Here is a 56,506-nt window from a genome sequence, read left to right as displayed (position 1 = left end):
TGTGCGCCTCTCAGGCGCACCCGCGTGCTCCCCAGTCGTCACCCTCTTCCTGGAGTCCCGCGATGGCCACTCCCCTGTCCGACACCCCTCTGTCCCCGCTGAAGACCGTCGCCGTCGTCGGCCTCGGCACGATGGGCACCGGCATCGCCGAGGTCCTCGCCCGGGCCGGCCGCGAGGTCGTCGGCATCGACATCAGCGAGGCCGCGGCCGCCCAGGCCGTCACCGCGCTCGAAGCCTCCACCGCCCGCGCCGTGCAGCGCGGACGCCTCACGGAGCAGGAGCGCGGCGACGTCCTCACCCGCTTCCGCACCTTCACCGACCTTCAGGCGGCGGCCGACGCCGACCTGGTCATCGAGGTGACCCCGGAGTCGTACGACATCAAGCAGCAGGTGTTCCGGGCGCTGGACGACGTCGTGCGCCCCGACACCATCCTCGCGACCGGCACCAACGCCCTGTCGGTGACGCGTCTGGCGGCCGACTCGGCCCGCCCGGAGCGCGTGCTCGGCCTGCACTTCTTCAACCCGGCCCCGGCCATGAAGCTGGTCGAGGTGGTCTCCTCGGTGCTGACCGCGCCGCAGGCCGTCGCGGCCGTCACGGACCTGGCCGTCCAGCTCGGCAAGGAGCCCGTCGCGGTCGGCGACCGCCCCGGGTTCGTCGCCGACGGCCTGCTGTTCGGCTACCTCAACCAGGCGGCCTCGATGTACGAGGCCAAGTACGCCTCCCGCGAGGACATCGACGCGGCGATGCGGCTCGGCTGCGGGCTGCCCATGGGCCCGCTCGCGCTGCTCGACCTGATCGGCATCGACACCGCCCGCACGGTCCTGGAGGCCATGTACGCGGAGTCCCACGACCGGCTGCACGCCCCGGCCCCCGTCCTCAAGCAGCTCAGCGAGGCCGGCCTGACCGGCCGCAAGTCGGGGCGCGGCTTCTACTCGTACGAGGCGCCGGGCAGTGCCACGGTCGTGCCGGACGCCCTCACCCCCGGGTCCGAGCAGTCGGGGACGCCGGGCCGCGCCGTGCGCTCGGTCGGCGTCGCGGGCTCGGGCACCATGGCCTCCGGCATCGCGGAGGTCTTCGCCAAGGCCGGGTACGACGTGGTCCTGGCCGCCCGCAGCGAGGAGAAGGCCGAGGCCGCGAGGGCCCGGATCGGCAAGTCGCTCGCGCGCTCCGTCGACAAGGGCCGGATGACCGCCGAGGCCGCCGCGGGGACCCTGGACCGGATCACCCCGGCCGGCTCCTACGACGCCTTCGCCGACGTCGACCTGGCCGTCGAGGCCGTCGCCGAGGACCTGGAGGTCAAGCAGCAGCTGTTCGCCGCGTTCGACAAGGTCTGCAAGCCGGGCGCGGTGCTCGCCACCACCACCTCCTCGCTGCCCGTCGTCGCCTGCGCCCGCGCCACCTCGCGCCCGCAGGACGTGATCGGCATGCACTTCTTCAACCCGGCCCCGGCCATGAAGCTCGTCGAGGTGGTCCGCACGGTGCTGACCGCGGACGACGTGCACGCGACCGTCCGGGAGGTCTGCGCCAAGATCCGCAAGCACCCGGTGGACTGCGGCGACCGCGCCGGTTTCATCGTGAACGCGCTGCTCTTCCCGTACCTGAACAACGCGATCAAGATGGTCCAGGAGCACTACGCGACGCTGGACGACATCGACGCCGCGATGAAGCTCGGCGGCGGTTACCCGATGGGCCCCTTCGAACTGCTCGACGTGGTCGGGCTCGACGTGTCCCTGGCCATCGAGAAGGTCCTGCACCGCGAGTTCCGCGACCCGGGACTGGCCCCGGCGCCGCTGCTGGAGCACCTGGTGGCCGCGGGCTGCCTCGGCCGCAAGACGGGCCGCGGCTTCCGCGAATATGCCCGGCGCTGAGGCCCGCGAGGACCGGTACGGGGAGTCCGCCGACTGGGGCGGGCTCCTCGACCCGGCGGGAGGCCCCCCGCCCGGGGACGGCGGGGGGATCTCCGCTCATGCGCACTCCCCTGCGCAGATGCAGTACGTTCGGGTCATGTCCCAGCCCGCCAAGTCCTCCCGTACAACAGCCACGCCCGACGCGCCGGAGAGCGCCGCGGGCGGTCGCGCGGCCGCGCAGCGGCTCAAGATGCGCCGCGAACTGGCGGCGGCGGCCATGGAGCTGTTCGCCACCAAGGGGTACGAGGCGACGACCGTCGACGAGATCGCGGCGCAGGCCGGGGTGGCACGGCGTACGTTCTTCCGCCACTTCCGTTCCAAGGAAGAGGCGATCTTCCCCGACCACGACGACACCCTGATCCGCGCGGAGGCGGTGCTCAACGCGGCACCCGCCCACGAGCACCCGCTGGACACGGTGTGCCGCGGCATCAAGGAAGTCATGAAGATGTACGCCGCGCGGCCCGAGATCTCCGTCTCGCGCTACAAGCTCACCCGCGAGGTGCCGACGCTGCGCGAGGCCGAGATCGCCTCCGTGGCGCGCTACGAGCGGCTGTTCACCCGGTACCTCCTCGGCCACTTCGACGAGCACGCGCACGACGACGACGCCAACGACGATCCGCTGCTGGCGGAGGTCGCGGCGTCGGCCGTGGTCACCGCGCACAACCACGTGCTGCGGCGGTGGCTGCGGGCGGGCGGCCAGGGCGACGTGGAGGCCCAGCTGGACCACGCCTTCGCGATCGTCCGCAAGACGTTCGGCTCGGGCATCGGGGCGGGCCGCGAGGTCGCCCCGCAGTCGGCGCCGGCCTCCTCCTTCACCGAGGGCGACGTGCTGGTGACCGTCGCCCGGGTCGACGCCCCGCTCGACCAGGTGATGCGCACCATCGAGCAGGCACTCAAGGAACGGTCGTAGCGCGCTCGCGCCTCCTCTCTCTCCATCGCACTTCCCCAGCGCCGGACGGGCTCACTTTGGGCCCGTCCGGCGTTTTCGTACCGCTTTTCGCGCCCCACCTGATCGATCATCGCTCACGTGTTACGTAAAGATTTCACCTGAGCGCAACTTCTGGCACTCCGTGCCTTGTCAGGTGACACGGCGTGCCATACGTTGAAGTCGTCCGGGCGGCCGGCGTGCAGAGACCTCACGTACGCCGGCTGTCCCCGCAAGCCTCCTCCGGGCGCCGCTCGGAGGTACCCCGGCAAGCGCGCCCGGACGCCTGCGTCACAGGCAACCTTCTGCGCCACAAAGCGCTGCCAGCAGCACGTCCGCCGAACCGACGGCACCTCACATCCACAGCAGCAGCACCGACGTGACCCCCAGCGTCTCCCCTCAAGACGCCATTCGCCGGAGGCAACACAGTGAAGGAAATCCTGGACGCGATCCAGTCGCCGGAGTCGACTTCCGCCGACTTCGCCGCCCTGCCGCTCCCCGAGTCGTACCGCGCGATCACCGTGCACAAGGACGAGACGGAGATGTTCTCCGGGCTCGCCACGCGCGACAAGGACCCCCGCAAGTCGATCCACCTGGACGACGTGCCCGTGCCGGAGCTCGGCCCGGGCGAGGCCCTGGTGGCCGTCATGGCCTCCTCGGTCAACTACAACTCGGTGTGGACCTCGATCTTCGAGCCGGTGTCGACGTTCAGCTTCCTGGAGCGCTACGGCAGGCTCAGCGAGCTCAGCAAGCGCCACGACCTGCCGTACCACATCATCGGCTCCGACCTCGCGGGCGTCGTCCTGCGGACCGGCCCGGGCGTCAACTCCTGGAAGCCCGGTGACGAGGTCGTCGCGCACTGCCTCTCGGTCGAGCTGGAGTCCTCGGACGGCCACAACGACACGATGCTCGACCCCGAGCAGCGCATCTGGGGCTTCGAGACGAACTTCGGCGGCCTCGCCGAGATCGCCCTGGTGAAGTCCAACCAGCTCATGCCGAAGCCCGACCACCTCAGCTGGGAGGAGGCCGCCTCCCCCGGTCTGGTGAACTCCACCGCCTACCGGCAGCTGGTCTCCCGCAACGGCGCCGGCATGAAGCAGGGCGACAACGTCCTGATCTGGGGCGCCAGCGGCGGACTCGGCTCCTACGCCACCCAGTTCGCGCTCGCCGGCGGCGCCAACCCGATCTGCGTCGTCTCCTCGCCGCAGAAGGCGGACATCTGCCGGGCGATGGGCGCCGAGGCGATCATCGACCGCAACGCCGAGGGCTACAAGTTCTGGAAGGACGAGAACACCCAGGACCCGAAGGAGTGGAAGCGCTTCGGCAAGCGCATCCGCGAGCTGACCGGCGGCGAGGACATCGACATCGTCTTCGAGCACCCCGGCCGCGAGACCTTCGGCGCGAGCGTCTACGTCACCCGCAAGGGCGGCACCATCACCACCTGCGCCTCGACCTCGGGCTACATGCACGAGTACGACAACCGCTACCTGTGGATGTCCCTGAAGCGGATCATCGGCTCGCACTTCGCCAACTATCGCGAGGCCTGGGAGGCCAACCGGCTGGTGGCCAAGGGCAAGATCCACCCGACGCTGTCCAAGGTGTACTCCCTGGAGGAGACCGGGCAGGCCGCGTACGACGTGCACCGCAACCTCCACCAGGGCAAGGTCGGTGTGCTCGCGCTCGCCCCCCGCGAGGGCCTCGGCGTGCGCGACGAGGAGAAGCGCGCGAAGCACATCGACGCCATCAACCGCTTCCGGAACGTCTGAGGTCCCCCGATGACAGAGCGCCAGAAGGACCGGCCGTGGCTGATGCGCACGTACGCCGGTCACTCCACCGCCGAGGCGTCCAACGAGCTGTACCGGCGCAACCTCGCCAAGGGGCAGACCGGTCTGTCGGTCGCGTTCGACCTGCCGACCCAGACCGGCTACGACCCGGACCACGTCCTCGCCCGCGGCGAGGTCGGCCGGGTCGGGGTGCCGGTCTCGCACCTCGGTGACATGCGCCGGCTGTTCCAGGACATCCCCCTGGAGCAGATGAACACCTCGATGACCATCAACGCCACCGCCATGTGGCTGCTGGCGCTCTATCAGGTCGTCGCGGAGGAGCAGGGTGCGGACATCACCAGGCTCCAGGGGACGACCCAGAACGACATCGTGAAGGAGTACCTGTCGCGCGGGACGCACGTCTTCCCGCCGGGTCCGTCGCTGCGCCTGACGACGGACATGATCACCTACACGGTGAACCACATCCCGAAGTGGAACCCGATCAACATCTGCAGCTACCACCTGCAGGAGGCGGGGGCCACCCCGGTCCAGGAGATCGCGTACGCGATGTCCACGGCGATCGCCGTGCTCGACGCGGTGTTCGCCTCGGGCCAGATCCCCGAGGAGCGCCGGGGTGACGTCGTCGCCCGTATCTCCTTCTTCGTGAACGCGGGCGTCCGCTTCATCGAGGAGATGTGCAAGATGCGGGCGTTCGGCCGGATCTGGGACCGGATCACGCGGGAGCGGTACGGCATCGAGGACCCCAAGCAGCGCCGCTTCCGGTACGGCGTCCAGGTCAACTCCCTCGGTCTGACCGAGGCGCAGCCGGAGAACAACGTCCAGCGGATCGTGCTGGAGATGCTGGCCGTGACCCTCTCCAAGGACGCACGCGCGCGTGCCGTGCAGCTGCCGGCGTGGAACGAGGCGCTGGGCCTGCCCCGGCCCTGGGACCAGCAGTGGTCGCTGCGCATCCAGCAGGTGCTGGCCCACGAGAGCGACCTGCTGGAGTACGAGGACATCTTCGAGGGCTCGCACGTCATCGAGGCGAAGGTGGCGGAGCTGGTCGAGGAGTCCTTCGCGGAGATCGACCGCATCCAGGAGATGGGCGGCGCGATGGCCGCCGTCGAGTCGGGCTACCTGAAGTCGCAGCTCGTCTCCTCGCACGCCGAGCGGCGGGCCCGGATCGAGGGCGGCACCGAGAAGATCGTCGGCGTCAACGTCTTCGAGTCGACCGAGCCGAACCCGCTCACCGCCGACCTGGACGCGGCGATCATGACGGTCGACCCGGCCGTCGAGGCCGGTGTGGTGGCCGCGCTGAAGGACTGGCGCGACAACCGCTACCAGCCGCCCTTCAACCACCCGCGCCCGTGCAAGGCGCTGGAGCGGCTGAAGGAGGCCGCCAAGGGCACTGAGAACCTCATGGAGGCCACCCTGGAGTGCGCCCGCGCCGGCGTCACCACCGGCGAGTGGGCCGGGGCCCTGCGCGAGGTGTTCGGCGAGTTCCGGGCACCCACCGGCGTCTCCTCCGCGCCCGTCGCGGTGGCCGCCGAGGAGGGCACCGCGCTCGCGCTGGTCCGCCGCAAGGTGGAGCTGACCGCGCGGGACATGGGCGTCGGCAAGCTCCGCTTCCTGGTGGGCAAGCCGGGCCTGGACGGGCACTCCAACGGCGCCGAGCAGATCGCCGTGCGGGCCCGCGACGCCGGGTTCGAGGTGGTCTACCAGGGCATCCGGCTCACGCCCGAGGAGATCGTGGCCGCGGCCCTCGCGGAGGACGTGCACGGCGTCGGCCTGTCCATCCTGTCCGGCTCGCACGCCCAGCTGGTGCCGGACGTGCTGGACCGGCTGCGCGAGGCGGGCGCTGCCGATATTCCGGTGATCGCCGGTGGGATCATCCCGAACGCCGACGCGGAGCAGCTGCGGGCCGCCGGAGTGGCCGCCGTCTTCACCCCGAAGGACTTCGACATCACCGGAATCATCGGCCGTATCGTCGACGAGATCCGCAAAGCGAACAAGCTCGACCCCCTGGAGGTCCCCGCATGACCACGCCCGTCAACCGCCTTCGTCCGCGGCGCTCCTGCCTGGCCGTACCGGGCTCGAACCCGCGGTTCCTGGAGAAGGCCCAGGGCCTCCCGGCCGACCAGGTGTTCCTCGACCTGGAGGACGCGTGCGCGCCGCTCGCCAAGCCGGAGGCGCGGCACACCATCGTGAAGTTCCTCAACGAGGGTGACTGGACCGGCAAGACGCGGGTCGTGCGCGTGAACGACTGGACCACCGAGTGGACGTACCGCGACGTGGTCACGGTCGTCGAGGGCGCGGGTCCGAACCTCGACTGCATCATGCTGCCGAAGGTCCAGGACGCCCAGCAGATCGTCGCGCTGGACCTGCTGCTGACGCAGATCGAGAAGACGATGGGCTTCGAGGTCGGCAAGATCGGCATCGAGGCGCAGATCGAGAACGCCCAGGGCCTGAACAACGTCAACGAGATCGCGACCGCCTCGCAGCGCGTCGAGACGATCATCTTCGGCCCGGCGGACTTCATGGCGTCGATCAACATGAAGTCGCTCGTCGTGGGCGAGCAGCCGCCCGGCTACCCGGCGGACGCGTACCACTACATCCTGATGAAGATCCTGATGGCCGCCCGCGCCAACAACCTCCAGGCGATCGACGGCCCCTACCTGCAGATCCGCAACATCGACGGCTACCGCGAGGTCGCCCAGCGCGCCGCGGCCCTCGGGTTCGACGGCAAGTGGGTGCTGCACCCGGGCCAGGTCGAGGCGTCCAACGAGATCTTCTCGCCCTCCCAGGAGGACTACGACCACGCCGAACTGATCCTGGACGCCTACGACTTCTACACGTCGGAGGCGGGCGGCAAGAAGGGCTCCGCGATGCTCGGCGACGAGATGATCGACGAGGCCAGCCGCAAGATGGCGCTCGTCATCTCGGGCAAGGGCCGGGCCGCCGGCATGCAGCGCACCAGCAAGTTCGAAGCCCCGGAGGCCTGAGCACCATGCAGTTCGGACGCACCTACGAGGAGTTCGAGGTCGGCGCGGTCTACAAGCACTGGCCCGGGAAGACCGTCACGGAGTACGACGACCACCTCTTCTGTCTCCTGACGATGAACCACCACCCGCTCCACATGGACAGCAACTACGCGGAGCGGACGACCGACTTCGGGAAGAACGTCGTCGTCGGGAACTACATCTACTCGCTGCTGCTCGGCATGTCGGTCCCCGACGTCTCGGGCAAGGCGATCGCCAACCTGGAGGTCGAGTCGCTCAAGCACGTGGCGCCGACCTTCCACGGCGACACGATCTACGGCGAGACGACGGTCCTCGACAAGACCCCGTCGAGGTCCAAGACCGACCGCGGGATCGTCTACGTCGAGACCAAGGGCTACAAGCAGGACGGCACGCTGGTGTGCGTGTTCCGCCGCAAGGTGATGGTCCCCACCGAGACGTACATCAAGGAGCGCGGCGGCGAGCAGCCCGGCCGCCCGGAGCTGAAGGCACAGGAGAAGTAGCCATGGCGCGACTTGCCCAGACCGCCGGTCTCACCGACATCCAGCGGGAGATCCTCTCCACCGTCCGCGACTTCGTGGACAAGGAGATCATCCCGGTCGCGACCGAGCTGGAGCACCGCGACGAGTACCCGCAGGCGATCGTCGACGGTCTCAAGGAGTTGGGCCTCTTCGGGCTCATGATCCCCGAGGAGTACGGGGGTCTGGGTGAGTCGCTGCTCACCTACGCGCTGTGCGTGGAGGAGATCGCGCGCGGCTGGATGTCGGTCTCCGGCATCATCAACACGCACTTCATCGTGGCGTACATGCTCAAGCAGCACGGCACGCAGGAGCAGAAGGACCACTTCCTGCCGCGCATGGCGGCGGGCGACGTGCGCGGCGCGTTCTCCATGTCGGAGCCGGCGCTCGGCTCGGACGTGTCGGCCATCACGTCGAAGGCGGTGAAGGACGGCGACGAGTACGTCCTGAACGGCCAGAAGATGTGGCTGACGAACGGCGGGACGTCGACTCTGGTGGCCGTTCTGGTCCGGAGTGACGAAGGACACCCCGAGGGCACCGCGCCCCACAAGTCGATGACGACCTTCCTGGTGGAGAAGGAGCCCGGCTTCGGCGAGGTCCGCCCCGGCCTCACCATCCCCGGGAAGATCGACAAGATGGGGTACAAGGGCGTCGACACCACCGAGCTGATTATGGACGGACTGCGCATTCCGGCCAATCGTGTGCTCGGCGGGACCACCGGCCGAGGGTTTTACCAAATGATGGACGGCGTGGAGGTCGGCCGCGTGAACGTGGCGGCCCGCGGCTGCGGCGTCGCCCAGCGCGCCTTCGAGCTGGGGGTTTCCTACGCGCAGCAGCGCCACACCTTCGGCAAGCAGATCGCCCAGCACCAGGCGATCCAGTTCAAGCTGGCCGAGATGGCTACCAAGGTCGAGGCCGCGCATGCCATGATGGTGAACGCAGCACGCAAAAAGGACTCCGGGGAGCGAAACGACCTCGAAGCAGGGATGGCGAAGTACCTCGCCTCCGAATACTGCAAGGAAGTCGTGGAAGACGCCTTCCGGATCCACGGCGGCTACGGCTTCTCCAAGGAGTACGAGATCGAGCGTCTCTACCGTGAGGCGCCGATGCTGCTGATCGGCGAAGGTACCGCCGAAATCCAGAAAATGATCATCGGGCGCCGGTTGCTCGAAGAGTATCGACTGCAGGGCTAGATGTCCTGATTCGGGGTGTTTTCTTCGAGAAGAAGATCACACCCCGTCAACACTCTTCGGCCGCCGACTCAGCTTCCTGGCTTGCCCAGTTGTGGCCCGCGACCGGTACGATCCCGGGAAAGCCGCCGTCCCCCGTTCAGCGCGGCATCATCCGCTACGAAGGTCATCCATGCCCCACAGCCAAACCTCTGCACCTCGCGACAGCCGAGTCGGCGTACGCCTCGCGCGCGGAGCATCGCCGTGGCTTCTCCCGACCGTCGCCACCGCAGCACTCAGCCTCGCCCGCGCGCGCCGCTCCGGCGCCGCCAAGGCCGTGGCCGTACCCGTCACCGCGCTCGCGGCGGGCATGCTGTGGTTCTTCCGCGACCCCGAGCGCGAGATCACCCAGGGCCGGGTCATCTCGCCGGCCGACGGTGTGGTGCAGAGCATCATGCCGTGGAAGGACGGGCGCACCCGCGTCGCGATCTTCATGAGCCCGCTGAACGTCCACGTCAACCGCGCGCCGCTGGCCGGCACGGTGACGTCCGTGGAGCACATCCCCGGCGGGTTCGTCCCGGCGTTCAACAAGGAGAGCGAGAACAACGAGCGCGTCGTCTGGCACTTCGACACCGAACTCGGTGACATCGAGATGATCCAGATCGCCGGTGCCGTGGCCCGCCGCATCGTGCCCTACATCCCGCAGGGCACCAAGGTCGAGCAGGGCGAGCGGATCGGCCTGATCCGCTTCGGCTCGCGTGTCGACATCTATCTCCCCGAGGGTGTCGAGGTGGACGTGGAGGTCGGTCAGAAGACCGTGGCTGGGGTGACTCGCATTGACCGTGGTTGATCCCGAGACACAGGCCGGCTGGGTGCCGGAGGCCGACGAGCTGGACGACGCGGAGGAGATGCCGCTGTCCCTCCGCCTCTCGATAGCGGACACGCTCACGCTGGGTAACGCCACGTGCGGCTTCATGGCGGTGTACTTCACCACCACCGGCATCCTGATCCCGCACCTCACCGGCAGCCAGGAGACGGGCATGGCGCGGCACAGCGCCGCCACGGCCGTCATCCTGATGCTCTGCGCCGCCGTCTTCGACCTGTTCGACGGCCTGGTCGCCCGCAAGCTGCGCTCGTCCCCGATGGGCGCGGAGCTGGACAACCTCTCCGACCTGATCAGCTTCGGACTCGCCCCGGCGTACTTCGTGCTGGTCTACGGGATGGTCGCGGACGACGCGCACCAGCGGGTGGCCGCGGTGGGCGCCATCGTGGTCCTGCTGGCGGTCGTGCTGAGACTCGCGCGCTTCTCCTGCGTGACGGTGAAGGACGGCACCTTCCAGGGCATGCCGAGCCCCTTCGGCGCGCTGACGGTGGTCTCGATCGTGCTCCTGGAGCTGCCCTTCGTGGCCACGCTCCTGGCGATCATCGGCACCGCCTGGCTGATGGTGAGCCGCGTCGAGTACCCGAAGCCGCGCGGTCCGCTGGCGGTCGCGATGCTCTCGTGGATCGTCGCCGCGATGGGTCTGCTGGCGGCCTGGGCCTTCGAGGCCCCCGGCGGTCAGCTCCTGCTCCAGACGGGCTGTGCGCTCCAGCTGGTCCTCGGCGCGGTGATCCCGCTCTTCGCGACGGCCCGGCGGGTGAACACCTTCCGGGACAACCGGCGCGAGGCGCGTGCGGCGCAGCTGCCGTAACCCCTGTACGCGAGCGAAGGGCCCCGAACCGGTCGGTTCGGGGCCCTTCGTCCGTCCCGGGTCCCGCCCGAGCCGGCGCCCGCCTCACCGCCGCCCCCGGGGCTTCCCGGCCCCCGACGTCCGGCTTAGCGGCGTGGGTGCTTTCCCGGCCGCCGACGCCCGGCTTACCGCCGTGGGTGCTTTCCCGGCCCCCCGTCCGGCGCCTCCCCGGCCCGACGTCCGACGCACCGATGTCCTACGCACCGCAGTCCGGCGCATCGCCGTCCTTCGCGTCCCAGCTCGACGCCCGCCTCGCCGCCGTCCGGCGCCTCCGTGGCTCTACGCCCCGCCCGCCGCCGTCCGGCAACTCCGTGGCGTAAGCGGCCCGGCGCTCGGTCACTCCGCGCCCCGCTTCGGCCACCCCGCCCCTACGCGTTCCCGGCCCAGGCCGCCCTGCGGACGCCCTACGCGGCCCCAGGACGCCCTCGGGCCGCCTCCCGGGGCCCCGACGTCATTCCCGGCCTCCTGGGCGCTCAGTGGGGCATACAGGGCTTTCCCGGGGATCTCGTGTCATGCGGCCCGGTTCCGTACGAAGGCGAGGGCTGTCCGGGCCCCTGAGCGGGCCCGTACGGCCGCCTGGGCGCGTGCACAGCCGTGGGGCCCCGCACCGGACTCGGTGCGGGGCCCCACGGCTTCAGGAGCGGATCAGCCGGCCGGGGTGTAGCTCTCGGCCACCGACGCCGCCTCGGGCTGCCGCACGACCTTCGTGCCGCCCACCGCGCTCTTGTCGGGCTGCAGGATGACGCTCTGCTTGGAGGACGGTGCCGCCGGGTCCGAGAAGTTCTGCGGGATCCCGAAGCCCGTGTCGACGTCGTCCAGGGTCAGCAGGGCCTTGTCGACGCCCTCCCGGGTGAGGTCCTTGCTCTTGCAGGCCGTCTTCAGCGCCTCGCCGAAGACCGAGGCGGCGGTCCAGCCGGCCACCACGCCGTTGTCGAGCGAGTCCTTCGGGTACGCGGCCTTGTAGTCCTTCACCAGCTTCTTGGCGGCCGGGGTGTCGCCGCCGATCGGCAGGGCCGGCGAGGCCACGTAGTAGTTCTTCTCCAGGGCCGGGCCCGCCTGGGTGGCGAGCAGCTGCGGGGCGAACGCCGAGTTGTTGCCGATCACCGGGACGCCGAAGCCCCCGGCCGCCGCGACGCCGACCAGCGAGGCCGCCTGCCGCGGGCCCGCGCTGATCACGATCCCCTTGACGCCCGCCTTCTTCAGCGCGGCGACCTGGGCGGTCATGTCGTTGTCGGTCGGCTTGATCTTCTGCTCCACGATCTTGAGACCGGACTCCTTCGCCATGTGCTTGGCGCCGGCCAGGGCGCTCTCGCCGTAGTCGCCCTCGAAGTACACGTGACCGATCTTGTCGCCCTTCTTGACGCCCTTCTCCTTCATCAGGAAGTCGATGGCGTTGATCGTCTCGACGTCGTAGGTCGAGCCGATGACCCGGATGTACGGGCTGCCGAGCAGCGAGTTGGACCACGCCTGCGGCAGCACGAGGCCCTTGTCCTGGCCGTCGATGCGCTTCTTGACGGCGGCGACGAACGGCGACCCGATGAACTGGGCGAAGCCCAGCACCTTCGGCTCCAGCTCGGTGTAGCCGGCGACCGCCTTCTGCGGGTCGTAGCCGTGGTCGCGGATGGCGAGGTCGACCTTGTAGCCGCAGACCCCGCCGTCCGCGTTGAGCTGCTTCACGTACAGCTGCTGGGCCTGCGTGACGCTCTTGCCGAGGGTGGCGTAGACGCCGGTCATGTCGGTGAGGACGCCCAGCGTGATGGTCTTGCCGGAGATGCCCTCGCCGGTCTTCACCCCGCTCGCGTTCCCCTTGTCGCCCTCGTCGTCCTTGGCCTTGGAGCTGCAGCCGGACAGTACGATCAGCGCGGCCAGCGCGCCCGCGGCGGCCCGGGTCGCGTACACCCGAGACCTGCCAGTGGTACCCGTAGTCATCGTTCCTCCACAGAAGTCGTCCTGACGCGACGCCGCGCGGCCACCCTGACCAGGCCGCCCGGCAGAAAGAGCACCACCGCCACGACGGCGGCGCCGTACAGGTACCGGGACGCCTCGCCCGGTGTGATCCCGCCCGTCCCCGGTGCGGAGACGAGCGGCAGTACGTCGCTGTACCGGGTCAGCAGCTGCGGCAGCAGCGAGACGAACGCCGCGCCGACCACCGCCCCGGAGACCGAGCCGAGCCCGCCGATGACGATCATGGCGAGGTACTCGAGCGAGAGCGTGATGCCGAAGTAGTCGGGCACGGTCCGCTGGAAGATCAGGGCCAGCAGCACACCGGCGAGGCCCGCGTACATCGAGGACAGGACGAAGACGGCGGCGCGGTAGCGGGCCACCGGCACGCCGATCACCCCGGCCGCGATCCGGTGGTCCCGGATCGCGTTCATGGCACGCCCCGGGCGGCCCCGCAGGACCCCGCGGGCGAACAGCGCGCCGGCCAGCAGCAGTACGAGACCGAAGTACCAGAGCTTCTCCGCCGAGCCGAAGGGCACGGCGGCCACCACGGTCTCCTGGTCGTCGAAGGTGAGGCCGAACAGGCTCAGGGCCGGTACGTCCCGGCCGTTGAAGCCGCCCGTGAGGTCCCGCGCGTTGAACAGCACGTGCTGGCCGATGAAGATCAGCGCGAGGGTGGCGATGCCCAGGTAGGCGCCGCGCAGCCGGCCGGCGATGGGGCTGAACAGGCCGCCCGCCGCGCCCGCCACGAGCACGGCGAGGATCACCGCCAGCCAGGTCGGCAGCCCGAGTCCGGTCAGCCCGTCGGAGCCGTCCCCCGCGAACACGCAGTAGCCGTAGGCGCCGATCGCGAGGAAGAAGGCGTGCCCCATCGACAGCTGGCCGGTCGCGCCGGTCAGCAGGTTGATGCCGATGGCGCCGATCGCCGCGGCCATGGCGAACAGCCCGGCCTGGAGCCAGAAGCGGTCCAGGTAGAACGGGAACGCCAGCAGCAGGACCGCTCCGGCGGCCAGGACGTAGGGCCGCGGGCGGGTGAGCCGGGCCGGACGGCGGCGCACCGGGGCCGTCTCGGTGCGGGTGAGGACCTCAGACACGGGCCAGCTCCTTCGTGCCGAACAGTCCGGCGGGCCGGACGAGGAGGATCGCGACCATCACCAGGTAGGGGGCGAGGTCGCCGAGTCCCCGGCCGAGGAAGGTCAGATCGCTCTGGTAGCCGGTGGCCAGCGACTCGGTGATGCCGACGAGCAGGCCGCCGACCAGGGCGCCCGTGGTCGAGTCCAGGCCGCCGAGGATCGCGGCCGGGAAGGCCTTCAGCGCGGCCAGCGAGGTGGCCCGCTCCAGTCCCGGGGTCGGGAAGACCGTCAGGAACAGCGCGGCCACGGCCGCGAGACCGCCGGCCACGGCCCAGGCGCCCAGGGACACCCGGCCCAGTCGTACGCCCATCAGCGCTGCCGTCTCCGAGCTCTCGGCCGCCGCCCGCATCGCCACGCCCCAGGAGGTGTAGCGGAAGGCGAGCAGGAAGACCGTGATCAGCAGCGCGGCGGCGACGAACGCGGCGATCCTGGTGTGGGCGAGCGAGATCGGCCCGAGACTGAGGACCGCGTCGCCCCACGGGTCGCCCAGGGAGAGGACGTCGGTGCCGATACGGCGGGTCAGCTCGGTGGTGAGCAGGATGTCGACGCCGATGGTGACGATCGCCAGCACGCTGTGGTCGGAGCCCCGGTAGCGGCGCATCACGAGGAACTCGACCGCCGCGCCGACCAGCGCGGCGCCCAGGATGCCCACGAGCAGGGCGGGCCAGAAGCCGATGTCGTCGTGCAGGACGGCGGTGACGTAGCCGCCCGCCAGCAGCAGTGAGGCGTGAGCGAAGTTGACGACCTCGGTGGCCCGGAAGATGACCACGAAGCCGAGTGCGATGAGGGCGTAGACGGAGCCCATCGAGACGCCGTTGAGCAGGAGTTCGGCGAAGGTGCTCATGAAGCGGTCTCCTCCCCAAGGTAGGCGCGGACCACGGCCGGGTCGTTCTGGACGTCCGCGGGGGCGCCGTCCGCGATCCGGCGCCCGAAGTCGAGTACGGTCACCGCGTCCGCGAGCCGCATCACCACCCCCATGTCGTGTTCCACCAGGACGATCGAGATGCCGAGGCTGTCGCGGACGCCCGCGATCACCGCGGCGGTGCGGCGCCGTTCGTCGCCGGTCATGCCGGCGACGGGTTCGTCGAGGAGCAGCAGGCGCGGCTCCATGCACAGCGCCCGCGCCAGTTCGGCGAGCTTCTGCTGCCCGTACGGCAGGGAGCCGGCCGGGCGGTCCAGGCAGTCGCCGAGACCGACGAAGTCGGCGATCTCACGGACGCGTTCACGGTGCCGACGCTCCTCGCGGGCCGCCGCCGGCAGGCGCAGCCCGGCGGCGACGAAGCCGGACCGGGTCAGCCGGTGCCTGCCGAGCAGGAGACTGTCCTCGACGGTGGCGAGCGGCGGCAGGGCGAGGTTCTGGAAGATGCGGGCCACGCCGAGCCCGGCGATGCGGTGCGGGGGCAGCCCGGTCAGCTCGTGCTCGCCGAAGCGGACGCTGCCCGCGGTGGCGCGGTAGACGCCGGACAGGACGTTGAAGCAGGTCGACTTGCCCGCGCCGTTCGGCCCGATGAGGGCGTGCACGGTGCCGGGGCGGACGGTGAAGCTCACGTCGTCCAGGGCGAGGAGCCCGGAGAAGCGCACCGTCAGCCCGCTCACCTCCAGGGCGGGGACGTCGGTGGTACCGGTGTCGGCGGCAGCGGCGGTCTTGGTCTCCACGCGGCGCGTCACCCCTTCCATCGGGTCAGGGCCGGCAGCGTGCCGCCGGCCCGCGAGGCGTCGGCGGCCGCGTCCTCGTCGACGACGCCCAGGTAGCGGCGGCGCACCTCGTCGGAGGCGGCGAGTTCCTCCGCGGGGCCGGAGAGGGTGACCTCGCCGACCTCCAGGACGTAGGCGCGGGAGGCGAGCCGCAGCGCGAGCGCCGCGTTCTGTTCGACGAGCAGCACGGAGGTGCCCTGGGCGTTGATCTCGCGGACGGTGTCCGCGATCCGGGCGGCCATCAGCGGGGCGAGACCGAGCGAGGGCTCGTCCAGGAGGAGCACGCTGGGGGCCGCCATGAGCGCGCGGCCGACGGCGAGCATCTGCTGTTCGCCGCCCGACAGCAGGCCGGCGCGCTGCTGGGCGCGGTCGGCGAGCACCGGGAAGAGCTCGTGGACGCGGCGCAGGGCGGCGGTCCGCTCGGCGCGCCCCCCGCTCGCGCCGAGCGCTCCGGCCCGCAGGTTGTCCGCGACCGTCATGCGGGCGAACACCCGCCGTCCCTCGGGCACCTGGGACACCCCCGCGGCCACCACCCGGTCCGGCGACACGCCGTCCAGACGCCGGCCGCCGAGGGTCACCGTGCCCTCGGTCACCGCCCCTCCGTGGAACGACAGCGTCCGGCACACCGCCCGCAACAGCGTCGACTTGCCCGCTCCGTTGCCGCCCAGCACCGTCACCACGGCGCCCTCGGGCACCTCCAGGGACACCCGGCGCAGTGCGCGCACCGGGCCGTATCCGACCGACAGGTCCCGTACGACCAGACCGGAACCGTCCATGGCTTCTCCCTCCTGTCGTCCTCGCTCGCCGACCTCGCTCGGTGGCGCTCACAACAGCACCGGCGGAGCGCCCCGTCCACGGCCCGGTGGCGAAACGCTGCGGGTGACCAGCGAGTGCGGCCGGCCGTTGTGCGCGCGCACAACACCGCGTGTCAGGGGCCTGCCGAGGGCGTCGTACCGGTGGCATCCTGCGGCCATGGGAGCGCGCAGAAGGCGTACCGGCCATGACTGGAAACTGCTCGCGGAGGCCTGCACCGCGCTGCTGGAACGGCTGCCGGAGCTGGTCGACGAGCACGTGCGGCAACTCGCGGAGCACTCCCCCGTCTACGGGCAGGTGCTCGCGTACGACCAGCAGTGGCGGGAGGCGGAGGAGGCGATGCGGATCGGGATCGAGACGATCTCCGCGCCGCGGTCCTCCCCGCGCCGTGACCTGGAGTACGCGGAGGACGCCGGGCGGCGGCGCGCCCAGCAGGGGCTGCCGCTGGAGTTACTCGTGCACTCCTACCGCAGCGCGGGCTATCTGGTGTGGGACGCGTTGATGGAGGGCGCCGCGGGCAGGGAGCCGGAGCGGCTCGGGGCGCTGATGCGGTCGGCGACGATGGTGTGGTCGGCGGTGGACGCCCAGGCCGCGGCGGCCTCGGAGGCGTACCGGGCGACCGAGATGGAGCTGCGGCGGCGCACCGACGAGCAGTTGCAGGCCCTGCTGGACGCGCTGCTGGAGGGCCAGGAGGCCCCGGGGCTCGCGGCGCGGGCGGCGGCCGGCCTCGATCTGCCGGAGCGGGGGCCCTATGCCGTGGTGGTGCTGCGGTCGGAGCGGCGGGACGGCCGGGAGGCGTTCCACCGGCCGGTGCAGGGGGCGGGGTTCCGGTTCGTCTGGCGGATGCGGGCGGACTGCGAGGTCGGGGTGGTGGCCCTGGGTCCCGGCCAGGACCTGGACGGGGTCGCCCGCGTGCTGGCGGGCCGCTGCGTCGGTCCCGGCGGGATCAGTCCCGTCGTGGCGGGCCTCGCCGAGCTGGGGCGGGCCCGGCGGCTGGCCGAACTGGCGCTGCGGACGTGTCCGCCGGACGCGAGCGAGGTCGTACGGCTGGACCAGCGGATGCCGACGGCCCTCGTGGTGAGCCAGCCGGAGCTGGCGGGGCGGCTGGTCTCCGACATCTTCGGCGAGCTGCTCACCCTGGAGCCGGCGGACCGGGCGGTGCTGCTGGAGACGCTGGACGTGTGGCTGGCCTGCGAGGGGTCGGCCGGGCGGGCGGCGGGCCGCCTGTACTGCCACCGCAACACGGTCTTCAACCGGCTGCGCCGCCTGGAGCAGCTGACCGCCCGTTCCCTGGCCCGGCCCCGGGACCTGATCGAGATGACGCTGGCACTGGACGCGTACCGGTTGTCGGGGGCGCGGGGGTGAGACGGGGCGCGGGGTCCGAGGGGGCGACGGTCGGATGGCCGGACGGGCCGGTGAGCGTCCGTTTCCCGCAGGACGGCAGGGGCCGGCCCTCATGCGCCGCCCAGCTGGGGGTGAGCGCTCGGGCCGGCCCGAGTCCGGACGGCAGGGGTCAGATCAGGAAGTCACGCCCGATGTTCTCGGCGACCCGCTCCAGGATGGGGCCCGCGTCGGCGATGCACTTGGCGATGTCGGGCTCGACCTCGGTGAGGGCGTACGCGCGGCGGATGCCCGCCTTGCCGAGCGCCTCCGGGGGAAGGGCCAGGCGGCCGCAGACCGCGACGACCTCCTTGCCCGCCGCGCGGGCCGCCGTGGCGACGCCCGCGGGTGCCTTGCCGTGCAGGGTCTGCTCGTCCAGGGAGCCCTCGCCGGTGATCACCAGGGTGGCGCGCTCCAGGGCGGGCGCGAAGCCGAGGACGTCGAGCATGACCTCGATGCCGGGACGGAACCGGGCGCCCAGGACCAGGGCCCCGTAACCGATGCCGCCCGCGGCTCCCGCGCCGGGCGCCTGGGCGTACTCGGCCGCCTCGGTGCCGACCGCCTTCTCCAGCACGGTGGCGAAGTGGGCGAGCGCGGCGTCCAGGGCCGCCACCTCGTCGGGGCTCGCGCCCTTCTGCGGCCCGTACACGGCGGGCGCGCCCTTGGGGCCGGTGAGCGGGTTGTCCACGTCGCTGGCGAGGACGAGGTCGACCTCGGAGACCCTGGGGTCGAGGCCCGACAGGTCGGCGGTAGCCAGACCCGCCAGAGGGCCGCCGCCGGGGGCGACGGGCTCGCCGTCGGCGTCCAGGAAGCGGGCACCGAGGGCGGACAGCATGCCGGCGCCGCCGTCGGTGGTGGCGCTGCCGCCGACACCGAACACGATGGTCCGCGCCCCCGCGTCCAGGGCCGCGCGCAGCAGCTCGCCCGATCCGTACGTGGACGCGGTGAGCGGCGCGAAGACGCCCGCGGGCAGCCGCTGGAGGCCGCTCGCCTCCGCCATCTCCACGACGGCCGTGTCCCCGCGCAGCGCGAACGCCGCCTCGACCTCGTCGCCCAGCGGCCCGGCGACGCGGACCGTACGGCGCTCGAACCCGGCCGCGACCGCCGCGTCCACGGTGCCGTCGCCGCCGTCGGCCACGGGCAGCGCCTCGACCTCGGCGTGCGGGGCGACCCGGTGCAGCCCGGCCGTCACCCGCTCCGCGACCTGCACGGCCGTCAGCGATCCCTTGAACTTGTCCGCGGCGATGAGCACGCGCGCCGCCCGCGGAGTCCGATTCACAGCGTCCGCCACCTTGCATTCCCCTTGCTTTCGCGCCTTGCTCACGTCAAGGCAGTCGCGCCGCTGCGACCTTAACCGCAGGAGGGGCGCCCCGTCATGCCCCGTCCCGCGCCTCGAAACCCGCGCGTCGGGGCCCGTCACCGGGTACACCGGAGCTATGACCCCTGTGGGCAACGAACTCGACGACCGCGTCCTCGGGGGCTGGCTGGGCCGGATCGCGGGCAACATGCTCGGTAAGCCGGTCGAGCAGGGCGACCACTGGACGCGGGAACGCATCGACCGCTATCTGCGGCAGGCCGGCGCCCTGCCGCTCACCGACTACCTTCCCGAGCCCGCCGACGAGAGCACCGCTCTCGCGCTGCGTCCCGAGTGGCGGCAGTGCGTCCGGGGCCGGATCCACGGCAGCTGCCGCGACGACGACGTGGACTACGCGATCCTCGGCCTGCACCTGCTGGAGACGTACGGCTTCGGGTTCAGCACCGAGCAGGTCGGCGACCTGTGGCTGCTGCGGCTGCCGTTCCTCCAGACGTTCACCGCGGAGCGGGCGGCCTACCGGAACCTCGCCAACGGCCTCAAGCCGCCGCTGACGGCGACGTACGACAACCCCTACCAGGAGTGGATCGGCGCCCTGATCCGCGCCGACGTCCACGGCTGGACCCACCCCGGCCGGCCCCGGCTCGCGGCCTCGCTGGCCCGCCGGGACGCCGTCCTGTCGCACACCGGGAACGGGGTGTACGGGGCGATGTGGGCGGCGGCGCTGATCTCGGCGGCGTTCACCGCGCCCGGGGTGCGGCACGCCCTCGACACGGCGCTGACGGTGATCCCGGCGAGCAGCCGGCTGTCCCGGACCGTACGCCGGGTGATGACGCTGCACGAGACGCGGCTGAGCTGGGAGGACACGCTCACCACGCTGGCCGACGAGACCGCCGGGCTCGGCTGGATCCACACCGTCCCGAACGCCGCCGTCCTGACCGCCGGGCTCCTGTACGGCGACGGCGACTTCACCCGCACCGTCACGCTGACCGTCCGCGGCGGCCTGGACACCGACTCGAACGGCGCGACGGCGGGCTCCGTCGCGGGCGTCCTGTGCGGGGCGGCGGCGATCCCGGCACAGTGGCGGGACCCCCTGGAGGACACGGTGCGCAGCGCGGTGTTCGGCTTCGACGGGGTGCGGATCAGCGAGCTGGCCGACCGGACGGTGCGGCTGGCGGCGGAGGCGGAGAAGGTGGCCTGACCGGCGCGGATCGGTCCAGCCCGGGACCGGGGGACGCCTGGCACCGGCCGCTACCCTTTCCGGATGACCTCTTCACAGACCGCTGCGGACTTCGCCACGTACATCGCCGGTCTGCCCCGCGTCATCGTCGGGGCGGCCGCGCTCTTCCGCGACGCCGAGGGACGGGTGCTGCTCGTCGAGCCGAACTACCGGGAGGGCTGGGCCCTGCCCGGCGGCACCGTCGAGTCGGACGACGGCGAGACCCCGCGGCAGGGGGCGCGCCGCGAGACGGCCGAGGAGATCGGGCTCGACGTGAGCCTGGGACGGCTGCTCGCGGTGGACTGGGTGCCGGGGGCGGACAGGCCGCCGCTGGTGGCGTACCTGTACGACGGCGGGGTCCTCGGCGCGGACGACCTCGCGGCGATCCGGCTCCAGGAGGAGGAACTCCTGTCCTGGCGCCTGGTCCCCCGGGAGGACCTCACCGCCCACCTGCCGGGCGCCCTTGGCCGCCGTGTACTGGCCGCCCTCGACACCCTCGCGGACGCCACGGGCACGGCGGAACTGGAGAACGGCCACAGGGTGGGCTGACGGGGACCGGGGCAGGACGCGACGCGGGCGGGCTCCGTCTTCCGGGGTTCGCGCCCGGCTCCGCGGCCTCGGAGCATATTCGTTCGCCGCGCCCCGGCCGGGCTCCTACCCTCGGCACCATGAACAAGCCTCTGGTCGCGATTCTCAGCGGTGCGGGGATCTCCACGGACTCGGGCATCCCGGACTACCGCGGGCCCGACGGGCTCTGGCGGCGGGATCCCGACGCGGAGAAGCTCGTGACGTACGAGTACTACATGGGCGACCCCGAAATCCGCAGGCGCTCCTGGCGGATGCGGCGTGAGACAGGGGCGCTCCGGGCCGAGCCGAACGCGGCGCACCTGGCCGTGGCCGAGCTGGAGCGGTCCGGTGTGCCGGTGCGGGTGATCACGCAGAACGTGGACGGACTGCACCAGCTCGCCGGGATGCCCGCACGCAAGGTCCTGGAACTGCACGGCACCGCGCGGGAGTTCGTGTGCACGGGGTGCCACGTGCGCGGCCCGATGGAGGACGCCCTCGCGCGCGTCGACGCCGGGGAGGACGACCCGCCGTGCCTGCGGTGCGGCGGCATCCTCAAACCGGCGACCGTCATGTTCGGCGAGCACCTCGACCCGGTCGTCCTCGGTGAGGCGCTGGCCGTCACCAAGGCCTGCCAGGTGTTCATCGCGGTCGGCAGCACCCTTCAGGTGCACCCGGCGGCGGGCCTCGCCGGCGTGGCCGCCGACCAAGGCGCCCGGTTGATCGTCGTCAACGCCGAACCGACCCCCTACGACGACCGGGCCGACGAGGTCGTACGGGAGCCGATCGGCACCGCGCTGCCCGAACTGCTGCGCAACCTGCGGTGAGTGGCCGGCGCGTCGCCGGCGGGCGGCCACGGCAGTGAGCATTCGGCAGGGCAACAGGAAGCGGACGCGCGTCAGTCGAAGAGGGCGGCGCCGCGTTCGAAGTCGAGGAGGCGTCGTTTGCGGTCGAGGCCGCCGCCGTAGCCGGTGAGGCTGCCGTCGGCGCCCACCACGCGGTGGCAGGGCACGATGATGCCGACGGGGTTCTTGCCGTTGGCGAGGCCGACCGCGCGGGAGGCTCCCGAGTTGCCCAGGATCTCGGCCAGTTGGCCGTACGAGCGGGTCTCGCCGTAGGGGATCAGGCGCAGTTGCTCCCAGACCCGGCGCTGGAACGGGGTGCCGTCGAGGTGCAGAGGGAGGTCGAAGTCCTTCGACTCCCCCGCGAAATAGGCCTCCAGCTGCTCCCGCGCCTCCCCGAACGGCGTGTCGTCGGGGTCGCCGAAGTGCTCCTCGGCCGGGCGGTGGCGCTGGCCCACCATGTAGAGGCCCGACAGGACCCCGTCTGTGGCGACGAGGGTGAGGGGGCCGTAGGGGCTGTCGATGACGGTGTGCTGTTTCACAGTCGGTTCCTCGGAGTCGCTCGTGTCGTCAAGTCGCTCAGACGGGCAGGAAGTTGATGGGGTGGCTGTCGGTCGCCCACAGGTACTGCACCGCGTAGGCCCGCCAGGGGCGCCAGGCGGCGGCGCGTGCGGTGAGCGCGGACGGCGTGGAGGGCAGGCCCAGCTCCTTCGCCGCCTTCCGGATCCCGAGGTCGGTGGGGAGGAACGCGTCCGGGTCGCCGAGGGCGCGCATCGCGATGACGTCGACGGTCCAGGGCCCGAAGCCGGGCAGCGCCAGGAGCCGGGCGCGGCTCTCCTCCCAGTCGCTCTCGACGCCGAGACGCAGTTCCCCGTCGGCGAGTTGACGGACGAGGGTGGCGAACGTGGCCCGACGCGTGCGGGGCATCGCGAGCGACTCGGGGTCGACCGCGGCGAGCGCCTCGGGGGCCGGGAAGAGGTGGGTCAGGCCGCCCTCGGGGTCGTCCACCGGTTCGCCGTGCGCGCGGACCAGGCGGGCCGCGTGGGTGCGGGCGGCGGCCGTGGACACCTGCTGACCCAGGACGGCCCGTACGGCGAACTCGGCCTCGTCGACCGTGCGCGGGACCCGGCGGCCGGGCGCCTTGTCGACGAGCGGGGCGAGCAGCGGATCGGTGCGCAGCTGGTCGTCGACGGCCACCGGATCGGCGTCGAGGTCGAGCAGTCGGCGGCAGCGGCTGATGGCGACGGGCAGGTCCCGCAGGTCGCTGAGGGTGAGGCGGCAGCCGATGTGGTCGGGCTCGGGGGTGAGCGCGGCGACACCGTGCCCGTAGGGCAGGCGCAGCGTGCGCCGATAGGCTCCGTCGCGCCACTCCTCGACCCCCGGCACCGCGGTCGCCGCGAGGTGCCCGAAGAGGTTGTCCGGGTTCAGCGGGGCACGGAACGGCAGGCGGAGCGTCAGCGCGCCGGGCGCGGGCGCCGCCTTCCGCGGGACCCGGGTACGCAGCTCGCTCGGGGAGAGCGCGAAGACCTCGCGCACGGTGTCGTTGAACGTGCGGATGGAGGAGAAACCGGCGGCGAAGGCGACCTCGGCCATGGGCAGGGTGGTCGTCTCGATGAGCAGCCGCGCGGTCTGGGCGCGCTGGGCCCGGGCGAGCGCGAGCGGCCCGGCGCCCAGTTCGGCGAGGAGCTGGCGTTCGATCTGGCGGGTGCTGTAGCCGAGGCGTGCGGCGAGGCCGGGCACGCCCTCGCGGTCCACGGTCCCGTCGCCGATCAGGCGCATGGCGCGGGCGACGAGGTCGGCGCGCTGGTTCCACTCCGGCGAACCGGGGCTGGTGTCCGGGCGGCACCGCTTGCAGGCCCGGAACCCGGCCTGCTGGCAGGCGGCCGCGCTCGGGTGGAACGTCATGTTCTCCGGCTTCGGCGGCACCACCGGACAGCTGGGCCGGCAGTAGATCCGGGTGGTCAGGACGGCCGTGAAGAACCAGCCGTCGAATCGCGCGTCCTTGGACTGGACGGCGCGCACGCAGCGCTCGGTGTCGGTGTGCATCCCGTTCCGCATGCCTCAAGGATCCGGCACCGACGGAGCCGAGGCTCGCGAGAATCCGACATGTGCCTTCGGGGAGGGGGACGGGGCGGGAACGGGGACGGGGAGAGAGGCCCCGGGGTGATCGAGCCGAGGCCCGCCCACGCATCCCGCTCCCTCTCACCCCCGCGTCCCGCGCGTCCCGCCCGGCCCACCCAGAGACACATGAAGAGCCGTTCATGTCTCACGGTGCGATGAGTAGGATGAACCCCATGGGTCATGGAGCCGTCACCGCCGCGAAGGACGCCACCGGGCGCGTACGCCTCGACGCGGCCAACGCCGCCAAGGTGGCCACCACGCTCCAGGCCCTGTCCACGCCCTCCCGCCTGCTGATCCTGGCGCGGCTGCGCGAAGGACCGCTGCCCGCCACGGAGTTGGCCGCCGAGGTGGGCATGGAGCAGTCGGCGTGCTCGCACCAGCTGCGGCTGCTGCGCAATCTGGGGCTGGTCGTCGGCGAGCGCAACGGACGCTCGGTCGTCTACGCGCTGCACGACCACCACGTCGCCGAGCTCCTCGACCAGGCCGTCTACCACGTCGAACACCTGCGCCTCGGGATCAGCGACTCCGCCGATTAGCAGACGCCCGGAGCCGTCACCTCACGTACGCGCTCCCGCGCCCCCGCCAAGGGCGACCCACGACCGCCCACCCGGGCGGGCACGCGCCCAGGCCCCCGCCCCCGCCCTCGGGCCTCAGTCCAGCCGGTCGGCGAACGCCGCGTAGGCGCGCTCGTCGAAGAGCACGAACCGTACCTCCTCGACGGGCGGAGCCGCGGCCTCGCGGACGGTCTCCACGGCGATCCGCGCGCCGTCGTCCAGCGGCCAGCCGAAGATCCCCGTGGAGATCGCCGGGAAGGCCACGGTCCGCGCGCCCAGCTCGGCGGCGACCCGCAGGGACTCGCGGTAGCAGGAAGCGAGCAGCTCGCCGCGGTCCTCGTCGGCCGACCAGACCGGGCCCACCGTGTGGATCACCCAGCGCGCGTCCAGCTCGCCCGCCGTGGTGGCGACGGCCCGGCCGGTGGGCAGGCCCTTGCCGTAGTGGGAGGCACGGAGCCGGCGGCAGTCGGCCAGGATCGCGGGGCCGCCGCGCCGGTGGATGGCGCCGTCGACCCCTCCCCCGCCGAGCAGCGAGGAGTTGGCGGCGTTCACGACGGCGTCGACGCTCTGCCGGGTGATGTCGCCCTGGACGAGGGTGAGGGTGGTCATGAGCTGCGCAGCCTCCTCCAGACGGCCTTGGCCGCGTTGTGCCCCGACATGCCGTGCACGCCGGGTCCGGGCGGGGTGGCCGACGAGCAGATGAAGACGGCCGGGTGCGGGGTGCTGTACGGGAACAGGGTGGGCCTCGGCCGCAGCAGGAGCTGGATGCCGGCCGCCGCGCCGCAGGCGATGTCACCGCCCACGTAGTTCGCGTTGCGGGCGGCGAGCTGGGGCGGGCCGGCGGTCGCGCGGGCCAGGACGCGGTCGCGGAAGCCGGGCGCGAAGCGCTCCAGCTGGCGCTCGACGGCGTCGGTGAGGTCGCCGCTCCAGCCGTTCGGGACGTGGCCGTACACCCAGAAGACGTGCTTGCCCTCGGGTGCCCGCGACGGATCGGCGACGCTGGGCTGCACGGTGATCAGGAAGGGCACGTCGGGTGCCCGGCCCGCGCGGGAGGCCGCGTGCAGGGCGGTGGCGATCTCGGCGCGACTGGCGCCGACCTGCACGGTCCCCGCCCGGCGTGCCTCCCGCGCCGTCCAGGGCACGGGTCCGTCCAGCGCGTAGTCGATCTTGAAGACTCCCGCGCCGTACCGGAAGCCCTCGTAATGGCGGCCGAATCCGGCGATACGGGCGAGGGCGGCCGGTGAGGTGTCGAAGACGTAGGCGCGGGCGGGCGGGAGGTCGTCGAAGTGCTTGACCTCGTAGTCCGTGTGGACGGCTCCGCCGAGGTCCTTCAGATAGGCGGCGAGCGCGTCGGACAGGGACTGCGAGCCGCCGCGCGCCACGGGCCAGCCGCGGGCGTGCGCGGCGAGGGCGAAGACGAGGCCCACGGCGCCGGTGCCGACACCGCTGAGCGGGGCCATGACATGCGCGACCAGGCCGGCGAAGAGCGCCTGGGCCCGCTCGTCCCGGAAGCGGCGCATCAGCCAGGTCGACGGCGGCAGACCGGCCAGGCCGAAGCGGGCGAGGGTGACCGGGTCGCGGGGCAGGGAGGTGAGCGGCAGGGACATGAAGTCCCGGACCAGCGTGTCCCATCGGGGCAGGAAGGGCTCGACCAGTCTGCGGTAGGCGCCGGCGTCACGCGGGCCGAGGGAGGCGGCCGTCTCCGCCACCGAACGGGACAGTACCGCGGCCGTGCCGTCCGGGAACGGGTGCGCCATGGGCAGCTCGGCGTGCAGCCACTCCAGTCCGTACCGCTCCAGGGGCATCGCGCGGAACGCGGGCGAGTTGATGCCCAGCGGGTGCGCGGCGGAGCACGGGTCGTGCCGGAATCCGGGGAGGGTCAGCTCCTCGGTGCGGGCGCCACCGCCCACGGTGCCGTGCGCCTCGAACACCGCCACCGAGAAACCGCGGCGGGCCAGCTCCACGGCAGCCGTCAGTCCGTTAGGTCCCGCACCCACCACGACCGCATCGAGCATCGACGGCACCTTCGGACTCCTTTGTCAGCCGATGGCCACTGGGGATCAGGATATGCCGGGGCTCGACGGCCCCGACGGGGCGGGCGGTCACCGGGACGCGTCCCACCGGGGTCAGGGCGTTCCGCGACCGAGCCGGTCCACCGCTCCAGGCGGGTCCCGGACGGGCCGTCCCGCCTGTTCGAGCGGTCCACGGCCGAAGCATCGCACCGGCCCTGGCCCGCATGGCCGAGACGTACTCGCGGCGCGGCGGATCCGTGGTGGAGGCGTCAGACGCCGCGCGCCAGCAGGTCCACCACGCGGCCCGCCGTGGCGGCGTCCCGGGCGGCAGTGAAGGGGAGGGTGTTGCCACCGGTGATGCGGAACGGCTCCCTCGCGAGCGTCAGGTGGGCGCCGCCCGCCTCCTCGACCAGCAGCAGGCCCGCGGCGTGGTCCCAGGCGGCCTCCCAGCTGAAGGCGGTAGCGTCCAACTCGCCCCGGGCGACGGCGAGATACTCCAGTCCGGCGGAACCGCACGGGCGTGGGCGGACGCCCTCGGTGCGCAGACCGAGCAGCGCCCGCTTCTGCTCCTCGGTCGTGTAGTCCGGGTGGGAGGTGGCGACGCGCAGCTCGCCGCCGGGAGCGGGCGGGCCGGAGCGCAGGGGCGTGCCGTCCACCACGGCACCCCGTCCGCGGACCGCGGTGGCGAACTCCTCGCGGGCGGGTGCGAACGTCCAGGAGGCGTGCACGACTCCGTCCAGCGCGAGCGCGACCAGCGTGCAGAACCCGGGGTCGCCGTGCACGAACTGCCGTGTCCCGTCGACCGGGTCGACGATCCAGACCGGGGCGTCGCCGCGTATCGCCTCGTACGTGGCGGGGTTGGCGTGCACCGCCTCCTCGCCGACGACGACCGATCCGGGCAGCAGCGCGGTGAGCGCTCCCGTCAGATACTCCTCGGCCTTGCGGTCGGCGTCGGTCACCAGGTCGTGCGGGCCGGTCTTCTGGTCGATCTCGTGCGCGGCGAGCTGCCGGAAACGCGGCATGATCTCGGCGGCGGCCGCCTTGCGGACCGCCTCTTCGACGTCTGTCACGTGCTGTGCGAGAAACTCTTCGATCATGCCTCCATGACAGCACGGACCTCTGACAATCCCCGCCCGCCCGGTGTATGCCGGGTGGAATCGGCATGAAACACCGGTGCCCGTCCGGCGGGGAGGGCGTCGGGAGTGCGGCGGCCGTCCGCGGGGACGGCGCGCTGGGGGCGCGGCCCTCAGCGCCCGACCGCGTAGCCCTGCATCCCCCGCGGGTTCGCCGCCGCGGACAGCACGCCGGTGCGCGGGTCCCGGGCGACCGCGCACAGGCGTCCCTCGGTCCACGCCCCGCCCACCAGGACGTCGTGGCCCCGGCGCCGCAGTTCCCTCACGACCTCCGGGTCCGTGCGGGACTCGACGGTGACACTGCCGGGGCGCATGCCGCGGGGGTAGAAGGAGCCGGGGAAGCTGTCGTTGTGCCAGTTCGGGGCGTCGACGGCGCCCTGGAGATCGAGGCCGCCGCGCACCTCGGGGCGCAGGGCGACGGCCAGGAAGAAGTGCGTCTGCCACTGGTCCTGCTGGTCGCCGCCCGGCGTGCCGAACGCCATCACGGGCACCCCGTCGCGCAGGGCGAGGGACGGGGTGAGGGTGGTACGGGGCCGGCGGCCCGGGGTGAGGGAGTTCGGCAGCCCCTCCTCCAGCCAGGTCATCTGGAGGCGGGTGCCGAGCGGGAAGCCCAGTTCCGGCACGACGGGGTTGGACTGGAGCCAGCCGCCGCTGGGGGTGGCGGCCACCATGTTGCCCCAGCGGTCCACGACGTCGAGGTGGCAGGTGTCGCCGCGGGTGCCCCCGTCCGCCGCGACGTCCGGTTCGCCGGGCACCGGGGACAGCGGGCTCGCGGCAACGGTGGGCTCGCCGGCGCCCGGCACGCCGAGCGGGTCGAAACCGGCCTCCCCGGCGGCCGTCACGAGCGCGTGGCCGCTGAGCCCCGGGGCGCGTCCTCCGGGGCTGCCGGGCCGCAGCTCGTACGAGGCGGCGTCGCCGACGAGGGCGCGCCTCGACGCGTTGTACGGCTCCGACAGCAGTTCGCGCAGGGGCACTTCGGCCGCGTCGCCGTACCAGGCCTCCCGGTCGGCCATGGCGAGCTTGCAGCCCTCGATCAGGAGGTGCATGTAGTCGGCGGAGCCGGGGGCGGGCAGCTCCGGGGGCAGCAGGGCGAGCTGCTGGAGCATGACCGGGCCCTGGCTCCAGGGGCCCGCCTTGCACAGGGTCCAGCCCCGCCAGTCGTACGTCGCCGGGGCCTCGTAGGACGCGGACCAGGCGGCCAGATCGGCGGCGGTCAGCGTGCCGGTGTGGCGCTCGCCGCTGGTGTCCAGCGTGGGCCGCTCCGCCTGGCGCACCAGGGCCTCGGCGATGAACCCGGAGCGCCACACGCGGCGGGCCGCCTCGATCTGCGCCTCCCGGTCCCCGGCGTCGGCGACTTCGGCGAGCAGCCGGCGCCAGGTCGCGGCGAGGGCGGGATTGCGCAGGAGTTCCCCGGGGCGCGGGGCGCGGCCGCCGGGCAGATACACCTCGGCCGACGACGTCCACTCGGTCTCGAAGAGTTCGCGCACCGTCTCCACGGTCTCCGTGACGCGCTCGACGGGCGGGTGGCCGTCCTCGGCGTATCCGATCGCGTACTTGAGGACGTCGGCGAGGGCGCGGGTGCCGTGGTCGCGCAGGAGCAGCATCCACGCGTCGAAGGCGCCGGGCACCGCGGCGGCGAGGGGGCCGGTGCCGGGGACGAGGTCCAGGCCGAGGGACCGGTAGTGGGCGACCGTCGCTCCTGCCGGTGCGACGCCCTGCCCGCACAGCACCCGCACCTCGCCGCCCGCGGGGGCGAGGATGACGGGGACCTCGCCCGCGGGGCCGTTGAGGTGCGGTTCGACGACGTGCAGGACGAAACCGGCGGCCACCGCGGCGTCGAAGGCGTTGCCCCCGTCCTCCAGGACGGCCATCGCCGACTGCGAGGCGAGCCAGTGCGTGGTGGACACCATGCCGAAGGTGCCCTGGAGTGTCGGTCGGGTGGTGAACACGGGCTGACTCCTCGCTGCGGGGCGGGCGTTGGACGATCGTAGGCATGCCCGTCCGGCGGCCGGGCGCCCCTCTTGCCGGACCGTCACGGCGTCGCGGCGACCCAGGGTGTCGTACCGAGGACGTTGACCGGTCCGATGTCGAGGGACTCCGCCGGGCGGATGTTCACGAGGTCGCGATCCCGCCGGGAGCCCACGCGGAGATAGGTGCCCTCCTCCGCCGCCGTCCGCCAGTACAGGCCCGCCCGCGCGCTCTCGCCGGGGGCGAGGGTGAGCGGTCGGGGGCCCGGGTCCCGCGGTGCCATGGCCACCTCGTCGGTGCCCGCGACGGTGCGCACGCCCCCGAGCGGGGCGCCCTCCCCGCCGAGGACGCGGACGAAGGGGTACCCGTCCACCGTGTACGGGCGCTCACCGCAGTTGGTGAGGGTGAGCGTCATGGCGCGCAGTCCCATGGCGGCGTCCACGGGCCCGGTGCCGTAGCGGACGCCGGAGCGCGGGCAGCCGGCGGCCGGCTGGACCGGTACGGCGTGCGGGCGCCCGGGCGTGGCCGTCATCCGCGGCGGGATCTCGAAGGGCACCGGCGGCGTGGGAGCGGGAATCCGCTCGGGGTTGCGCTCACGGTCGAGTTCGGCGGAGAGGCCGCAGCCGCTCGCGCCCAGCGCCAGCAGACAGGCGACGGCTGCGCCACGGGACCACCTCGGGCGTATCGCGATCACCCGCCGATCATCGCAGGCGGCCCCCGCCCACGGCCACGGGTCGCCGAACCGGGCGCGGCCGGGTGTCACGCGCCGGTCCCGCGCGCCGTCACCAGCCCCGACTCGTAGGCGAACACGACCAGTTGGGCGCGGTCGCGGGCGCCCAGCTTGGTCATCGCGCGGCTGATGTGCGTCTTCGCCGTGAACGGGCTGATGACCATGTGCGCGGCGATCTCCTCGTTGGTCAGGCCCCGGGCGGCGAGCGCGGTGACCTCGCGTTCGCGGCGGGTGAGGCACTCCAGGCCGGGAGCGGTGGCCCGGTCCGGGGGCCGGGCGACGAACTCGCCGATGAGGGTGCGGGTGACGGACGGCGACAGCAGCGCCTCGCCGCCCGCGACCACCTCGATGGCCTGCAGCAGGTCGGCGGGCTCGGTGTCCTTGAGCAGGAAGCCGCTGGCTCCCGCACGCAGCGCCTCGAAGACGTACTCGTCGAAGCCGTAGTTGGTGAGCATCACGACCCGGACGGCGGCCAGCCCCGGGTCGGCCGCGATGAGGCGGGTGGCCTCGATCCCCGTCATCACGGGCATCTGCACGTCGACGAGGGCGATGTCCGGCACCTGGGCGCGCACCAGCTCCACGCCCTGGAGCCCGTCGGCGGCCTCGCCCACCACCTCGATGCCGTCCTCGGCGTCCAGCAGCGCCCGGAACCCGGCCCGCATCAGGGCCTGGTCGTCGACGAGGGCGACCCGGACGGGCCGGCCCGCCGCGCGCCCGCCGTACCCGCCGTCCGGACCGCTCCCGCCGCTGTCCGCGTCGACGCCGTCCACCGCTCCCCCGCCCCTCACGCGGCGCTCTCCGGAAGGCCGAGCGGCAGGGCGGCGCGTACCGAGAAGCCGCCCTCGGTACGCGGTCCGGTGTGCAGGGTGCCGCCGAGGGCGGTGACCCGTTCGCGCATGCCGGTGAGGCCGGTGCCCGGTTCGGGCGGCCGGGAGGCGACGGCGGTCCCGTCGTCGTCCACGCGCACCGCCAACTCGTCCCGCCCGTAGTCGAGTCGGACGCTGACCTTGGCCGGTCCCGCGTGCCGGGCGGCGTTCGTCAGTGCCTCCTGGACGATGCGGTACGCCGCGCGGTCCACGGTGGCCGTGAGCGGACGCTCGTCGCCGGTCACCGTCAGCTCGACGGCGAGGCCGGCCGCGCGGGCCCGCTCCACCAGCAGTGCGGGCGTCCCGGTGGGCTCGTCGGTGCGCAGGACGTCGAGGGTGGCGCGCAGTTCACGCATGGCCTCGCCGCCCGCCTCCTGGATGGCGAGCAGCGCGGGCGGCACGTCTTCGCCGCGTTTGCGGGCGAGGTGGACGGCGACTCCCGCCTGGAGCTTGACGATCGAGATGCTGTGCGTGAGCGAGTCGTGCAACTCGCGGGCGATGCGCAGCCGTTCCTCGCCGGCGCGGCGCAGCGCCGCTTCCTCCCGGGTGCGTTCGGCCTCCAGCGCACGCTGTTCGGTCTGGCGCAGATACGCCTGCCAGTTGCGGTCCGCGAGGCCCGTGACGAGGGCGCACAGGAACCAGCCGACGAGCAGTGCGGCCCGTTCGACGGCGTCCTGTGTCGTGGGACGGGTGAGGAGGTAGGCGGCGAGGAACACGGCGCTCGCGGCGCCCGCCACCCCGCGGTGTCCGGCCCGGGCGGCGGTGTGCACCGCGGCCAGCACCGGCAGCGCGGACAGCGTGCCGGGCTCCGCGTGCAGGACGTACCCGGTGGAGGCCGCCGTGCTGACGGCGAGCACCGCGCGGGGCAGGCGCCGGTAGCAGGCGAGCGCGAGCGAACCGACGACGATCAGCACCCCGTCGAAGGGCGCCGTGTCCGTGTCGAATGCCGCCGCGGTCAGGACGATCGCGCCGACCACGACGGCGAGCGCCGCGTCGGCGAGGTCCCTGCGGGTGAGCCGCTCCCCGTGCATGCCCGCACCCTAGACCGGCGCGCGGGGCCGGGGCGTCAGCCCTGTGGACGGCTCCCGCGCTACTCCCGGCGCAGTAGACCGCGGGGTGAGCGGCCCGCTCGGCGCACGCCGGGGTGCCTCCGGCCGTACGACGCGCGAGGGCACGGTCCGGGGCGAGGGTTCTGTCATGACTTCACCCTTCCGGCACACCCGGCCCGTCCCGCCGAAGTCGGCCACCGGCCGCACCGCCGAGGTCTACGCGCAACTGGCGCGGGACTTCGGCATCGACGGTGCCCCGACGTTCGTCGTCCTGTCCTCCGCGCCCGAACTCCTCACCGCCACCTGGGCGTTGCTGCGCGAGTCGCTGATCGCCGGCGAGGGCGACCGCACCGGCAAGGAACTGGCGGCGCTCGGGGTGTCGCGCGCCAACCGGTGCCCGTTCTGCGTGGACGCCCACACCATGCTGCTGCACGCCACGGGGGACCACGCCCTCGCCGAGCGCCTGGCCCGCGGGGAGCTCCCCCGCGACGACGGGCACGCGCGCCTGCTCGCCTGGGGTGAGGCGACCCGCGTCCCCGGCAGCCCGGAGGTGGCGGCGCTCCCGTTCCCGCCCGCGCACACGCCCGCCTACGTCGGCACCGTGCTGTCCTTCCACTTCATCAACCGGATCGTCTCCGCCCTGCTGACCGAGAACCTGCTGCCCGGCAACGTCCAGCGCTTCCGCGCGGTACGCAGTCTGGTGGGCCGCTCGGTGTCCCGGACGGTGCGCCGTCAGGTGGCGCCGGGTGCCGCGCTCGCACTGCTCGACGAGCCGGGCTCGGCGCCGTCCTGGGCGGCCGGGACGACGGCGGGACCGGCGTACGCGGCCCTGCGGACGGCGTCCGAGACGGGCGCCGCCCTGCTCTCCGAGGAGGACCGCGCCCTCGTACGGGAGACGGTGCGCGCCTGGGACGGGCGGCATCCGCCGCTGGGATGGCCGGGCCTGCCGGGCCGGGCGGACCGGCCGGGTGCGCGACTGGCGCTGCTCGCCGCGCTGGCGCCGTACCGCATCACCGACGAGGACGTGGCGGCCTGGAAGCGGCCGCCTTACACGGACGGGTGTCTGGTCCGGCTGGTGGCCTACTGCGCGTTCGCCGCCGTCGACCGCATCGAGAGCGCGCTGCCGCTGGCCGCCCACGAGGAGATCGCGTGACGGTGCCGCCCAGCCGCGGGAGCCCGGGCCGGGCTCCCGCGCCTGAGGGAGTTGGGCGTCCCGGCGTGTGGCCTCGGTGGACCACGGTCCGTCGTCGGTGGGTCACTGTCACCGCGCGGGCACGGAGCGAGTTCGCCCTTCCGCCCCACAGGGACTCATGTGACACTGGCGTCCCGTCCGCAGTGCGGACTCCTTCCGCACCGTCCCCCACGAGAAGTGCGCCGTGCGTTCTCTTCCTCTGCCGCTCGCCCTGACCGCGCGTCTGCTGCCCGTCGCCGTGCTCGCCTCGGCGGGCTGGGCCCTGACGTCCGGTCCGCTGGCCGCGACGCCGACGGCCGACCACAAGCCGGCGCCGAAGACCGGCACCGACACGCCCTCCGCGCCCTCGGCCTCGGCCGCCGCCAGGACGTACACCGCCTCGCCCGAGCCGTGCCGAGGCGTGAGCGTGAAGACCGTCAAGTCCCTTGTCCCGGGCGCCAAGACGGCCGGTCAGGAGATCGCCTCGACGGACAAGTCCGTGCGCCGCACCTGCTCCTGGAACGCGCTGAAGGAGTTCGACTACCGCTGGCTCGACATCTCCTTCGAGATCAAGAAGTCGGACCAGCTGGCCGAGAACGCGTACAAGCAGCGCACGACGGAGAAGAGCGGCGGCGGGGCGGTTCCCGGACTCGGCGACACCGCCTACTCCGTCGTCAACCTCACCACCAAGGACAAGCAGCAGACCCGTGAGGGCGTGGTGGTCGTCCGCGCGTCCAACGCCCTGGTGATCGTCACGTACAACGGCAGCGACTTCGAGACGAAGAAGGCGCCCTCCACCGATGTGATCAACAAGGGCGCCATCAAGGCCGCGAAGGAGGCGGTGGCCGCGCTGGAGGCCGCTCGCTAGAGCGGACCTCCGGCGCGGCCCGCCGCCGGTTCAGGCGCGCTCGGGTTCCCGCCCTCGCAGCCTCATCAGCACCAGGTACAGCACCGTCGACGTACCGAGGCCCACCGCCCAGCCGTAGTCCGCGAGCGGCTCCAGCACCGGGAGGGGCCGGCCGTCGATCAGCGGATGGAAGTCGGCGCCGCCGACGGCGAGGACACCGCCGGTGACGAAGGCGACGACCGCCCGCCAGTTCCAGCCCGCGTCGTACCAGTACCGGCCGCCCTCGCGGTACAGGTCGGCGAGGTCGAGTCTCGTGCGGCGCAGGATCCAGTAGTCGGCGATGAGGATGCCGGCGACCGTGCCCAGCAGGCCGCCGACCAGACCGAGCCAGGTGAAGATGTAGCCCTGCGGATCGGCGTACAGCTTCCACGGGAAGATCAGCACACCGAGCACGCAGGTGACGAGGGCCCCGGTACGGAAACTGATCCTGCGGGGCGCGACGTTGGAGAAGTCGAAGGCCGGGGAGACGAGGTTGGCCGCGACGTTCACGGACAGGGTCGCGACCAGCACGGTGACGAGTGCGAAGAGGAGGCCGAAGACGTTGTCGGTCTTCGCGGCGAGCTGGACCGGGTCCCACACCGCCTCGCCGTACACGGCCTGCGAACCGGAGGTGACCATGACGGAGAGGAACGCGAACAGCGTCATGGTGGTGGGCAGTCCGAGCGCCTGTCCCCAGGTCTGGGCGCGCTGGCTCCTGCCGTAGCGGGTGAAGTCCGGGATGTTCAGCGACAGCGTCGACCAGAAGCCGATCATGCCCATCAGGGCGGGTGCGAACAGCTTCCAGAACTCCGGCCCCCAGCCGAGCCGGGACGGCTGGTCGAGCAGCGGGCCGAAGCCGCCCGCCTTGCTGCTCATCCACCACAGCATCGCGCCGGCGCCGACGAGGACGAAGGGCGCGGCCCAGTTCTCGAAGCGGCGGATCGTCTCCATGCCGCGGAGGATGATGGCGATCTGGAGCACCCAGAAGACGGCGAAGGACAGCCACATCGTCCAGGGGTGTCCGCCGATCCGCGACGCGTCCGCCCAGCCGTCGCCGAACAGTTTGCCGGCGAGGAAGTAGATCGCCTCGCCGCCGATCCAGGTCTGGATGCCGAACCAGCCGCAGGCGACCAACGCCCGTACGACGGCGGGCAGGTTGGCACCCCGGACGCCGAAGGAGGCACGGGCGAAGACGGGGAAGGGTATGCCGTACTTGGGTCCGGCGTGCCCGGTGAGCAGCATCGGCACCAGCACGATCAGGTTGGCCAGGGCGATCGTGAGGACGGCCTGCTTCCAGTCCATGCCGACGGCTATCAGCCCGGAGGCGAGAGTCCAGGAAGCGGTGTTGTGGGCCATGCCGACCCAGAGCGCCGAGAAGTTGTACGTGGTCCAGGTGCGCTTCTCCACCGGGACCGGCAGGAGGTCCTCGTTGGCGTAGGGGCCGGTGGGCCGGGAGGCGCCCGGCGCGATCTCCACGCGGCCGTCGGGGAGGGTGACCTGAGCGGGTGGCGGGCTGTCGGTGGGGACGGTGTCGGTCATGAGCAGGCCCATCAGGTGAGGAGTGGCGGGAAAGGCCGTGCGGGTGCGGGCGTGGGGGGTGCGCGCGGAGCGCCCGGACCCCCTTCCCGGGACGGCGGGAAGGGGGGACTCGTGGACGTCAAAAGCCCTGCTCGGACTATTGATTGACGGGGCGTCAATCAGTTGCTTCTACCGGCCGTTGACGACGGGGATGACCTTCGTGCCGTAGGTGTCGATGACGGCTTCCTGCGCGTCGTGCATGTCGTACAGGGCGAACTGGTCGACGCCGAGGTCGCGCAGGGCGTCCAGCTTCTCGATGTGCCGCTCGACCGGCCCGATCAGGCAGAACCGGTCGACGATCTCGTCGGGGACGAACGCGGTGTCGGGGTTGCCGCTGCGCCCGTGGTGAGAGTAGTCGTAGCCCTCGCGGGCCTTGATGTAGGCGGTCAGCTCCTCCGGGATCACACCGGAGTGGTCGCCGTACCGGGAGACCAGGTCGGCCACGTGGTTGCCCACCATGCCGCCGAACCACCGGCACTGCTCCCGCGCGTGGGCGAGGGCCTGCGGCGAGTCGTCCTCGGTGACGTACGCGGGCGCGGCGACGCAGACCTTGACCTCGGCGGGGTCGCGTCCGGCGTCGGCGGCTGCCTGCTTCACGGTCTTGACCATGTACTCGGTCAGGTAGAGGTCGGCGAGCTGGAGGATGAATCCGTCGGCCTCCTCGCCCGTCATCTTCAGGGCCTTGGGGCCGTACGCGGCCATCCACACGGGCAGTTCGGCGCCGGGCCGCACCCAGGGGAACCGGACGACCGTGCCGCCGAGGTCGGCCTCCTCGCCGCGGCCGAGGGCCCGGATGACCTTCATGGCGCCGCTGATGCGGGCGAGCGTGTTCGGCTTGCGTCCGGCGACGCGCATCGCGGAGTCGCCGCGTCCGATGCCGCACACCGTGCGGTTGCCGTACATGTCGTTGAGGGTGGCGAACGTGGAGGCGGTGACCTCCCAGGTGCGGGTGCCCGGGTTGGTGACCATCGGGCCGACCTTGAGCTTGTCGGTGTTCGCGAGGATCTGGCTGTAGATGACGAAGGGTTCCTGCCACAGCACGGCCGAGTCGAAGGTCCAGCCGTGGCTGAAGCCGTTGCGCTCGGCCCGCTTCATGAGGCTGACCACCCGGGAGGCGGGCGGGTCGGTCTGCAGGACGAGTCCGAAGTCCATGTGCGCCACTCCTAGTTCAGGTACTGACAGGTGGAGCGGGGGGTGTAGACGCCGTGCCCGGCACGCCCGGTGAACTCCCGCTCGCTGATGACGAGTTCGCCGCGCGAGAGCACCGTCTCCACCCGGCCGGTGACGTGCTTGCCCTCGTACGCCGAGTAGTCGACGTTCATGTGGTGCGTCTCGACGGACATGACCTGCTCGGCGTGCGGGTCGTAGACGACGACGTCGGCGTCGGCGCCGGGCGCGATGGTGCCCTTCTTCGGGTACAGGCCGAACATCCTGGCCGGGGTCGCGCAGGCGATCTCGATCCAGCGGCGGCGCGAGATGTGCCCGTCGACGACGGCCTGGTGCAGCAGGTCCATCCGGTTCTCGACACCCGGCAGACCGTTGGGGATCTTCGAGAAGTCGCCGCGGCCGAGGTCCTTCTGGCCGGTGAAGCAGAACGGGCAGTGGTCGGTGGAGACCACCTGGAGGTCGTTCGTGCGCAGTCCCCGCCACAGGGCGGCCTGGTGCTCCCTGGGCCGCAGCGGAGTGGAGCAGACGTACTTCGCGCCCTCGAAGCCGGGCTCGGCGAGGTTGTCGGTCGACAGGAACAGGTACTGCGGGCAAGTCTCGCCGAAGACGTTCAGGCCCTCGTCGCGGGCGCGTGCCAGCTCGGCGACCGCCTCCTGCGCGGAGACGTGCACGACGTACAACGGGGCGCCGGCGACCTGGGCGAGCTTGATGGCGCGGTGGGTGGCCTCGGCCTCCAGCAGCGCCTTGCGGACCTCGCCGTGGTAGCGCGGGTCGGTCTCGCCGCGGGCCAGCGCCTGTTCGACGAGGACGTCGATCGCGATGCCGTTCTCGGCGTGCATCATGATCAGGCCGCCGTTCTCGGCGGAGCGCTGCATGGCGCGCAGGATCTGGCCGTCGTCGCTGTAGAAGACGCCGGGGTAGGCCATGAACTGCTTGAAGGAGGTGACGCCCTCCTCGACCAGCAGGTCCATCTCCTTGAGCGTGTCCTGGTTCACGTCGGAGACGATCATGTGGAAGCCGTAGTCGATCGCGCACCGGCCGTCGGCCTTGGCGTTCCAGGCGTCCAGGCCCTCGCGCAGCGAGTGGCCGGGACTCTGCACCGCGAAGTCGATGATCGTGGTGGTGCCGCCCCAGGCCGCGGCCCGGGTGCCGGACTCGAAGGAGTCGGAGGCGAACGTGCCGCCGAAGGGCAGTTCCATGTGGGTGTGGGCGTCGACACCGCCCGGGATCACGTACTTCCCGGTGGCGTCGATCAGCCGCTCGGCCGTCCACGCCTCGGCGGCGGCGCTGCCCGAGGCGGCCAGGGCGGCGATGCGGCCATCCTCGATCAGGACGTCGGCGTGGATCTCGTCGGAGGCCGTGATGACGAGGCCGCCGCGGATGACGGTACGGCTCATGCTCCCTCTCCTTCCGGTTCGCCCGCGTGCGCCGGGACCGCTCGGTCCGCGCGCACCGGGTGGGTAGCGCTGCTGTTGATCGCCGGGGGCCGGCGCTGTTTCCGGGTAGGGACTGCCGCCGTGGGGCGCGCGGTCCTCGGGAGCGGTCGGCGGCTCGCAGGCGGCCGGTGCCCGGTCGCGGTGGAACCGGCGGCGGCCCCGGACCTCGCCGGGCGCCGCCATGTCCCGTTCGGGGACGGCGAGTTCACTCTCCCTGCCGCTCGCCACCTCCCCGACGAACCGCGCCTCCGCCGCCACGAAGGACGACGCCACGCGGAGTCCGTCGTCTCCGCGCCCCTCGACGCCCACCCGGCGGTCGCGCCGACGAAGCAGCCGTCCGCCAACGGAAACCGCCGCCGGAGGCAGCCGGAGAGACCGCGCGAGGCCGCCGAGGGACCGACCGCCCTCCCGCGACCGGTGACCGCTACAGGACGCTCCTCAGCGCCCGGTCCAGGATCGCGGCGCCCTCCTCCGCCTCGGCGACGGTCAGCGACAGCGGCGGGGCGATGCGGAGCACGCTCGTGTCGTGGCCGCCGCCCTTGCCGATCAACAGACCCTCGCGGCGGGCCGCCTCCAGGACCGCCGCGGCGGCGTCCGGATTCGCCTCGCCCGTGGCCGGCTCGACCAGTTCGACGCCGATCATGAGCCCGCGTCCGCGCACCTCCCGTACCTCCGGCACCTGCGCCGCGACGGCACGCAGCCGCTCGATGAGCAGGCCGCCGACCCGCCGGGCGTTGCCCTGGAGGTCGTGTTCGAGGAGGTACGTCAGGTTCGCGAGGCCCGCCGCCATCGTGACCGGGGAGCCGCCGAACGTCGAGATGCTGTTGGAGTCCAGGCAGTTCATGATCTCGGCGCGGGCGACGACGCCGCCGATGGACATGCCGTTGCCGATGCCTTTGGCGAAGGTGAGCATGTCCGGCGGGCCCGCGGCGGCGTGCGCCTGCCAGCCCCAGAAGTGCTCACCCGTCCTGCCCCAGCCGGTCTGCACCTCGTCGGCGATCCACAGGACGCCGTGCTCCGCCAGCACCTCGCGGAAGGCCGCGTACAGCCCGTCGGGCGGCATGGTGAACCCGCCGACGCCCTGCACCGGTTCGGCGATCAGGGCCGCGGGCGTCCGGACGTGCCCGAGCAGGTCCCGCAGGTCGGCGACGCAAGCCGCGATGAACTCGGCGTCGCCCAGGTGGGCGTAGGGGCCGCGGGTGCGGACGCCGCCGTGGACGTACTGCGTCTGGAGCGGCGACAGCGAGGTCGGCGACCAGCCCTTGTTCCCGGTGATGCCGACGGCGCTGAACGAGCGCCCGTGGTAGCTGTTGCGCATCGCGAGGATCTGGTTGCTGCGCCGGTACGCGGTGGCGAGCAGCAGGGCGGTGTCGTTGGCCTCCGTGCCGGAGGTGGTGAAGAAGACCCGCGCGTCCGGGATGCCGGACAACTGGGCGACCCGCTCGGCTAGTTCGACCATCGGCCGGTTCAGGTAGAGCGTCGAGGTGTGGATGATGCGCCCGGCCTGCTCGCTGACCGCCTTGGTCACCTCGGGCAGCGCGTGCGCCGTCATCGTGGTGAGGATGCCGCCGAAGAAGTCGAGGTACCTGTTGCCGTCCGCGTCCCAGACGTGGCGGCCCTCGCCGTGGGTGATCTCCAGGGGGTCGGCGTAGTAGAGGGCGAGCCAGTCGGGCAGGACGGCCCTGTGGCGTGCGTACAGGTCGGTCACGGCTGCACCAGCCCCTCGTACGCCTCCGGGCGGCGGTCGCGGTAGAACGCCCACTGCTGCCGCACGTCCTCGATGAGGTCGAAGTCGAGGTCCCGGACGAGGAGTTCCTCGGTCTTGTCGCTCGCGGCGTCGCCCACGAACTGGCCGCGGGGGTCGACGAAGTACGAGGTCCCGTAGAAGTCGTTGTCGCCGTACTCCTCGACGCCGACGCGGTTGATCGCCGCGATGAAGTACTCGTTGGCGACGGCCGCCGCGGGCTGCTCCAGCTGCCACAGGTGCGAGGACAGGCCGCGGTGGGTGGCGGAGGGGTTGTAGACCAGCTGGGCGCCGTTCAGGCCGAGTTGGCGCCAGCCCTCCGGGAAGTGGCGGTCGTAGCAGATGTAGACGCCGACCCTGCCGACCGCGGTGTCGAAGACGGGCCAGCCGAGGTTGCCGGGTTTGAAGTAGTACTTCTCCCAGAACCCCTTCACCTGGGGGATGTGGTGCTTGCGGTACTTGCCCAGGTAGCTGCCGTCGGAGTCGATCACGGCCGCGGTGTTGTAGTAGAACCCGGACTGCTCCACCTCGAACACGGGCACGACGATCACCATGCCGGTCTCCCGGGCAAGGTCCTGCATCCGGCGGACCGTCGGGCCGTCCGGCACGGGTTCGGCCCAGCGGTAGTGCTCCGGTTCCTGGACCTGGCAGAAGTAGGGCGCGTTGAAGACTTCCTGGAATCCGATGACCTTCGCGCCCCGGCGTGCCGCCTCGCGCGCGTGTTCCTCGTGTTTGGCGATCATGGATTCGGTGTCGCCGGTCCAGGTCGCCTGGACCAGGGCGGCGCGTACGACGTTGGCCATGAGGTGCTCCTTCGACAGGACGTCAGAGAGCTTCTACGCCCGTAGACGGTGGCCGTAGAGGCTTGAAACTAAGCCTCTATCGCGGGCTTGCCAAGACCATCGTCGTCAACCCGCTGAGTCGATCATGTTTCACACTCCTGTGGGTGAGCGCGGTCCGCCCGGCGCCGGGTTCACGCGGCGAACCCGGCGACCCGCAGGGCGTGCACGAGATCCCAGTACCGCTCCTCGGAGGCGCCGCGTGCGGACTCCAGGAGAAGCGGGACGAGGTGGGGCGGGTCCGCCTCCGCGCTGCGGGCGGCCTCCTCGGGGGTGCGGACGCGTACGTAGGCGTCGAGGAGCACGCGGACGTCGCGGTGGCGGCCCGCCGCCTCCAGGCCGAGCACGGCGGCCCCTATCTCCGGGGCCGGCCTGGCGACACCCTGGCGCAGCATCTGCCTGCCGTCCGCGACGCGCCCCGCGGCGACGAGGGCGTCGGCCGCGGCGACCAGCCGGTCGGCGGGCAGGGAGGCCGCCTCCCACAGCAGGGTGGCCCAGTCGGCGTCCAGCCCGGCGCGGTGCAGTTCGGCGGCGAGCAGCGGGAAGCGGGCGGCGGGCCAGTGGGCCGCCTCCACGAGCAGGGCGTGCGCCTCGCCGCTGCGGCCCTCGGCCCGCAGCCGCACCAGCGTCGCCACGGTGTCCACGGTGTCCCGCCGCGCCTCGTCGTCCAGCGGCTCCCTGCGGGGCTGGGGCCGCTCGGGCTCCTCGGCGGCGCCGGCGAAGCGCGCGCCCCGGGGGCTGCGGTCCTGGACGCGCGGCGCCGGCACGACGGGGGCCACCGCGGGGGCGGCGACGGGGGCCTCCTCGGCCTCCACCATCCCGGCGAACCTGGCGCCACCGCGCGGGCGCCGCTTGGCGCGCTGCTTGGGGACGGAGGGCGCGGGGGCGGCGACCGGTGGCCGCGCGTCGCCTGGCACGGAGGCGGCCGGGTCCGTGGGGGCGGGGCGCTCGGCGGGCGTGGCACGGTAGGGCGCCTCGGCGCGGGCGGCGCCGGTGTCGTCGCCGGGAGCCCGGCCGGCCGGTTCCCGGGCGCCCGGGCTGTCGGGGCCGCCCCGGGCGCCGGGCGCCGGCTGCGCCGCGAACGCGGACCAGGGCGTGCCCGTCTCCTCCGCCGGCCGGCCCGCCCCGACGCCTCCGGGCGGGTCGGCTGGGAAGCCCGCCGTGCCGCGTGCCCGGCCGGGCGCCGCACGGAGGTCCAGTCGTTGCATGCGCCGGCGCAGCTCGGCGCAGCGGGCGGTGGCGCGGTCGTGGTCGTCGTGGGCCCAGGCCAGGTCGAGGCGGACCGCTTCGGCCTCCTCGGGGGAGGCCGCCGAGTGCAGCAGGCGGCCGAGTTCGGATCGGCGTTCGGCCGCGTAGCGCTGTTCGCGGAGCATGACGTCGAGGCGGTCGCCGAGGGCGTCGCGGCCGCCGGGCCGGGCGTCGTGGGCCGCGAGCGAGGCGTCGTGCAGGGCGCGGGCCCGCTCCGCCTCCCCGGCGGCGGCCGCGGCGCCGTACTGCGCGGCGAGGTCCTGCAGGAGCGCCTCCACGACGTCCCAGGGCGGCACCTCCCACCCGTCCAGGCAGGCCCGCATCCCCTCGGGGTCGCACTGCCAGAAGACCGCGCACCAGCCGGCGCGCTGGTCCAGACGTGTCAGCAGCCCGTTCAGAAAGGCAGTGAACTCCCGCACATCGTGCGGGAGTTGTCCTACAGCCATCACCCAACTCCCCGCTGAGACTGGAGTGCTCCGATCCGGTAGCGAACACCAGCTGTGTTACGGGACGGCTACGGGGAGTTTTCCGGCGGTGCGCCATGCGCTCCGCCGGAGCACGTCACACGGACGCGCGCCCCGTCCCGCGGCGGCGGTCGCACCGGCCCGAGTCGCCCCGGTTCAGGCGGGACCCGGTGGTGCGCGACCCGCGGACGGATCGGCACCACTCGGGGTCTCCACGGTCGGCCGCCGGCTACCGCGCCGGCCGCACCACCATCGCCGAGCCGCCGCCCCGGCGTACCTTCTCGGCCGCCGCGAGCCACTTCCCGTCCGGCAGACGCTGCACGCCCGTCGCCGCGCCGATCTCGGGGTTCAGCCGGAAGCCGTGCCCCAGGGCCTCCAGCCGGGCCCGCAACGGGCTGTCCCACAGGGCCGGTTCGAGCTCGGTGGTGGCCTGGTTGCGCTGGCTGGCCCGGGGTGCCGCGATGGCGTCCACCAGCGGCAGCCCTCGGTCGACGAACCCGGTGAGGGTCTGGAGCACCGTGGTGATGATGGTCGCGCCGCCGGGCGAACCGAGGGCCACGACCGGCTTGTCGTGCCCGTCGAGCACGATGGTCGGCGCGATCGAGGAGCGCGGACGCTTGCCCGGACCCGGCAGGTTCGGGTCGTGCACGCCGGGGCTCGCCGGGGTGAAGGAGAAGTCCGTCAGCTCGTTGTTGAGCAGGAAGCCGCGGCCGGGGACCGTGATGCCGCTGCCGCCGGTCTGCTCGATGGTCAGCGTGTAGGCGACGACGTTCCCCCACTTGTCGGCCACCGTCAGATGGGTGGTGTTCTCACCCTCGTACGTCGTCGGTGCCGCCGCTCCCGAGGTGGGGCAGCCCGCCGGATGCCGCGGGTCGCCCGGGGCCAGCGGGCTGGTCAGCACCGCGTCGTCCTGGATGAGGCATTCCCGCGAGTCGGCGTACCGCTGCGACAGCAGTTCCCTCGTCGGTACGTCCTCGAAGGCGGGGTCGCCGACCCAGCGGCCCCGGTCGGCGAACGCGATCCGGCTCGCCTCGATGTAGCGGTGCAGGTACCGCTCCCGGCTCGCCCGGGAGAGGTCGGTCCGCTCCAGGATGTTGAGCGCCTCGCCGACCGTGGTGCCGCCGGAGGAGGAGGGGGCGATCGAGTAGACCTTCAGACCGCGGTACGACGTCTTCGTCGGCGTCTGGGACTTCGCCTCGTAGGCCGCCAGGTCCTTGAGGGACAGCTCCCCGGGACGGGCCACGCGCCCCGACGCCGGGTCCACCGGCGGATCGTTCACGGTGTCGACGATCTCCCGGCCGAGGTCGCCGTGGTAGATCTCGTCGACGCCGTGGCGGCCCAACTCCCGGTAGGTGCGAGCCAGATCGGGGTTCCTGAAGGTCGATCCGACCACCGGCAGCGAACCGCCGGGAAGAAACAGTCCGGCGGTGTCCGGGAAGTCCTCGAAGCGGGCCTGGTTGGCCTCCGTCTGCGAGCGGAAGGTGGCGTCGACCGTGAAGCCGTCCCGAGCGAGCCGCTCGGCGGGTTTCAGCAGGGACGCGAGGGGCTTGCTGCCCCACCGGTCCAGCGCGGCCTGCCAGGTGGCCGGGGTGCCGGGGGTGCCCACGCCGAGTCCGCTGGTGACGGCGTCGGCGAACGGGACCGGTTTGCCGTCCTCCACGAAGAGGTTCTCGTCGGCGGTCAGCGGCGCGGTCTCCCGACCGTCGATCGTGTGCACCGTACGGGACTTGGCGTCGTAGTGGACGAAGTAGCCGCCCCCGCCGACGCCCGCCGAGTAGGGCTCCGTGACGCCGAGCGCCGCCGCGGTGGCTACCGCCGCGTCGACCGCGTTGCCGCCCTTCCTCAGGACCTCGATCCCGGCGGCGGAGGCGTCCGCGTCGACGCTCGCCACGGCTCCGCCGTAGCCGACGGCGACCGGCACCTTCTCCGAGGCTCCGGCCGAGGGAGGCGCCGCCGCCCCCACCGACACCATCGCGGCCGAGACCGCCAGGACCGCCAGACTCCGTGCGACAGGGCGACGCATCCGTACCTCCAGTCAACAGTCGTCCGCGCAGCGTAACTTCCCTCCACGCTCGCGTCAGGTACCCCTCGAACACCGTTCGGTCCGACCGCTAGCATGCGCGCCCATGAATGACGACGTGCGCAACATCGTCCTGGGCGTGCTCGCGGCCGGTATCAGCGCCTGCCTCGGCTGGCTGGCCCGCACCTACCTGTGGAAACGCAGACTCCGCCGCAAACAGGCCTTCTTCGGGCTGCCCGACAACTCCGAGTCGCTGCTGGTGGTCAACCGGGAGGCCGGCGGCCCCGAACTGACCGTGATGCGACACGACGTGTTCGCCCTGCTGGAGCTCTCGGCGCTCATCAAGGACTGCGGCGCGCACGCCCACGTCGTCGCCCACGACGCCGCGCAGCAGGGCTTCGGCGAGCGCACCGAGTTCTGTGTCGGCGGGCCCGCCTCGAACCGGCGCATGGCGGCTCACCTGGCGTCGCTGCTGCCGGGCATCCGGGTGAACACCGACGCCGAACCGGGCCCGGACCGCGGCGCCTTCCAGATCGGCAGCGAGCGCTACCGCCTGGAGTCCGGCAAGGGCGAGTACGTGATCCTGGCGCGGCTCACCGCGGACCTCGGCCGGGCGGCGCGGCCCGTCTTCCTGTTCTGCGGGCAGCGCGCGATCACCAACCAGGCGGCGACCCGCTATCTCGCGCGCCACCATGAGCGGCTGACCCGCAAGTACCGGAGCGACTCCTTCGTCCTGCTGCTGAAGGTCGTCAACTCCCAGGCGTACGGCCCCGATGTCGTCGAACTCGTCGCGGACGTGACCCGGGCCGCGCAGACCCCGGCGCCGGTGACGACGGCCCGCACCTCGCACCGGGCGCAGTGAGCCGGCCCCGGCGCACTCTCACCGGACCCACACCCCCGGAAGGCGGAACGCACACTTCAGCGGCCTCGGCACACACGAAATGAACACTTCAACAATCGTTACTCGCACGTAACTTACCGACGGGTTACCGGCAGTAAGAACCCGAGGTTACCGTCGGGTCACTTTGCACTGGCACGAGTGAGGAGTGACCCGTGGGACACCCGCGCAAGGCACTGCGAACCACCGCCGCAGGAGCCGTCTCGGCGACGCTGCTCGCCGGCACCGCCCTCGGCCTCGCCCCCACCGCGCAGGCCGCGCCGGCCGCGAGCGGCACGGCGGGCATCCGCTTCGTCGACATCACCGGGGACGGCGGCACGGTGCTGAAGGCGAACGTCGTGACGCCCGCGGGCGCCGACGGCACCCGGCGCTACCCGCTGATCGTGCTGCCCACGAGCTGGTCCCTGCCACAGATCGAGTACCTGGCTCAGGCCAGAAAGCTCGCCGACTCCGGCTATGTGGTGGTCAGTTACAACTCCCGCGGCTTCTGGGAGTCGGGCGGGCGGATCGAGGTGGCCGGGCCGCCCGACACCGCCGACGCGTCCCGGGTGATCGACTGGGCGCTGGCGAACACCCCGGCCGACGCGGCGAAGATCGGCATGGCGGGCGTGTCGTACGGCGCGGGCATCACCCTGCTCACCGCCGCCCAGGACAAGCGCGTGAAGGCGGTGGCCGCCCTCAGCGGCTGGGCCGACCTCATCGACTCGATCTACTCGGGCCGCACCCAGCACGTCCAGGCCGCCGCGATGCTGGGCGGCACGGGCTACCTCACCGGCCGGCCCAGCGCCGAACTCCAGGAGACCCTGAAGAACTTCCTCGGCTCGAACCTGTCGAAGGAGCAGGAGATGATCGACTGGGGGAAGAAACGTTCCGCCGCGTACGCCGTCGACCGGATCAACGCCAACGGCACGGCCGTCATGCTCGCCAACGCCTGGGGCGACACGATCTTCCCGCCCAACCAGTACGCCGACTTCTACGAGCGGCTGGCCGGGCCCAAGCGCCTGCAGTTCCGCCCCGGTGACCACGCCACCGCCGAGGCGACCGGCCTGCTCGGACTGCCCAACGACGTGTGGACGGATACCGGACGGTGGTTCGACCACTACCTCAAGGGCGAGGACAACGGCGTCGACCGCGAGCAGCCGGTCCGGCTCAAGCCCCGTTCCTCCGGCGGCTACGAGAGCTACCCGGACTGGAAGTCGGTGGGCGCCAACACCAGGAAGATCCCCCTCGCGGGCGAGACGACCATCCACACGAACGTCGACTCGGGCGCGAACGGCGGGACCCTCTTCCTCTCCAGCATCCTCGACCAGCTCGCACAGCTGCCGCCCACGGCGTCGATCCCGCTGCTGCCGCGCCGCTGGGCCGCCGTATGGCAGTCGCCGAAGCACTCCACCGCCCAACGGGTGCGCGGAACAAGCGAGTTGCACACGACGGTCACCGCGACCAAGGAGAGCGGCACCCTCGTCGCCTACCTCTACGACGTGGGCCCGCTCGGCCTCGGCAAGCTGGTCAGCAACGCGCCGTACACCTTCCACGGACAGACGCCCGGCAAGCCGTTCGGCGTCGACCTGGAGCTGTTCTCCACGGCCTACGACGTCCCGGCAGGGCATCGTCTCGCCCTGGTCGTCGACACGGTGGACCCGCTCTACATCGAGCACAACCCGTCCGGCGCGCAGCTGACCTTCTCCTCACCGGAGCACGACCCGTCGTACGTGTCGGTGCCCCTGCGCGAGCAGTGATCTCCGGCTGCTGCCGGGCGGGTTCTGGCCCTCTCAGCTACTGCACACCCGGCAGCAGCGTCCCTGGTTCGGCCGGTGCCACGTCCACGGCCTCGGTCTTGGGACTGCGCCGTTCGCGCCGGTACACCCGAGGGGCGGACCGGAAGAGCGGCACGCACATCCCGGTGCGGAGCGGCTGGATCACCGTCACCACCGGGATGAACGGCAAATCGTAGTCGAGACTCGACGTGATCAGCCTCCCGGAGCGGAGGAACTCCTCACAGCTGACCGGGGAACCCGGTGAGGGATCGGTCAGGGCCGCCGTCAACCGGCCCACCACGGCGGGCAGTACGGCCCGGACGGCGCGCCGCACGGGCACGTGGGGAACGAACCGGATCCGGCGGCCGCCGGGCGCGCGGAACGCACGTGTCCTGCGGATCATGCGAAGCACCCCCGGCTCAGTGCTTGAGGATCTTGGAGAGGAAGTCCTTGGCGCGGTCGCTGCGCGGATCGGTGAAGAACTCCTCGGGGGTGCGGTCCTCGATGATGCGGCCGTCCGACATGAAGACGACGCGGTTGGCGGCCGAACGCGCGAAGCCCATCTCGTGGGTGACGACGACCATGGTCATGCCGTCACGCGCGAGTTGCTGCATGACCTCCAGCACCTCGTTGATCATCTCCGGGTCGAGGGCCGAGGTCGGCTCGTCGAACAGGAGGGCCTTGGGGTCCATGGCGAGGGCGCGGGCGATGGCCACGCGCTGCTGCTGTCCGCCGGAGAGCTGCGCCGGGTACTTGTCGGCCTGCTCGGCGACACCCACCCGGTCGAGGAGTTCGTGCGAGCGCTTGTCGGCCTCGGCCTTCTTGCGCCCGCGGGCCTTGATCTGCCCCAGTGAGACGTTCTGCAGAACCGTCTTGTGGGCGAAGAGGTTGAACGACTGGAAGACCATGCCGACCTCGGCGCGCAGCCGGGCGAGGTCCTTGCCCTCCGCGGGCAGCGGCTGTCCGTCGAGCCGGATGGTCCCGGAGTGGATCGGCTCCAGCCGGTTGATCGCCCTGCACAGCGTGGACTTGCCCGACCCCGACGGGCCGATGACCACGACCACCTCCCCCTTGCCGACGGTGAGGTCGATGTCCTGCAGGACATGCAGCTCGCCGAAGTATTTGTTCACGTCATGCAGTTCGATCAGCGGATCGACGGCCATCCCGGACCTGCCCACTCTCAGCTGTGTCGGTCAGCGCAAACTATCCACGGGCGACGGGACTCGGCCGACGACACGCCAGCCCCGCGATTAACCGTATTTGAGGCCCCGCGGCGAGGGCGCACGACCACCCCGGCCGCCTGTTGTGCCACCCCGCGGCCGCCGGCGGGCGTGCCCGGGCCGGCCGCGCCTAGGCTTCCGCCGCCTCCGCGTAGACCTGCGACAGCTGGGGGGCGCCCTGCACGGCCCAGTCCAGGCCGGCCTCGATGACCGGGATCTCGCGGCCCGACGCGAGGCGCACCACGGGGCTGCCACCCGGCCACACGTGCCAGGAGGCGCCGAGGACCGTGCGCACGACGACCGTGCCCAGGTAGAGACCCGCGTCGTTGGCGAGCCAGGGCAGCGCCTCCGGGTCGTCCCGCCAGCGGGGCAGCAACTGGTCGAGCGCGGTCAACGAGGCCGGGGAGTCGTCCAGTTCGAGCCCCGCCATCGCCGCCTGGGAGCGGAGCAGCTCGCACTCCGAGAGCAGTTCGGTCACACCCTCGGGGTCGTCCTCGAAGGCCACGGCGAGCACCTGGCCGCGCCCCGCGAGGTGCCGCCTGCGCCACTTGTCCAAGAAGGGGATGTTCATCACCGGCCTCTCCATGAGGGAACGATCGCCGAAGGGCCCGCGTTCCCGGCATGTCATGAATGTAGCTTGCGGCAGTTGATCACGGAATCATCCAAATGACCGGACCGCGGTTCCGCCGGACCCGCCCGCGCGGACGGTGCGCACCGCACGGGCCGGTAACGGTGGGCCCGTGCGCCGGAATGCCCGGTCTCAGCCGGACTCGGGCACGCCGTGGCCGGCCGGCCTCGCCGGACGTGGCCGCCGTGCGGGCGGGATGAGTTCGGCGCCCGTTCACACGCGGCTCATTGACGCCTCCCGTCCGCCTCCCTAGTTTCATGGGGCACCTGTCATCCCGTCTGTCACCGCTCTGGGAGGAGCCGGGCGTGCGCCGATGTCTGTGGGGAGTGGTCGTGGTGCTGGGCCTGGCGCTGGGCGGCGCGCCCGTCGCCCACGCCGAGTCCGCCTCCGTACCCCCGTCTGCGAAAGCCGGGCCGCGTCCGCTGGAACGGCTCTTCGACAACACCGCCGTCAGCGACGACACGCGGCCCGGCGAGGCCGACTTCGACGGCTCGGGCGGCTCGTTGTCCGCGCGGGACCTGACGGCCGCGGGCTGGACCCCGGGGCGCACCCTGACCGTTCAAGGGGACCGCCTGGCATGGCCGCGACGGGAGCCGGGCGAGCCCGACAACGTGCGCGCCGACGGACAGGCCGTGCGCGTGCGGGGCCGCGGGGACGCGCTCGCCTTCCTCGTCGCCGGCACGGGCGGCGGCGACGCGAGCGGCACGGGCGCGGTCCGGTACGCCGACGGCTCCGTCTCCTCGTACCGGCTCACCGCCCCGGACTGGCGGACCGGGCCGCTCGCCACCAAAGCGGTGGCGCTGCCCCACATCAACACCCCGGAAGGCCAACTCGCCGAGAAGGCACGGCTGTACGTGGTGACGGTGCCGCTCGCCCGGGGCCGCGAGGTCGCCTCGGTGCGACTCCCCCGCGACCGGGCGCTGCACGTGTTCGCCCTGGCGGTACGGCCGTCGACGCGCGCCTGGACGGGCAGTTGGGCCGCTTCGACCTCCGGGTACCAGGCCGTCGGTCCCTGGACGGACCGGACGCTGCGGCTGGTGGTGCACACCTCCGCGGGTGGCCCCCGGGTGCGGATCCGGCTCGACAACACGTTCGCGTCCGCGCCCGTGACCATCGGCGGAGCGACGGTGGCGGTGCGGGAGGCGGGGGCGCGGCCGGCGGCGGCGCCGGTCCCGCTGTCGTTCCGGGGCGCGGCCGGGACGACGATCCCCGCGGGCGCGCAGGCCGTCAGCGACCCGGTGGACTTCGACGTGCCCGCGGACGCCGACCTGCTCGTCAGTTTCCATCTGCCGGGGACGGTGACCGCGGCGCCCGTGCACCGGCTCGCGGTGCAGCGCTCGTACGTCAGCGAGCCGGGCGACCACGCCGGCGACGCCGCGGCGGACGCGTACACCTCCACGATCACCAACTGGCCGCTGCTGAGCGGGGTCGACGTGGGGGGCGGCCCCGGTTCCGTGGTCGTGCTGGGCGACTCCATCACGGACGGCGAGAAGTCGCCGACGGACGCCAACCGGCGCTGGCCCGACCTGCTCGCGGACCGGGTGCGGGCCTCCTCCGTCATCCCGCACTACGGGGTCCTCAACCAGGGCATCTCGGCGAACCGCGTGGTCACCGACCGCTATCCCGGCGACGGGGTGTCCAGCGACAGCGGCGGGGTGAGCGCGCTGCACCGCCTGGACCGGGACGTCCTCGCCCAGACCTCGGTCCGTACGGCCGTCGTCTTCCAGGGCGTGAACGACGTGCGCTGGGGCGCCACCGCGGAGCAGGTGATCGCGGGGCTGCGCGAGATCGCGGACCGGGCCCACGCCCGCGGCGTCCGGGTCCTCGCCGCGACGGTCGCGCCCTGCGAGGGCGAGTCGCTGTGCACCGCCGCGGCCGACGCGCAACGGGTCGCGGTGAACGAGTGGATCCGCGACGGCGAGGACTTCGACGGCGTCCTCGACTTCGACGCGGTGCTGCGGGACCCGGCACGGCCCGCGCGGCTGCTTCCCGCCTACGACAGCGGGGACCATCTGCATCCGGGCGACGCGGGCCTGGCCGCCCTGGCCGATTCCGTGGACCTCGGGCTGCTGGAGCCGTAGGACGCGGGGTGCCGCCCGTCCCGGGACGCGAGCGGGGACGGACGGCACCCGCAGGCCCGGAAGAGTGCTGTCCGGCGGTTACACGTCCAGGTCGACCACGACCGGCGCGTGGTCCGAGGCGCCCTTGCCCTTGCGCTCCTCGCGGTCCACGTACGCGTCGGTCACGGACTTGGCGAAGGGCTCGTTGCCGTAGACCAGGTCGATGCGCATGCCGCGGTTCTTGGGGAACGCGAGCTGGCGGTAGTCCCAGTAGGTGAACGGGTGCTCGTACTTCAGGGGGCGCGGGACCACGTCCGAGAGGCCGGCCTCGCGCAGGGAGGCGAGGGCGGCCCGCTCGGCCGGGGTGACGTGGGTGGCGCCCGCGAACGCGGCGATGTCGAAGACGTCGTCGTCCGTCGGCGCGACGTTGTAGTCGCCCAGCACCGCGAAGGGGCGGCTGCCCGCCGCGTCACCGGCGACCGCGGCCTTCAGCGCCTCGAACCACTGGAGCTTGTAGGCGTAGTGGGGGTGGTCCACCTCGCGGCCGTTCGGCACATAGACCGACCAGACGCGGACCGGGCCGCAGGTCGCGGAGATGGCGCGGGGCTCCACGGCGCCGTCGTAGCCCCCGTCGCCCGGCAGGCCCTTGACCACGTCCTCGATGCCGACGCGGGAGAGCACCGCGACCCCGTTCCACCGGCCGGTCGCGTGGACCGCTGCCTCGTAGCCCAGCTCGCGCAGCTGGTCGACCGGGAACTGCTCCTCGGCGACCTTGGCCTCCTGGAGGCACAGCACGTCGGTGCCGCTGCTCTCCAGCCAGGCCAGCAGCCGCGGGAGTCGGGCGGTGATCGAGTTCACGTTCCAGGTGGCGATGCGCATGCCCTCCAACCTACCGGGCGGGTACGACAACGCCGTCGCTCAGACCTCCGCCGACGCCCCCGGCACCAGCCGCAGGTGCTCCGAGCCGCCCAGGGCGCCGATCTGGTTGTCGTAGATCGGGCGGGCGAGATCGGTCAGGAGCGCGTCGTGGATGTCGTAGGCGCGCTGCGGCCCGACCTCGCGGACGTAGTCGATCACCTCGGAGATCTTGTTCCAGGGGGCCATCACGGGCAGCATCAGCGTCTCGACGGGCCGGCCGGGGACGGTGAGGGCGTCGCCGGGGTGGAAGACGCGGCCGCCGTCGATCAGGTAGCCGACGTTGGTGATGCGCGGGATGTCCGGGTGGATCACCGCGTGCAGTTCGCCGTGCACCTGCACGTCGAAGCCGGCGGCGGTGAAGGTGTCGCCGTGTCCGACGGTGTGCACCCGGCCCGGGAACGCGGCCGAGATCTTCTCCGCGACCGATTTCAGCGTCCAGATCTCGGTGCCGGGACCGGCCTCCATGGCGGCCCGCAGCCGGCCCTCGTCGAAGTGGTCCGGGTGCTCGTGCGTGACGAGGATCGCGTCCGCGCCGACCGCGGCGTCCGCCTCGGTGAACCCGCCCGGGTCGAGGACGAGTGTCCGCCCGTCCTTCTCGAGCCGGATACAGGAGTGCGACTTCTTCGTGAGCTTCATGAGTCCATCCTGCCTCCGCCCGCGCGGCGGAGGGCGGCCCGGACCGGTGCCGGAACCGGTGCGTCCGCCATCCGCCCGCTTCCCGGCCGGGACTCCGCGCGGCAACGGGGGGACGGGACCGCACGCGTCACTCCTCGGGGGTGGTCTCCTCCCGGATGACCGCCTGCGCGACCTTGAAGGCGCTGTTGGCCGCCGGGACACCGCAGTACACGGCCGCCTGAAGCAGCACTTCCTTGATCTCGTCCGGGGTGAGGCCGTTGCGCAGGGCCGCGCGGGTGTGGAAGGCCAGCTCGTCGAGGTGCCCGCCCGCGACCAGCGCGGTGAGCGTGACACAGCTGCGCGAGCGCCGGTCCAGCCCCGGGCGGTCCCAGATCTCGCCCCACGCGTACCGGGTGACGAACTCCTGGAAGTCCCCGGAGAACGCGTCCGCCGAGGCCAGCGCCCGGTCCACGTGCGCGTCCCCGAGCACCTCGCGGCGGACCTTGATCCCGGCGTCGTACGGGTCGGGACGGCCGAGCGCCTGCGGCTGCGCCACGGCGGACGCGATCTCGGCGACGGGCGCCACCGGCGTGGGCGGACTCAGCACCGGGGCGACCGGGGCCGCCGGGACGGCCGTCTGGCCGGTCCCCGGGTCGTACGTGTTCTGCCAGGCGGTGGAGAAATGGCGTACGAGCAGGTCCGTGACCGCCGCCGGCTGCTCCACGGGGACCAGGTGCGAGGCGCCGGGGACGACGGCGAGCCGGGCGTCCGGTATGCCGGCGACCAGGGTGCGCGCCTCGGCCGGCCCGGTGACCTGGTCCTCGGAGCCGACCAGGACCAGGGTCGGCACCCCGATCCGGCCCAGCTCCGCCCGTACGTCGAACGCGGCGAGGGCCTCGCAGGCCGCGATGTAGCAGCCGGGGTCCGTGGTCCGCACCATCTGGACTGCCCACTCGGTGATCGCCGGCTGGGCCGCGGCGAACCCGCCCGTGAACCACCGCTCGGGGGCCGTGCGCGCGATCGGCTCCAGCCCGTTCGTCCGCACGATCACCCCGCGCTGGCGGAACTCGTCGGCCGTGCCGAACCGGGGCGAGGCGGCGATGACCGCGAGGGAGGCGAGCCGCTGGGGGTGGCGCAGCGCCAGCTCGACCCCGACGGCACCACCGAACGCGCATCCCGCGTACCCGAACCTCTGCACGCCCAGCGCGTCCAGGGTGGCGAGCAGCCTGGCCGCCGACTCACCGACGGAACCGGACGGGTAGGCCGGCGCTCCGCCGTGTCCCGGCAGGTCGTACCGGAAGACCCGCCAGTGCTTCACGAGCTCCGGGATCTGCCGGTCCCACATGTGCCAGGTCGTACCCAGTGAGGGACCCAAGATCAGGACAGGGGCGTCTTCCGGCCCGTCAAAGCGGTATTGCAGGGTGTTCATCGGTGTCTCACTCACGCCCTGCACGGTCTCACATTCCACGGCACCCCCATGACGGGGGCCGTGAGGACACCGGCCGGATCAGGTGAGAACCTCGCCGACTGCCGTGGTGACGGCGGCGGTTCGTGGAGCCGTGGCGGGTGGCGTCGTCGCAGGCGACGGGAACGGTGGGGGCGAGCCGGGTTCCCGAGGCCCCGGCGTCGGGTGCGGGAGCGGTGCCGGGGGGCTTGGACGTGGACCCCGCGCTCCCCTCCCGGGCCGGGAGGGGACGCGAGGTGGACCTCAGACCGCCGTCACCGGATGCCGGACGACGGCGTCGAAGAGGTAGCCCTGGGTGTTGGGGACCGTCGTGTCCGGCTGGGTGCGGCCCGTCGTGTCCGTGGCTCGGGCCAGGAGCGTGTACGGGCCCGGTGCCGCCGGACGCCAGTCGGTGGACCAGCGGACCCACGAGGCGCGGCGCGGGGTGTCGTGCAGCCGGGCCGGACGCCAGCGGGCGCCGCCGTCCGTGCTGACCTCGACCCGGGTGACGGCACCCGCTCCCGACCACGAACGTCCGGTCAGCCGCCGCTCGACACCGGCGGGAACGCTTGCCTCCCACGGCAGTTCGAAGGCGCTCTTGAGGGTCTGCCGGGTGAGCGGCGCGCTGCCCCCGGCGGGGTGGGCGTCACCGAAGAGGCGGTAGAAGTCGGTGTTCCAGGGCGAGTAGAGGGGCCGCGCGGACACCTCGATGTCGCCGACCCACTTGACGGAGGCGATACCGACCCACGACGGCACGAGCACGCGCACCGGGTGGCCGTGGTCCGGCGGCAGCGGCTCGCCGTTCATCTCGTAGGCGAGCAGGACGTCGTCCAGTGCCTTCGACACGGGCAGCGGCCTGCGCACGTGCCCGAGGTTCGTCCCGTCGGCGGTCACGTACTCGGCGTCGAGGCCGACGGGCATGACGTCCACGGCACGGTGGCTCAGCCCGGCACGGCGCAGCACCTCGGCGAGCCGGACACCGCGCCACTCGGCCGTGCCGACGGCACCGAGCGTCCACGCCGTGCCGGTGACGGCCTGCCCCTGCTGGGAGGTGAAGAAGCTGCGACCGTTGCCCGCGCACTCCACGAACGCGGTTCTGGTCGTCACCGGCAGCCGCTTCAGGTCGTCCAGCGTGAACTCGGCGGGCTTGGCCCGGTGGAGGCCGTCCCCCCGCACGGTGAGCGTCCAACTGTCCGCGTCCAGAACGGGGGTGGAGGTGTGGTTGCGTACGAAGAAGCGCTCGGCCGGGGTGTGCAGACCGGTGCCCGCGAGGGCCGCGAACCTGGTCTCCGCGTTGGTGCCGCGGACGGTGAACCACTCCTCCGGCAGCGGCTTCACGATGCCCGGCGCGCTCGCCACGACGCGGGTGCTCCCCGCCGTCCCGTCCACGGCGGCGGGCGCCGCGCCCGCCGCGGCTGCCGGTGAGGCCAGGGCGGCGGGGGCGGCGGCGGTGAGTCCGGCCGCCGCCAGCAGCCTCAGCATGTCGCGCCGGGCGACCCCGTCGGCGCGGGCGTCTCCCGCCAGCCACTGGCGGAGTCTGCGACGGTCGTAGGCGAGTTCGGAGGGGGACATGGGGACCTGCCTTTCGGGGCGGTTGTGCGGTGGTGACTGTCCACGGGGCGGGACACGACGGGGGCGCGGGACGGTCGCGGCGGGAACGGCCCCTACGCCGGGAGCGGTCCGTATGCCGGGAGCGGTCCCTACGCCGGGAGCGGTCCGGGTCGGCGGTCTCGGTCCGTTGTCGGTTCCGGTTTCGGGCGCGCCGGGGCGGCTCACGGGGTGGGAGCGCGTGGTGCGCGAGGGCGTGACGGGTCCGCCGAGGGGCGAGCGGGGTGGTGGGGGGGGGACGGGCTCAGGGGCGAGTCCGGTGGTCCGGCCACCTGTCCTGCCTCGAAGTGCCCCTATTCCCGGGCCACTTCGGGGTTCGTCACGCGCGTCGCGCCGGTGAGGAGGATCAACAACAGCCGCGCGACAGAAGCGCGCGGGACCGCGGAGCCAGGCGGTGACTGTCGAGAATCATGGGCGACATCGTACGAGCTCGGACCTCGACTC

48 protein-coding genes are annotated in these 56,506 nt (G+C 72.6%); 19 read left to right on the top strand and 29 right to left on the bottom strand.

Annotation, left to right across the window (positions count from 1 at the left end; translation table 11 throughout):
* Window positions 1-62 precede the first annotated feature (62 nt).
* The 9 genes from ACZ4VA_RS10035 to pssA all read left to right on the top strand — a co-directional run bounded on the left by ACZ4VA_RS10035 (window position 63) and on the right by pssA (window position 10,990).
* Window positions 63-1,868, top strand: a complete 1,806-nt coding sequence (locus tag ACZ4VA_RS10035) for a 3-hydroxyacyl-CoA dehydrogenase family protein (protein ID WP_356175205.1) — start codon at window positions 63-65, stop codon at window positions 1,866-1,868.
* Between the two features lie 136 nt (window positions 1,869-2,004).
* Window positions 2,005-2,817 carry a TetR family transcriptional regulator gene (locus ACZ4VA_RS10030; RefSeq protein ID WP_355782016.1) on the top strand — a complete coding sequence of 271 codons (813 nt, stop codon included), beginning with the start codon at window positions 2,005-2,007 and terminating at the stop codon, window positions 2,815-2,817.
* Window positions 2,818-3,260: 443 nt separating this feature from the next.
* On the top strand, window positions 3,261-4,598 hold the full coding sequence (gene ccrA, locus ACZ4VA_RS10025; RefSeq protein WP_355782013.1) for a crotonyl-CoA carboxylase/reductase: 1,338 nt from the start codon (window positions 3,261-3,263) through the stop codon (window positions 4,596-4,598).
* Window positions 4,599-4,607: 9 nt separating this feature from the next.
* A complete protein-coding gene (locus ACZ4VA_RS10020) occupies window positions 4,608-6,635 on the top strand; it encodes a protein meaA (RefSeq protein ID WP_355782010.1) in 2,028 nt (675 codons plus the stop codon).
* On the top strand, window positions 6,632-7,597 hold the full coding sequence (locus ACZ4VA_RS10015) for an HpcH/HpaI aldolase/citrate lyase family protein (RefSeq protein WP_121407000.1): 966 nt from the start codon (window positions 6,632-6,634) through the stop codon (window positions 7,595-7,597). The genes ACZ4VA_RS10020 and ACZ4VA_RS10015 overlap by 4 nt, the downstream gene beginning before the upstream one ends.
* 5 nt (window positions 7,598-7,602) lie before the next feature.
* Window positions 7,603-8,115, top strand: a complete 513-nt coding sequence (locus tag ACZ4VA_RS10010) for a MaoC family dehydratase (RefSeq protein WP_355782007.1) — start codon at window positions 7,603-7,605, stop codon at window positions 8,113-8,115.
* Window positions 8,116-8,117: 2 nt separating this feature from the next.
* Window positions 8,118-9,323 (top strand): acyl-CoA dehydrogenase family protein, encoded by a 1,206-nt coding sequence (locus tag ACZ4VA_RS10005; protein ID WP_356237839.1) that lies wholly within the window; start codon window positions 8,118-8,120, stop codon window positions 9,321-9,323.
* Between the two features lie 169 nt (window positions 9,324-9,492).
* Complete coding sequence (locus tag ACZ4VA_RS10000; protein ID WP_121406992.1) at window positions 9,493-10,149, top strand: phosphatidylserine decarboxylase; 657 nt, start codon at window positions 9,493-9,495, stop codon at window positions 10,147-10,149.
* Entirely contained in the window at window positions 10,136-10,990 is an 855-nt protein-coding gene (gene pssA, locus ACZ4VA_RS09995; protein ID WP_356175211.1) for a CDP-diacylglycerol--serine O-phosphatidyltransferase, read from the top strand. Before ACZ4VA_RS10000 ends, pssA begins: the two co-directional genes overlap by 14 nt.
* A 684-nt stretch (window positions 10,991-11,674) precedes the next feature.
* Here the strand turns inward: pssA and ACZ4VA_RS09990 are convergent.
* The 5 genes from ACZ4VA_RS09990 to ACZ4VA_RS09970 are packed head-to-tail and all read right to left on the bottom strand — an operon-like array spanning window position 11,675 to window position 16,574.
* A complete protein-coding gene (locus ACZ4VA_RS09990; protein WP_468080703.1) occupies window positions 11,675-12,958 on the bottom strand; it encodes an ABC transporter substrate-binding protein in 1,284 nt (427 codons plus the stop codon).
* Window positions 12,955-14,064 (bottom strand): branched-chain amino acid ABC transporter permease, encoded by a 1,110-nt coding sequence (locus ACZ4VA_RS09985; RefSeq protein WP_468080701.1) that lies wholly within the window; start codon window positions 14,062-14,064, stop codon window positions 12,955-12,957. The genes ACZ4VA_RS09990 and ACZ4VA_RS09985 overlap by 4 nt, the downstream gene beginning before the upstream one ends.
* On the bottom strand, window positions 14,057-14,947 hold the full coding sequence (locus ACZ4VA_RS09980; protein WP_355790622.1) for a branched-chain amino acid ABC transporter permease: 891 nt from the start codon (window positions 14,945-14,947) through the stop codon (window positions 14,057-14,059). The genes ACZ4VA_RS09985 and ACZ4VA_RS09980 overlap by 8 nt, the downstream gene beginning before the upstream one ends.
* Entirely contained in the window at window positions 14,944-15,780 is an 837-nt protein-coding gene (locus ACZ4VA_RS09975) for an ABC transporter ATP-binding protein (protein ID WP_388902999.1), read from the bottom strand. The genes ACZ4VA_RS09980 and ACZ4VA_RS09975 overlap by 4 nt, the downstream gene beginning before the upstream one ends.
* Window positions 15,768-16,574 carry an ABC transporter ATP-binding protein gene (locus ACZ4VA_RS09970; protein WP_356166698.1) on the bottom strand — a complete coding sequence of 269 codons (807 nt, stop codon included), beginning with the start codon at window positions 16,572-16,574 and terminating at the stop codon, window positions 15,768-15,770. The genes ACZ4VA_RS09975 and ACZ4VA_RS09970 overlap by 13 nt, the downstream gene beginning before the upstream one ends.
* A gap of 196 nt (window positions 16,575-16,770) precedes the next feature.
* On the opposite strand from ACZ4VA_RS09970, the gene ACZ4VA_RS09965 reads away from it, so the two are divergent.
* Window positions 16,771-17,976 carry a PucR family transcriptional regulator gene (locus ACZ4VA_RS09965; RefSeq protein ID WP_355794632.1) on the top strand — a complete coding sequence of 402 codons (1,206 nt, stop codon included), beginning with the start codon at window positions 16,771-16,773 and terminating at the stop codon, window positions 17,974-17,976.
* 148 nt (window positions 17,977-18,124) lie between these two features.
* Here ACZ4VA_RS09965 and ACZ4VA_RS09960 read toward each other — a convergent pair whose 3' ends face one another.
* Window positions 18,125-19,243 (bottom strand): glycerate kinase, encoded by a 1,119-nt coding sequence (locus tag ACZ4VA_RS09960; protein WP_356166989.1) that lies wholly within the window; start codon window positions 19,241-19,243, stop codon window positions 18,125-18,127.
* A gap of 184 nt (window positions 19,244-19,427) precedes the next feature.
* Between ACZ4VA_RS09960 and ACZ4VA_RS09955 the strand changes: the two genes are divergently transcribed.
* From ACZ4VA_RS09955 to ACZ4VA_RS09945, 3 genes are all read left to right on the top strand, one after another.
* Complete coding sequence (locus tag ACZ4VA_RS09955) at window positions 19,428-20,504, top strand: ADP-ribosylglycohydrolase family protein (RefSeq protein ID WP_468080697.1); 1,077 nt, start codon at window positions 19,428-19,430, stop codon at window positions 20,502-20,504.
* Window positions 20,505-20,567: 63 nt separating this feature from the next.
* Entirely contained in the window at window positions 20,568-21,071 is a 504-nt protein-coding gene (locus ACZ4VA_RS09950; protein WP_355786464.1) for an NUDIX hydrolase, read from the top strand.
* A gap of 119 nt (window positions 21,072-21,190) precedes the next feature.
* Window positions 21,191-21,913, top strand: coding sequence for an SIR2 family NAD-dependent protein deacylase (locus ACZ4VA_RS09945; protein ID WP_355786467.1), 723 nt, complete (start codon window positions 21,191-21,193; stop codon window positions 21,911-21,913).
* 71 nt (window positions 21,914-21,984) lie between these two features.
* Here ACZ4VA_RS09945 and ACZ4VA_RS09940 read toward each other — a convergent pair whose 3' ends face one another.
* Both ACZ4VA_RS09940 and ACZ4VA_RS09935 read right to left on the bottom strand, forming a co-directional pair.
* A complete protein-coding gene (locus ACZ4VA_RS09940) occupies window positions 21,985-22,470 on the bottom strand; it encodes a methylated-DNA--[protein]-cysteine S-methyltransferase (RefSeq protein WP_356166703.1) in 486 nt (161 codons plus the stop codon).
* 37 nt (window positions 22,471-22,507) lie between these two features.
* Window positions 22,508-23,986, bottom strand: coding sequence for an AlkA N-terminal domain-containing protein (locus tag ACZ4VA_RS09935; protein WP_356166706.1), 1,479 nt, complete (start codon window positions 23,984-23,986; stop codon window positions 22,508-22,510).
* A 236-nt stretch (window positions 23,987-24,222) separates the two neighbouring features.
* Between ACZ4VA_RS09935 and ACZ4VA_RS09930 the strand changes: the two genes are divergently transcribed.
* Window positions 24,223-24,585: an ArsR/SmtB family transcription factor gene (locus ACZ4VA_RS09930; protein WP_355786476.1), complete on the top strand. Its 363-nt coding sequence runs from the start codon at window positions 24,223-24,225 to the stop codon at window positions 24,583-24,585.
* A gap of 114 nt (window positions 24,586-24,699) precedes the next feature.
* Here ACZ4VA_RS09930 and ACZ4VA_RS09925 read toward each other — a convergent pair whose 3' ends face one another.
* The 7 genes from ACZ4VA_RS09925 to ACZ4VA_RS09895 all read right to left on the bottom strand — a co-directional run bounded on the left by ACZ4VA_RS09925 (window position 24,700) and on the right by ACZ4VA_RS09895 (window position 32,343).
* On the bottom strand, window positions 24,700-25,212 hold the full coding sequence (locus ACZ4VA_RS09925) for an O-acetyl-ADP-ribose deacetylase (protein ID WP_355786479.1): 513 nt from the start codon (window positions 25,210-25,212) through the stop codon (window positions 24,700-24,702).
* Window positions 25,209-26,618 (bottom strand): phytoene desaturase family protein, encoded by a 1,410-nt coding sequence (locus ACZ4VA_RS09920; RefSeq protein ID WP_356166710.1) that lies wholly within the window; start codon window positions 26,616-26,618, stop codon window positions 25,209-25,211. Before ACZ4VA_RS09920 ends, ACZ4VA_RS09925 begins: the two co-directional genes overlap by 4 nt.
* Window positions 26,619-26,884: 266 nt before the next feature.
* Window positions 26,885-27,712, bottom strand: a complete 828-nt coding sequence (locus ACZ4VA_RS09915; protein ID WP_356237838.1) for an inositol monophosphatase family protein — start codon at window positions 27,710-27,712, stop codon at window positions 26,885-26,887.
* 149 nt (window positions 27,713-27,861) lie between these two features.
* Window positions 27,862-29,697, bottom strand: coding sequence for a gamma-glutamyltransferase family protein (locus ACZ4VA_RS09910; RefSeq protein ID WP_468080692.1), 1,836 nt, complete (start codon window positions 29,695-29,697; stop codon window positions 27,862-27,864).
* 83 nt (window positions 29,698-29,780) lie between these two features.
* The gene (locus ACZ4VA_RS09905; RefSeq protein WP_355793383.1) at window positions 29,781-30,410 is read right to left on the bottom strand and encodes a DUF4232 domain-containing protein; all 630 of its coding nucleotides are present in this window, start codon (window positions 30,408-30,410) and stop codon (window positions 29,781-29,783) included.
* Window positions 30,411-30,475: 65 nt separating this feature from the next.
* Window positions 30,476-31,234, bottom strand: coding sequence for a response regulator (locus ACZ4VA_RS09900; protein WP_468080689.1), 759 nt, complete (start codon window positions 31,232-31,234; stop codon window positions 30,476-30,478).
* Window positions 31,231-32,343, bottom strand: a complete 1,113-nt coding sequence (locus tag ACZ4VA_RS09895) for a sensor histidine kinase (protein WP_468080687.1) — start codon at window positions 32,341-32,343, stop codon at window positions 31,231-31,233. The genes ACZ4VA_RS09900 and ACZ4VA_RS09895 overlap by 4 nt, the downstream gene beginning before the upstream one ends.
* Window positions 32,344-32,509: 166 nt before the next feature.
* Between ACZ4VA_RS09895 and ACZ4VA_RS09890 the strand changes: the two genes are divergently transcribed.
* Window positions 32,510-33,514 carry a carboxymuconolactone decarboxylase family protein gene (locus tag ACZ4VA_RS09890; RefSeq protein ID WP_468080685.1) on the top strand — a complete coding sequence of 335 codons (1,005 nt, stop codon included), beginning with the start codon at window positions 32,510-32,512 and terminating at the stop codon, window positions 33,512-33,514.
* 223 nt (window positions 33,515-33,737) lie between these two features.
* Window positions 33,738-34,400, top strand: a complete 663-nt coding sequence (locus ACZ4VA_RS09885; RefSeq protein ID WP_356166728.1) for a hypothetical protein — start codon at window positions 33,738-33,740, stop codon at window positions 34,398-34,400.
* A 30-nt stretch (window positions 34,401-34,430) separates the two neighbouring features.
* Here the strand turns inward: ACZ4VA_RS09885 and ACZ4VA_RS09880 are convergent, their stop codons facing one another.
* The 7 genes from ACZ4VA_RS09880 to ggt form a co-directional block, all read right to left on the bottom strand.
* Window positions 34,431-35,957 carry an NCS1 family nucleobase:cation symporter-1 gene (locus ACZ4VA_RS09880; protein ID WP_389390377.1) on the bottom strand — a complete coding sequence of 509 codons (1,527 nt, stop codon included), beginning with the start codon at window positions 35,955-35,957 and terminating at the stop codon, window positions 34,431-34,433.
* A 168-nt stretch (window positions 35,958-36,125) separates the two neighbouring features.
* Window positions 36,126-37,148: a TIGR03842 family LLM class F420-dependent oxidoreductase gene (locus tag ACZ4VA_RS09875; protein WP_389390376.1), complete on the bottom strand. Its 1,023-nt coding sequence runs from the start codon at window positions 37,146-37,148 to the stop codon at window positions 36,126-36,128.
* An 11-nt stretch (window positions 37,149-37,159) separates the two neighbouring features.
* A complete protein-coding gene (hydA, locus tag ACZ4VA_RS09870; protein ID WP_356166732.1) occupies window positions 37,160-38,560 on the bottom strand; it encodes a dihydropyrimidinase in 1,401 nt (466 codons plus the stop codon).
* Between the two features lie 463 nt (window positions 38,561-39,023).
* Window positions 39,024-40,307, bottom strand: a complete 1,284-nt coding sequence (locus ACZ4VA_RS09865) for an aspartate aminotransferase family protein (RefSeq protein ID WP_356166735.1) — start codon at window positions 40,305-40,307, stop codon at window positions 39,024-39,026.
* Window positions 40,304-41,146: a nitrilase-related carbon-nitrogen hydrolase gene (locus ACZ4VA_RS09860; RefSeq protein WP_355785886.1), complete on the bottom strand. Its 843-nt coding sequence runs from the start codon at window positions 41,144-41,146 to the stop codon at window positions 40,304-40,306. Before ACZ4VA_RS09860 ends, ACZ4VA_RS09865 begins: the two co-directional genes overlap by 4 nt.
* A 170-nt stretch (window positions 41,147-41,316) precedes the next feature.
* Complete coding sequence (locus ACZ4VA_RS09855; protein WP_468080680.1) at window positions 41,317-42,876, bottom strand: hypothetical protein; 1,560 nt, start codon at window positions 42,874-42,876, stop codon at window positions 41,317-41,319.
* A gap of 247 nt (window positions 42,877-43,123) precedes the next feature.
* Complete coding sequence (gene ggt / locus ACZ4VA_RS09850; RefSeq protein ID WP_468080678.1) at window positions 43,124-44,917, bottom strand: gamma-glutamyltransferase; 1,794 nt, start codon at window positions 44,915-44,917, stop codon at window positions 43,124-43,126.
* A gap of 103 nt (window positions 44,918-45,020) precedes the next feature.
* Between ggt and ACZ4VA_RS09845 the strand changes: the two genes are divergently transcribed.
* The gene (locus tag ACZ4VA_RS09845; protein ID WP_356237832.1) at window positions 45,021-45,776 is read left to right on the top strand and encodes a hypothetical protein; all 756 of its coding nucleotides are present in this window, start codon (window positions 45,021-45,023) and stop codon (window positions 45,774-45,776) included.
* Between the two features lie 191 nt (window positions 45,777-45,967).
* Window positions 45,968-47,551, top strand: a complete 1,584-nt coding sequence (locus ACZ4VA_RS09840) for an alpha/beta fold hydrolase (RefSeq protein WP_468080676.1) — start codon at window positions 45,968-45,970, stop codon at window positions 47,549-47,551.
* A 37-nt stretch (window positions 47,552-47,588) separates the two neighbouring features.
* Here the strand turns inward: ACZ4VA_RS09840 and ACZ4VA_RS09835 are convergent, their stop codons facing one another.
* The 3 genes from ACZ4VA_RS09835 to ACZ4VA_RS09825 all read right to left on the bottom strand — a co-directional run bounded on the left by ACZ4VA_RS09835 (window position 47,589) and on the right by ACZ4VA_RS09825 (window position 49,360).
* Window positions 47,589-47,972: a hypothetical protein gene (locus ACZ4VA_RS09835; protein WP_355792914.1), complete on the bottom strand. Its 384-nt coding sequence runs from the start codon at window positions 47,970-47,972 to the stop codon at window positions 47,589-47,591.
* A gap of 16 nt (window positions 47,973-47,988) precedes the next feature.
* Complete coding sequence (locus ACZ4VA_RS09830) at window positions 47,989-48,732, bottom strand: amino acid ABC transporter ATP-binding protein (protein ID WP_356166748.1); 744 nt, start codon at window positions 48,730-48,732, stop codon at window positions 47,989-47,991.
* Between the two features lie 187 nt (window positions 48,733-48,919).
* Entirely contained in the window at window positions 48,920-49,360 is a 441-nt protein-coding gene (locus ACZ4VA_RS09825; RefSeq protein ID WP_468080673.1) for a DUF6278 family protein, read from the bottom strand.
* Between the two features lie 314 nt (window positions 49,361-49,674).
* Between ACZ4VA_RS09825 and ACZ4VA_RS09820 the strand changes: the two genes are divergently transcribed.
* Window positions 49,675-51,498 (top strand): SGNH/GDSL hydrolase family protein, encoded by a 1,824-nt coding sequence (locus ACZ4VA_RS09820; RefSeq protein ID WP_468080671.1) that lies wholly within the window; start codon window positions 49,675-49,677, stop codon window positions 51,496-51,498.
* Between the two features lie 78 nt (window positions 51,499-51,576).
* On the opposite strand, the gene ACZ4VA_RS09815 is transcribed toward ACZ4VA_RS09820, so the two are convergent.
* From ACZ4VA_RS09815 to ACZ4VA_RS09800, 4 genes are all read right to left on the bottom strand, one after another.
* On the bottom strand, window positions 51,577-52,356 hold the full coding sequence (locus tag ACZ4VA_RS09815) for an exodeoxyribonuclease III (protein ID WP_355790444.1): 780 nt from the start codon (window positions 52,354-52,356) through the stop codon (window positions 51,577-51,579).
* A 39-nt stretch (window positions 52,357-52,395) separates the two neighbouring features.
* On the bottom strand, window positions 52,396-53,031 hold the full coding sequence (locus ACZ4VA_RS09810; RefSeq protein ID WP_355790441.1) for an MBL fold metallo-hydrolase: 636 nt from the start codon (window positions 53,029-53,031) through the stop codon (window positions 52,396-52,398).
* 127 nt (window positions 53,032-53,158) lie between these two features.
* Window positions 53,159-54,454: a bifunctional 3-oxoadipate enol-lactonase/4-carboxymuconolactone decarboxylase PcaDC gene (gene pcaDC / locus ACZ4VA_RS09805; RefSeq protein WP_355790438.1), complete on the bottom strand. Its 1,296-nt coding sequence runs from the start codon at window positions 54,452-54,454 to the stop codon at window positions 53,159-53,161.
* 264 nt (window positions 54,455-54,718) lie between these two features.
* On the bottom strand, window positions 54,719-56,026 hold the full coding sequence (locus ACZ4VA_RS09800; protein WP_468080668.1) for a sulfite oxidase: 1,308 nt from the start codon (window positions 56,024-56,026) through the stop codon (window positions 54,719-54,721).
* Between the last annotated feature and the right edge of the window lie 480 nt (window positions 56,027-56,506).

This window comes from Streptomyces sp. NPDC028308, from assembly GCF_055565855.1.
This window is presented reverse-complemented; position numbering and strand designations above follow the sequence as displayed.

Coding starts and splice junctions, on each gene's coding strand:
- ACZ4VA_RS10035 (WP_356175205.1), top strand. CDS start 63: ATGGCCACTCCCCTGTCCGACACCCCTCTGTCCCCGCTGAAGACCGTC.
- ACZ4VA_RS10030 (WP_355782016.1), top strand. CDS start 2,005: ATGTCCCAGCCCGCCAAGTCCTCCCGTACAACAGCCACGCCCGACGCG.
- ACZ4VA_RS10020 (WP_355782010.1), top strand. CDS start 4,608: ATGACAGAGCGCCAGAAGGACCGGCCGTGGCTGATGCGCACGTACGCC.
- ACZ4VA_RS10015 (WP_121407000.1), top strand. CDS start 6,632: ATGACCACGCCCGTCAACCGCCTTCGTCCGCGGCGCTCCTGCCTGGCC.
- ACZ4VA_RS10010 (WP_355782007.1), top strand. CDS start 7,603: ATGCAGTTCGGACGCACCTACGAGGAGTTCGAGGTCGGCGCGGTCTAC.
- ACZ4VA_RS10005 (WP_356237839.1), top strand. CDS start 8,118: ATGGCGCGACTTGCCCAGACCGCCGGTCTCACCGACATCCAGCGGGAG.
- ACZ4VA_RS10000 (WP_121406992.1), top strand. CDS start 9,493: ATGCCCCACAGCCAAACCTCTGCACCTCGCGACAGCCGAGTCGGCGTA.
- ACZ4VA_RS09990 (WP_468080703.1), bottom strand. CDS start 12,958: ATGACTACGGGTACCACTGGCAGGTCTCGGGTGTACGCGACCCGGGCC.
- ACZ4VA_RS09980 (WP_355790622.1), bottom strand. CDS start 14,947: ATGAGCACCTTCGCCGAACTCCTGCTCAACGGCGTCTCGATGGGCTCC.
- ACZ4VA_RS09975 (WP_388902999.1), bottom strand. CDS start 15,780: ATGGAAGGGGTGACGCGCCGCGTGGAGACCAAGACCGCCGCTGCCGCC.
- ACZ4VA_RS09970 (WP_356166698.1), bottom strand. CDS start 16,574: ATGGACGGTTCCGGTCTGGTCGTACGGGACCTGTCGGTCGGATACGGC.
- ACZ4VA_RS09965 (WP_355794632.1), top strand. CDS start 16,771: ATGGGAGCGCGCAGAAGGCGTACCGGCCATGACTGGAAACTGCTCGCG.
- ACZ4VA_RS09955 (WP_468080697.1), top strand. CDS start 19,428: ATGACCCCTGTGGGCAACGAACTCGACGACCGCGTCCTCGGGGGCTGG.
- ACZ4VA_RS09950 (WP_355786464.1), top strand. CDS start 20,568: ATGACCTCTTCACAGACCGCTGCGGACTTCGCCACGTACATCGCCGGT.
- ACZ4VA_RS09945 (WP_355786467.1), top strand. CDS start 21,191: ATGAACAAGCCTCTGGTCGCGATTCTCAGCGGTGCGGGGATCTCCACG.
- ACZ4VA_RS09935 (WP_356166706.1), bottom strand. CDS start 23,986: ATGCGGAACGGGATGCACACCGACACCGAGCGCTGCGTGCGCGCCGTC.
- ACZ4VA_RS09930 (WP_355786476.1), top strand. CDS start 24,223: ATGGGTCATGGAGCCGTCACCGCCGCGAAGGACGCCACCGGGCGCGTA.
- ACZ4VA_RS09925 (WP_355786479.1), bottom strand. CDS start 25,212: ATGACCACCCTCACCCTCGTCCAGGGCGACATCACCCGGCAGAGCGTC.
- ACZ4VA_RS09920 (WP_356166710.1), bottom strand. CDS start 26,618: ATGCTCGATGCGGTCGTGGTGGGTGCGGGACCTAACGGACTGACGGCT.
- ACZ4VA_RS09915 (WP_356237838.1), bottom strand. CDS start 27,712: ATGATCGAAGAGTTTCTCGCACAGCACGTGACAGACGTCGAAGAGGCG.
- ACZ4VA_RS09895 (WP_468080687.1), bottom strand. CDS start 32,343: ATGCACGGGGAGCGGCTCACCCGCAGGGACCTCGCCGACGCGGCGCTC.
- ACZ4VA_RS09890 (WP_468080685.1), top strand. CDS start 32,510: ATGACTTCACCCTTCCGGCACACCCGGCCCGTCCCGCCGAAGTCGGCC.
- ACZ4VA_RS09880 (WP_389390377.1), bottom strand. CDS start 35,957: ATGACCGACACCGTCCCCACCGACAGCCCGCCACCCGCTCAGGTCACC.
- ACZ4VA_RS09875 (WP_389390376.1), bottom strand. CDS start 37,148: ATGGACTTCGGACTCGTCCTGCAGACCGACCCGCCCGCCTCCCGGGTG.
- hydA (WP_356166732.1), bottom strand. CDS start 38,560: ATGAGCCGTACCGTCATCCGCGGCGGCCTCGTCATCACGGCCTCCGAC.
- ACZ4VA_RS09860 (WP_355785886.1), bottom strand. CDS start 41,146: ATGGCCAACGTCGTACGCGCCGCCCTGGTCCAGGCGACCTGGACCGGC.
- ACZ4VA_RS09855 (WP_468080680.1), bottom strand. CDS start 42,876: ATGGCTGTAGGACAACTCCCGCACGATGTGCGGGAGTTCACTGCCTTT.
- ggt (WP_468080678.1), bottom strand. CDS start 44,917: ATGCGTCGCCCTGTCGCACGGAGTCTGGCGGTCCTGGCGGTCTCGGCC.
- ACZ4VA_RS09845 (WP_356237832.1), top strand. CDS start 45,021: ATGAATGACGACGTGCGCAACATCGTCCTGGGCGTGCTCGCGGCCGGT.
- ACZ4VA_RS09835 (WP_355792914.1), bottom strand. CDS start 47,972: ATGATCCGCAGGACACGTGCGTTCCGCGCGCCCGGCGGCCGCCGGATC.
- ACZ4VA_RS09830 (WP_356166748.1), bottom strand. CDS start 48,732: ATGGCCGTCGATCCGCTGATCGAACTGCATGACGTGAACAAATACTTC.
- ACZ4VA_RS09825 (WP_468080673.1), bottom strand. CDS start 49,360: ATGAACATCCCCTTCTTGGACAAGTGGCGCAGGCGGCACCTCGCGGGG.
- ACZ4VA_RS09820 (WP_468080671.1), top strand. CDS start 49,675: ATGGGGCACCTGTCATCCCGTCTGTCACCGCTCTGGGAGGAGCCGGGC.
- ACZ4VA_RS09815 (WP_355790444.1), bottom strand. CDS start 52,356: ATGCGCATCGCCACCTGGAACGTGAACTCGATCACCGCCCGACTCCCG.
- ACZ4VA_RS09810 (WP_355790441.1), bottom strand. CDS start 53,031: ATGAAGCTCACGAAGAAGTCGCACTCCTGTATCCGGCTCGAGAAGGAC.
- ACZ4VA_RS09800 (WP_468080668.1), bottom strand. CDS start 56,026: ATGTCCCCCTCCGAACTCGCCTACGACCGTCGCAGACTCCGCCAGTGG.